The organism is Heyndrickxia camelliae (assembly GCF_002844575.1).
GTDB classification, from domain to species: domain Bacteria; phylum Bacillota; class Bacilli; order Bacillales; family Bacillaceae_C; genus Margalitia; species Margalitia camelliae.
Window position 1 is genome coordinate 1 of the sequence record NZ_PIQO01000019.1, and the last position, 57,671, is coordinate 57,671.

Below are 57,671 nucleotides of genomic sequence, written 5' to 3' on the forward strand. Positions count from 1 at the left end.
CTATTTGAAGCTAGTTATGTCCCAGCCTCTTAAAGGGATACCAATTTAAAAATAGGATATTAACAGGAGGAATTAATACAGTGAAAGCAGGAAGCACCCACCAATTTATTTCTTTTGTAAAGTACCAATAACCGTGGTATTTAAAGTCTATAAAGGTTTCAGTAACTGCCTGGAAAGCGATTGTAAACATCGATATATGCAGCAATTGATTTTTGTTTAGTCGTTTATTGGTTGTAAAAGCTAACAAGTTAAATAGAATAATCGCAGCAATAAATCCAATCATCGAAAAGGTACTTCCTTTTTACATTAGCTTTTTCAACCACACCGCTAATTATACTGTCAGATTTTTTTGTTCATGCCTTTACCTTTTTATCTAGGATAAGCACAACATGTCATTTTCCTCCAAAATAAAATATTGTACTCCTTACAGTTAGGGTTCAGATATAATTTCCAATAATTGAACGTATTTATATTACCAAGCTTGAAGTCACTTATTATTTAAGTTGGTCTTACATTAAGAAACGTTTTAATAACAGAAATATTATAGGCATAGGGAACGAGTCTTTCCTCGTTAGAGCAAAGATAAACTGAAGTTATAACTATTTAACGTTCGCCTATAAAGGATCAACGATTGAAAGAAGGTTAGGCTATGAAAAGTAAGATTCACCGCTGTAATTGCCGTAACATGTGGAGAGTACAAAGCAGAAAGCGGTCTATTACTGCATACACAATGTTCCTAAATGGAAAATGGTATGTTGAATTGAAGCCTGAAAGGAAATCCAATCCTAAAGGATTTGTTGTAACGGATAGAGGTGAAAATATCATTATAAATCCACCTGACCCATTCATGGAATCCTTTGATAAACTACAACAGCTAGTATATGACAAAGAAAATGTATCTTTTAACGTGCATCATGGAAAATATCTATATTTTGAAGATGATGGAGCATGTTACCTTCTTCAAATCAAAACATAAAAACACCATGATGGGAAAATTTCATGTTGATCATCTTGTACTAGGTTGAATACACAAACGCTACTTTTATTGACGACCCCCTTTACCTAAATAGACAAAGTTGACATGTTATCGTTTCTTACTTTTATTATCAATGCAAAATGGTAAGATATCATTCTAAAAAAAGCTTCTTATTTTGAAATGGAACCACTCTTTAAGGCGTGGTTTTTCATTTGACTATAAATATAAGATATACCAACAAAGAATATAGCAGCTGTAAATCATTTATACTAACTAGAAACTGGATATTGCTTTAGCATAGAGAAGCAAAAAGCTAATTTATGAGCAAACTGAATTGGAGATTCCACAGATTGCAGATGGATATACATGATAACTGGATGGGTAAAAAGCCAGTGATTATGAAGGGCACTGATAATCAGTCCCTGTTGAGCTGCCGCCTGAGTAAATGCTGGGATTTCCTCCTCCAAAATTGCAATCTCAGCAATGTTTAGTGCATTACCATATGGATCCAGCGATTCGAAGGTCGCATCGACTCCAAGAACAGCCGTGCTTTTCTTCCCCTGAATAGTTATTTCAAATGGTCGTTTAAAACGAACAGAGCAACCCCCATGTTCTAATGTACTTTTTCCACTTAAGATGTGCGCAAATTGATCACAAATCGAATTCATATGTCCTTTACTCATCTAATTTCTCCTCCTTTTTTGGAAACATATGCAGGAGGAAAAATTGCTATGTATACAAAAAGCAGCCACTAAAGAAACGGGCAATTTAGTCTACAGAAGTTCCGCGATTCAGCAAAAAACACACAAAAATAACTTGTGTGTACGCTAAAGGCAAAATCCCCTGTATTTTCACGGAACCTGTGTCCGCCTTCTGGAGAGCACCACGTATTACTTTTTCCGATCAACGAGTGTGATTTTATACACAACTGCTAATTCAGATTGCTTCATTACATTCGGAAATTTCCCCTCTGCATACTCCAAATTGCCGCTTATTGCGTTTTTCGACGTTCCCATCCAAGCGGCTAAATAAACGGGCTTACCCTTGATTAATTTGATTTTTTTATTTAATACACTTCCATACGAACTCACGGAAATATTTTTTACAGGCTGTGTCGTACTGGATATTCCACTCGGTATTCCCATTAATACATTCAATTCTTTTTCTTCCTGTAACAACTGAGTTCCGAATGATAAAATTTCGTTGTGAAAAGTATTTTTCGGTTCATCAGAAGTACTCATTAGTTCACCTGTATTTTTACCATTTTCATATTTTACGAGTTCCAATTTTAAATCTTCATTCTTTTGCAAGCGACCATTTAACTTATAGTATTGAATAAATTGTAATCCGGTTTTACTGATTAGTGTTTTCTCTTTACTCGATAATTTTAATGGTTCAATGGTCAAATCTGTTGTTTTTACAGCAACATTTTGTTTTGACGTTGAACACGCCGCTAACATAAACACCGCAATGACAAGCATGAAATATTTACTAAATACTTTCAACTTTTATTCCTCCTAGTCTTCCACTGATTCATCTATTATACTATAAAAGTCCAATATAGATATTTTTTTCCATTTCTGCATTCTGGAAAAGTTTTAAGCTAATACTGGTGAGCTATAAAATTTCGGTTGCCGCTCCCCATGTGCTTCTATTCAGTCCTCTTATTGGATACACTTACATCCATGGATAATTCAGCATCTGTATAAAGATCCAGCAATGCAGCTTGATAAAATATGCTCCTGCTTGCCTGTCATGGCTGCCACGATGGTAAGTATTTGCGTATCTATATTATTACGATTCAGAGCTGCCAGCAGTTCTTGCAAAAAGAGTGTTGCCGCTGCGCTCGGGAATATAACGCAAGCCTTTTCCTGTAAATTGCTAATCTCTTAAACGCTGTTCATCGATAAAAATATAGCAAATTCACCTTCTAAGGCTGGCACCAACATACAATCTCCAAGGACATTTTTCGAAAAACAGTGCTTGCTGCTTTTAAAAACGTGATTTACGTCATATTCCCCCATTACTTATAATTCACTCCAATATTCCACCCTTTTATTTCACCCTTCATAAGGACAAACTCAGAACTGGTCTATTTTTCATAAGCTATAAATGAAGTGATAGACAGTTGTATAAGAGGAGGAAAAAGAATGCCATTCGGTGCTTACCCATATCAAGGTTTTGAGATAGGAAAAAGAAAGGATGGTTATGGTGCTCGTATGGGACCAGGTGGATATTTTGGTCCTGGTAGTTTTGGCGGAGTCGGCGGCGGATTAGGCTTAGCTTTCGGGGGATTAGGTGCAGTTGCCGGGTTGGTCGGTGCTGCATATGGTTTGAACAGTTTACGATTATTAAGAGGTAGAGTGCCTTTCTTTTATTAAAATATCATATGCATATACAGGGGTTTTTATAAAAAAACCGTAAATCTTGTGCATCAGAGTACGGATGAGTGAAAATGGAAGGAAAATTTTATAAAGGGAAATAGCTCTTCCATTTTCACCTGATGTTGACTTTTCCAAGAAAAAAGACGGTGAATGAGCTGCAAATACATTCTTATCATTTTTCATAAAAGACCTCTCGTGATGGCCTTCTAATCTACTAAGCTGTCCTCTCTTTTCGCTGTAAAAGCACTGCCCCAATCACAATGAGCCCTTTAAACGCCTCTCTTAGAAATGGAGGAACTCCAAATAAGTTCAATAAATTATTCATTACTGCAATAATCAACATCCCATAAATCGTTCCAATGATAAATCCTCTTCCGCCCATCAAACTTGTTCCCCCCACTACAGCTGCAGCGATAGCGTCCATTTCAGCCCCTCTTCCGGCATTTGCAAAGTCCATAGAACCTATGCGCGTTACTTGAAGAATCGCTGCGATGGCAACAAGAATTCCCATAAGAGCATATACTCTTACCTTAATTTTATCCACATTGACACCTGATAGCTTTGCGGATTTTTCATTGGAACCAACCGCTATAACTTGTCTGCCGAAGACGGTGCGCTTGGATACATAATGGAGGATATACGCTATGACTGCCCAATAGAGAATCGGCATAAGCAAATATCCCCCAATGCTGAAATTGGAAATTTGCAAGAAATCCATTGGTAGAGTAGGATTATACCCTTGCATGAACTGTTGAGTTACACTTCGGAAGATCATCATTGCGCCTAATGTAATAATAAATGGTGGAGTCTTTCCTTTTGTGATCGTAATACCAATTAGTGCCCCTAATAAATAGCCAAAACCTATTACGATAACGACTGCGATAATAAAGGCAGGGATTCCTGTTATCCCTATTTGCGCCAATATTCCTTTAGAGCCTGTATCCAATAGAATCATCGCAAAAGCACCGGTTGCAACTAAAGTAGAGCCTACGGATAGATCAATCCCCGCCGTCATAATGACAAATGTCATTCCTAATGCAATAATTCCAATTCCGGCGTTGTTTCTTAGAATATTAATCCAGTTGTTGAGCCATGACTGGAACCAGCTGCCGAAGGAATCATAATTAAATCCTAATACCAATGTCTGCAGAATCACCATTATGATGAGCGCAATGGCCGTACTAAATAGCGGAGCCTCCTTCCATTTATGACGGAACCACTGTAAGAAGCTTTTCCAATTATTCATCGTTTCCCTTCCCCTCCCTTATTGGGCTAATGAACCGCCTGTTGCGAGACGCATAATATCGTGCTCTGTCATCGTTTCACCCGTTACTTCCCCTTGAATAGCTCCATGGTACATGACAAGCGCCCGGTCACATACGCGGGTTATTTCCTGTCCTTCACTCGAGAGCACAATGATGGCAATGTTTTCCTCGGCAAGTTGCAGGATAATATTGTAGATGTCTTCTTTTGCCCCAACATCCACACCTTGTGTAGGGTTGTCTAAGATTAGCAGTTTCGGTTTTGCCATTAACCACTTGGATAAAATAACCTTTTGCTGATTCCCGCCTGAAAGACTATGAATGCTGTCTGTTTCTTGTCCCATCTTGATTCGTAATGCTTTTCGTTGCTGAGCAAATTCTTCCCTATGTTTTTGAATGCGAAGAATTCCATGCTTGGAATAGGTCGGCCACGTCACGATGGATGCGTTTTCTAATATATCCATATCCTTGATAATCCCATTCTCTTTCCTGTTGCGCGGTACATATGCAATGCCTTCCTTGATTGCATGAGTGGTACTTTTTATGGTTATTTCCTTGCCATTTAAGTACATTTTTCCGGATGCAGGTTTGTCTACTCCAAAAATGGCTTGAAATAGTTCACTTCGACCATCCCCCAAAAGCCCAGTCACCCCTAGAACTTCACCGGCTCTAACAGAAAAGTTAATATCTCGGTAGTCTTTATAATTCGAAAGTCCCTCTACTCGCAAAACTTCTGTCCCAAGCTTTTTCTCTTTTAACAGGGACCCTGTTCTTACCTCATATCCCACCATATATCTTGCCAAATCATTGGTAGTCACTTCGCGGATGTTTCCTTCCGCAACAAGATTTCCATCCCGCAATACTGTGAATCTATCACAGACGGTCATCACCTCATGTAGTTTATGAGAAATAAAGATAATCCCTACCCCTTTACTTTTTAAAGCTCTCATCATGGAAAAAACTCTATTTATTTCATGATTGGTTAAGGAGGTGGTAGGTTCATCCATAATGATGTAGGAAGCATTCATCATCATTGCCCTGCAGATTTCTACTATTTGTTTATAGGAAGCATCCAAATCAGATACATACGTTTTCGGATCTAGAAGAACGTTCATTTTTTTAAAAACTTCCTTCGTTTCGTGCAACATTCTTTCTAAGTCCAGTCTTCCTCTTTTCGTTCTTACTTCTCTTCCAAGAAACATATTTTCAAAAATCGGCAAATCATTAATGAGATTTAGTTCCTGGTGAATAAAGGCAATACCTGCCTCTTGAGATTGTGCAGGATTAGCGAACTTTACTGAATTGCCATCAATGCTTATCGTGCCTGAGTCCGTTTGATGGACGCCGCCAAGTATATTCATCAAGGTCGATTTTCCCGCTCCATTTTCACCAAGCAGAGCACATATTTCTCCCCCCTTTAAGGTAATCGATACATTTTTCAAGACCTCGTTACTTCCAAATGACTTCCTAATATTTTTCATCTCGATTATCATTTCGCAACCAACCTTTATAAAAAGAGGCTATAGCAATGCCATAACCCCTCATGTGTTTTCGTTCGATAGAAACATAGATTAATATGGTGATTGATCATCTAAATATTTTTGGTAATTGGATTTATCTACAATAGTAGTAGGAATAATCGTCTCTTTTGGGACATCTTCTCCATTTAAAAGCTTTAACGCAATATCTACTGCGTCTTTGACCATTGCTGGGCTATATAGTGCGGATTCAATCCAGATGTCATTGTTTTCCGGCATCATTTTAAAGTATTCCTGCATGCCGCCACCGCCAGTGACCACTTTAATATCAGTCCTGCCAGCTTCCTTGATTGCCTGCAAAACACCAATAGACGTTTCATCATCCATAGAATAAACAGCATCAATCTTTTTATTTTTAGTCAAGATATCTGAGAAGTCCTTTAGCCCATCTTCACGAGTAAACTTTGTTGCATAGGTGAGGATTTTCATATCTGGTGCGATCTCCTTCATTGTATCAACAAATCCCTGTTTTCTTAGTTCTGAAACGGATCCTGAAGAAGGAACTTCCAGCATGACTACCGTTCCTGTTTTCCCGATCTTGTCTACCACATACTTAGCTCCTTGAATCCCCATATCTTTATTATCTCCCGCTACCCGGTAGACACCATCTACATCGATTTTGATGTCAAAGTTGACAATCTTTATTCCGGCATCCAATGCTTGCTTAATCGGCACCTCCATGCCTTCCCACTGTGGAAATGCCACAATGGCTTCGGCTCCCCATGTTTTTAAGTCATCTAGTTGGGAAGTCATTTCTTCCGCATTGTTACTCGTCTGTATTTTGTACTCAATCTTATCTCCTAGCTCTTTTGCCCGGAGCTCTGCATTGTACGCAACCGCAGCGACCCAGCCATGTGTAACTGCCGGTGCCAGTATTCCGATTTTGTGCTTTTTGCCACCTGAACTTCCGCCATTACCATTGTTTCCGGATGACTTTTCACCGCCACATGCAGTGAGAAGCGGCACCATTATTAGTACGACTGCAACAAGCATCCATAAAGTCTTCTTCACTCCCCATTCCCCCTCCATAATTTACTCCCAAACAGCATTATTCTATTATATATACTAAAAAGATTACTTCATTTTATGAAGTAGCTTTATTTCTTATACCGAAACATCTAGACATGTTTTCCGTCCAGTATCGATTCCACCACTTTTAACGTGGTTAAAGCTTGTTCGCCTGTAATAGGAGGTTCTTTATCATTCATAATAGAATCTATAAAAGCCTCGATTACACCAGTGCTCGTTTGGTTCTCATTTGTTTGAATGGATTCCAATTCGTATTTAATTACTTCTCCATCCTTTGTTTCAATCAAAAGCGGAAAGTGAGGATGATCATACATTTTCATAATCCCGTTTTGACAGTAGATAATGGTGGAATTATCTTCGAAACCGTAATAAGTCCATGAGAAGGAAGCATTTCCGATTCGTCCTTTTCTCGTTTTTAAAGCACAAACGACGTTATCACATACTTCTATTCGCTTTCCGTTTTCATCGGTTTTATCCAAGGTAGCGTGAAACGCTTTCACTTCTTCGATCACATCGTCTAGTAAGTAGTGAATAAGGTCGATTTTATGGATACCTAAATCTCCTGCAACTCCTAAGGAAGAACGTTCTTTTTTAAAAAACCAGGTAGCGTTCGACTTTTCCACTCCCCAGCTTTCCGGTCCTTTATGGCCAAACGTTGTGGTAAAAGTTAATACGTCCCCTAGTTCTTTCTTCTCAATGATTTGTTTAGCTTTTTGGTGCACCTTAGTCAATCGTTGATTATGGTCTACCATTAATTTCTTACCTGACCTTTTTTGTGCTGCTAGGATTTTTTCTGCACACTCTACATTTATGGCAAGCGGTTTTTCACAAAGGACATGCTTACCATTCAACAAGGCATTAGTGGAATAGATATGATGGGCATCATTGGAGGAACAATCACTTATTGCTATAATTTTTGGATCATGGTACAGTTCTTCCACTGTTTCTACTGCACGACCGCCAAATAAACTAGCTAATGTTTTCGCTCTTTCTAGATGACGGTCATAAAATACAATTTCTTCGACATGTGGATTTGCTTTATATTCCGGCCCATGGCGAAATCTAGCAATCGAGCCGCAGCCAATAATCCCAACTTTTAACCCCAATAGTCGTTCCCCCTTTTTTTCTATACATGATAGATGAAGTATGAACTACTGCCTTATGGTCTTTTGTACCCATTTTTACGTTGGGTTGCATATAAATAGAACCAAATCAAAAAATATTCATCAATTCCAGCCATACTGTTAATAGCAAACCAAAAATGTAATTTTATCTAATTATTAGTAAATACCGAAATCTATTGAAATAGTAATTTTTATCCTCTAAAATAAATGATTGGGATAAAAGTAAAATGTTTCATATTGGTAGAGGGGAAATAGGTATGAAAAAAGGAAAATTAGGATGTTTTGGGATTATTGCCGTGATTGTGTTGATCTTTTTCGTATATCATAGTAATCCAAACAGCGAGACAGCAAACACGAAAGTTGCCTCATCCGACACTCACACAGTAAAAAATCCCGAAAAGCAAACTACTGTTGTTGACAAAGAAGAGAACAATAAAAAAACAGAAGCACCGAAATCTAATGTGAATGGTACCAAAAAGCAGACGGAGGCGGCAAAATCTCAAAAAACCGTTTCAACTGCAAATACGGTTCCTGTGACACTGACTAGAACGGTAGATGGAGATACTATTAAAGTAATGTATAACGGAAAGGAAGAAACCGTCCGTTACTTGCTGGTAGATACTCCAGAGGAAAAGAAGCCTGGTACTTGTGTTCAAAATTATGCAGTAAGTGCCTATAATAAAAACAAACAGCTTGTCAACAGCGGAAAGCTTAGTCTGGAATTTGAGACAAATGGGGATAAACGAGATAAGTATGGCCGCCTCCTTGCATACGTTTTTGTAGATGGAAAATCAGTGCAAGAGGAATTAATAAAAGATGGGTATGCGCGAGTAGCATATATTTACAATCCGCCATACAAATATTTGTCCAAATATCAAAGCGATGAAAAAATGGCAGAAAATAAACATCTTAATATTTGGTCTCTAAACGGTTTTGTAACCGATAAAGGGTTCAATGGATGTGCTTCCAAGCAAACAAGCAGCACAACCCGCCAATCTGCTCCATCTCATCGCTCAGCATCTTCGAAACATCCAACAAGTTCTGGCGGCAATGCAAACGCTTTTGTAAATAATCCAGCAGACGACAAAGAAAGCAACCTTAGCTGTAAAGGAAAAATTAAAGGAAACGCCAATAGCAAAATTTATCACATGCCTGGTGATGCCTATTATGACCGGACAAAAGACAATATCGTCTGGTTCTGTACGGAATCCCAAGCTCAGGCTGCAGGATATCGGCATTCAAAGCGATAGTAGAATTAGTGGAAAGCTATTTTCCACTATTTTTTTAGTCGTTTAAGAAGTTTACATAATAATTTTATTGTAAATTAAATATTCACTTACGCTTTTCGCGGACGCACGGTTTGTTATTTCCATAAAAAACCCAACACCCCAAAATGACAACATAGCGATTTAACGGAACCAGCTCCCACCGTTTTATACTTTTTTCTACATGCTGACCAGCTAATCATGATTTTTTCAGTCACTTTTTCCAAAATCAACATCATTAGAAACCTCTGTCTTCCTCCTTTGTACCACAGCCGTCAACAACACCTCTTTTCCATTAAAACGTAATAATAGATTTTTAAATGATAAAATAGTTTATGATTAAACTATTTGACATCTAAATAATCACGTTAAAATATTCGATAGAATCATATTTTAATAATAAAGGAGAAATAAAAATGGGACGTGTTCAAGGAAAGGTTGCATTAATTACTGGTGGAGCATCTGGAATCGGCTTGTCTGCAGCAACCATAATGGCAAAAGTAGTTATTGGCGACTTTAATGTAGTCGGTGCTAAAGAGGCTGCCGCAGCAATTAAGAGACAAGGCGGAGAAGCAGTCGGTATTTTCCTAGACGCTTGCTTACAAAGGGAAATCTATCCAAGAAGCAATAGAATTCACTGTTAAAACATATGGTGCACTAAATGTACTTTACAATAATGTGGGATTAACTAATCTTCAAAAAGATATAGATGTTGTACATATGGATTTAGATGAGTGGGATCGCCTCATGAATGTGAATTTAAAAAGCGTACTTCTTGGAAGCCGCTATGCTATTCCACACATGATAAAAGCTGGAGAAGGATCTATCATCAATACTGCATCAATGGCTGCTTTTGCAGGTGATGCAACAAGATTTGCTTATGGAGCTTCCAAGGCCGCTGTTGTAAATCTTACGCGTTATATTGCTGCACAATATGGAAAGGACAATATCCGCTGTAATGGTGTCGCACCGGGACTGATTTTAACACCAGCTGCGAAAAATAATCTGCCGCCTGCTGTCTTAAATATTTTTGAAAAATATTATGCCCTTCCTTACCACGGTGAAGCAGATGATATTGGTTATACCGTGGTATTCCTTGCTTCTGATGAATCAAAATTTATCACTGGTCAAACCAGTCAAGTCGAAGGCGGCCATTATATAGCAAACCCAAGTATTGCAGACTTTCAAGAATATATCAACAATCTTCCAGCCAAGTAAACAAGGTCCCCTAAGAATTGATGTATTCCTAGGGGATTTTTTTAAGTTTACTCACTGATTTACTTGTTTAATAAACTCTCTCATGAAACCTGGTAAATCTGGCCATGCATGACCGGAGACAAGATTTCCTTCCACATGAAGATGATTTTCAATGTAAGTAGCCCCAACTGCTTCAACATCAGGCTTGCAAGCGATATAAGCGGTTAATTCTCGGCCTTCCATATATTGCTTAACCGTTGTTAAGATGAGACTTGCGTGGCAAATGGCCCCAACCGGTTTATTCGCCTCAAAAAAATGTGCGACAATTCTAGGAACATTCTCATTTAAACGAATATACTCTGGTGCCCTTCCCCCTGGAATAATTAGTCCGTCATATTCTTCCGGATTTACATCTTCAAAAGCAATCGTAGACTCAATTAAATACCCTTTGCTCTCTGTATAAGTATCCCAGCCAATAAAATCATGAATAACGGTTTGAAGTTGCTTTTTCGATGGAGCTGCAATTTGAACATCATACCCTTCTTCCAAACAGCGAAAATAAGGATAATAGATTTCTAATGCCTCTACCGCATCTCCAGCTAATAGCAATACCTTTTTTGTCATCGAAAAAATCCTCCTTTCAAATGATAACCTGACCTAATATTTATATATTCTTGGTAAAAGTTATACTTTCCTCCCGTTTTAAAATTTTTTACATAAAATGCTTTGCAAAGAAAAAGGCGACTGGTAACTATATACCACTCGCCGTATAGATTCAAACTTAAATAGAACAATCCCCTCATGCAATACATAAAACCATTAATAGATTACAAGTAATTTCCCCATGCGTTGAAGCGCTTCCTTATTAATTCTCTATGAAATCTCCCCTGTTAGATTTGAGTTATTCTTCTGGACATTGCAGTTTGGATAATACTAGTTTATGCAATCTAAATAAATGCTGAATATCTTCTTCCGGTATTTCTAATAACCCATTAAGCCTAGTCATAGTCGTATTATCAGATGAAAAAATCGTTTCTAACAACTCTTCCCCTTTTTTGGAGAGAAGAAGGGAAATGGATCTTCTATCTGACGGCGGAACCACTCTTTCAACAAAATTATGTTGAACCAATCGTTCCACTACACCGCTTACAGTACTATTCGTAAGCCTTAATTTTTCTGCCAATTCACTTAAACTAATATTAGGATGAAGATGAAGATGAAAAATCGTTTTTAATTGGACAACGGTGATGCCATGTTTATCTGCTTCTAGTTTTTCAAGCTTATAAATTGCTTTGTTCACTTCTGAAAAAGATTCCAAGATATCATTATTAAATCTATTCATGTCGGTCCCCTCATTACTATTAATTTACCCCATGACTTTCTATCTATTTTATAAACTTAGAGATTAATCAATAGCTCTCAACAACGCATTTCTATTAGAATATAACATAAATTCTCGATCGTTATAACTAGCTGGACCTTCATTTCACATAGAATACAAATAAATAACCGAAGAATACCTCAGGATAAATGTACTAGGTAATGATATTTAACAAAGCTCATTTATCTTTTATCTCCTTTCGTAATGCAATGATTTCCTAATTTTGTTTATGCCCCATTTCTTTTGCTAAAAGAGTAATTATGACAATAATAAAACCAATAAATATGAATATATACTTCCTCTTATAAATCATAAGTACCCTTGCCCTTTATTTTGTTCCCATTAATACTTGAATGATGATTTTCCACCCATGATATCTCATATGATTGACCATCTTAAAAAATATTTTTCTGACATACATATAGTCTGTAACACTTAAATATTTCTCTCGAACGTAATCAACCAGTTTCATTTTTAAATCCAATGAAACGAATTCTTCTACTCGTTCTATTCGTTTGGATAATGGTTTAGAAGTATATTCAGTAAATACAAAAATAAGCTAAGTAGTATTTTTATATTGCTCTTCCCTGTCCCAATTCGGGCATTGATTTCATGAGTTTAAAAAGACCACCGTAAAAATAGAGAAAGGCTACTCCATTTTTGCATTAGCCTTTCTCTGTCCGTTCTTAAACATATTTATAATTAATTCATGGGATTTATAATTCCGTAATATACAATATCTTCAAAAGCACCGTTTTTACAAACATGGTCTTTTAGCGTTCCTTCGTATTTCATTCCACACTTTTTCATTATCTTTCCAGATGCGGGATTTGATTTAAAATGGCGTGCATAGACACGATGATAATTCTTCTCTTGAAAAACGAAATCAATCACTGTCTTGGCTGCTTCTGTCCCATAACCATTTCCCCAATATTCTTCCCCAATCCAGTAAGCCATTTCGCCATTTCGAAAGGAAGGATGATTGGATATAGCTATAGCACCAAATAATTGTCCCGTATGCTTGTCCGTTATAGCAAATTCATACATTTTGTCTAATTCAAAGTTTTGCTCATGATGGGCAAAATCCATGACAGGGCACAATCTAACGTGTAGGGATATGGCAAATTCAATGTGCTTTTATAGATATTATAATTTATTGCACATTCTTGCGACATTTTTTGCATCTGATTCATGGAACAGACGTAGAAGTAATCGATCCGTTTCTATCGTTTTTTCTTGTTTGTTATACAACATTCTCTTCACCTGCCCACGCTTCTCTAACCTCAACTCTTTTTTAACCAAATGTACAATAGTTATCAAATAATTTAAAATAAGCATACAACATTTTGCTATTTAGGACTGCAAAAGCTTTGCAAATATCTTTCATACTTGCAAAGCTTTCCCACCCTAACCTAGTTCGATTTTTTAGATTAAATAAATTCCGACTACTATTGCGCCTATTATCACAATAATACCAAGAATAATATACATGAAAAGAATGCGCGTTAAGTTCCCTTTTGTGGCAGTACTATAGTTTGCATCTGCTTTTCCTGCAACCATTAACGTTCCTACTAATGCTGCAATCCCTACGAAAGCCACTAAAATATAGGCAACCATCATCATTTAGAAACACCTCCACCCAATATGACCAGGCCGAAATTTCATCTTGAAATTCTTTTAATATAATCATAAGGTTGTAATTAATCATTGAAACCATCCAATTCATAAGGAATCTAACCATCCACTTTTTCTATTTTGCATGTTCGAAAGCACGATATAAACGTTGAATTCCTTGTTGTATCATGGCTTCATCCCTTTTTGAATAAGTAAGACGGATACAACCTTTTTTTGTACCGAGAGTACTGCCCGGTGCAAAAATTACTCCTTCTTTTATCGAGTTTTCCAGCAGACGATTCTCATTTATATCTTCTTTAAACTGACACCACAAATGAATGCCGCCCATTGGAAGATGAAATTCTACCTGATCATGGAAATAATGAGTTAGTTCCTTGGCAATGACATCCCTTCTTCGTTTTAAATAGCTTCGTACTAGTAAAAGTTGTTCGTCTAAGAATGTGGAACTTAAGAATTGATTTCCAATCCATTGTGAAATAGAAGAATGCCCAAAATCAAATTGCTGCTTCGCGTCTGCTAGTCGTTCTATTACGGGATTAGGTCCGATAATCCAACCGATTCTTAAACCCGGTGCAGCAATTTTCGATAACGAACTAATATATAAAACACTGCCATTCGTATCCATTGATTTCAAAGTGGATGGTTTTTCCTCTGTAAAGGAAATCAAGCTGTATGGATCATCTTCTATGATTGGAATTCCAAATTCAGATGAGATATCCAGTAGTTCTTTTCTTTTATGATAAGGCAACAAAGTCCCAGTAGGATTTTGATAAATAGGATTAGTAAATATCATTTTGATTCGATGTTTTTTATGAAGATCTATAAGTTCTGACGGATCGATTCCATTTTTCCCAACAGACAGATAAAAAACTTTTAGGCCCGCTGTTTTAAAGATAGGTAGACTAAAACTATAGGAGGGATTTTCAATTACAACAGCATCTCCGGGTTTTAATAAACACTGTATAATAAGATGAATCGCCTGTTGTGCACCTAACGTGATGAGAATTGATTCAGGCTTCGTTTGGATAGTTCGATACTCCCGTACATGATTGGCTATGGTCTGTCGCAATTCCATACTTCCTTGGGGATGGTCATATCCTAAGTTCCCTGTAAACTCCACATTGGATAACGTCTTCTTTATGAAGTCATTAGGAAATAGATCGGCAGATAACTCCCCGCTCGCGAGATTAATAAGATGACTTTCCTCCGTTTCTTTTCTAATCCTTTGCATGACAGGAATATTCGGCAAGAACGTCCCAGCCTCAATGTATCGATTCCAGCTTGGAATCCGCTTTTTCGTTAGCCCCCCAAATATCCCTGCTAATGATGGTTCCACTGCCCTTCTTACGCTCGACTAGTCCATTCGCTTCTAGTTCTGCATAAGCTGAAACAATAGTACTGCGATTTACACCATACCTTTTAGCTAAGTTTCTTTCAGAAGGCAGCGGCTTGTCCACTGGAAACGTACCATCTGTTATACCATTTTCAATATACTCAGCAATTTGCTTGTATATTGGTTTCTTCATGTTTCTATCCGGCTTCCAATCCATTTATCTTTCCTTCTTCCGATATAGTTGAAAAATAGCATCTATATTGATTGTAACGGAAATAGTGAGTGATAATACTATCATTTTTGTCTACATTTTTACAGAGCTTTTCTTCATCATTGCATCCTCCAGTGATACCCACCTTCATTCCTTGATTATAGATGGAAAAACCATCCTACTTTCTTCCTTATTTTCTTTCATCCTACATAACTTTTTTACCTATGCATACAGTTGTAGTAATTGGGTAAGCAAGCTTTTGAATAATGATTAAGGAGGGAACTATAATCTGAATCCAAAGTAATACTGTATGGCCTATTTTCCACAAAATCGGAGGGGAAAAGATGAAAAAGCTGCTCAAGATTTTTAGCCTTTCAATCATTATTTGTACTTTCATTTTCACGGGTATATCAGAGCGGGGTGCCAATAAAGCAAAAGCAGATGGAGGTGCTTCTCCAAAAGCAAATGATTTAGTCATTGATTTAAATGTCCCGGAGGTTAGCCGAGATGTAGCAAATGATACATTGAAGTTAAATGCCCTCCATGTGTATAGTGATGTTCATTTTCTCCTGGCATCCAAAAACATAAAGTGGAGATCTTCCAATAAAAATGTAGCTTCTGTTGACCAAAACGGTAAAGTAACGCTAAAAGGACATAATGGAAAAACGTTTATTTATGCAAGTGATGGATATAGGCAAGATCGAATTTCCATTCAATATAAAGGCAATCAAGATAAGATTGTTGTAGAAAAACAGCATGGCTCTCGTTATGACTTGATTAATAAAGCGATCAATCATATGACCTTAGAAGAAAAAGTTGGACAGATGCTGATGCCTGATTTTCGCACGTGGAAGGGAAAAAATGTAACCCAAATGCAGCCAGAAATTGCTCAACTTATTAAGGATTATCATATTGGCGGAGTGATTTTATTCCGAGAAAATACTGTTTCTGCGGACCAAACCATTAGACTTACAAGGGCTTATCAAGATGCAGCAGAAAAATATGGAATGCTTGTTTCCGTAGATCAGGAAGGCGGAATTGTAACCAGATTGCAAACAGGCACCGATTTTCCTGGTAATATGGCACTTGGTGCAACTCGTTCCGAAGAGCTCGCAGGGAAAGTTGGAAAAGTCATTGGCGAAGAATTGCAAGCAGATGGAATTAACATGGACTTTGGACCTGTGATGGATGTAAACGTGAATCCAGATAATCCCGTGATTGGCGTTCGTTCCTTTGGTGCAGATCCGCAATTAGTAACGGATTTGGGAAAGGCTTATATCAATGGATTACATCAAACGAATACAACCTCCACTGCCAAACATTTTCCTGGTCACGGAGATACAGCAGTTGATTCCCACATCGGCTTGCCGGAAGTACCTTATGATATGGATCGTTTACAGAAAGTAGAGCTTTATCCATTTCAACAGGCAATGAACGCGGGAATCGATGCCATTATGACAGCACATGTAACTTTCCCTAAAATTGATGATACAAAAGTAATTTCAAAAAAGGACGGAACAGAAATTTCCCTCCCTGCAACTCTTTCTTATAAAGTGTTGACAGGACTTATGCGCGAACAAATGGGTTTCAAGGGTGTGATTGTTACAGATGCAATGAACATGGGAGCTATCGTGGAGAACTTCGGACCAGTTGACGCCGCCATTCGTGCTGTGAACGCTGGCGCTGATATTTTATTAATGCCAGTTGGGGTTGAACAAGTTGCAAATGGTTTATATGACGCGGTAAGCTCGGGGGCCATTCCAGAGAGCAGAATCGAGCAATCCGTTAAACGCATCCTTACCTTAAAATTAAATAGAAGCATTGTTAAGTCTGAGGTGGAACCAAATATCGAGGATCAGGTTGCCAACGCTTTAAAAGTGGTTGGATCACCAGAACATAAACAAATCGAAAAAGAAGTTGCAGCGAAATCTATAACCCTTGTAAAAAATGATCAACTACTGCCTTTACAAGTGGCAAAAGAGGATAAAATAGCTGTTGTTGGTTCTTCCAATTACTACGTAGATTCACTATTCAATGAAGTAAAGAAACATCATGATAATGTGATTTATATCAATACTTCCACAGAGCTAACAGCAAATCAGTTAAATCAAATCAAAGATGCAAAATATATTATTGTTGGCACCTATACATCTTCTGTAGCAGGAAGAGCACCGAATGCTAGCCAAATGTTGATGACAAAGCAACTGATTGCCACAGGCAAACCGGTAGTGGCAGTTGGAATCAGAAACCCTTATGACATCATGTCCTATCCAAATGTCGGAGCCTACTTAGTCCAGTATTCCTATAACAAGGCAAGCTTTGAAGCATCAGTCAATACTATCTTCGGTCAAAATAAGCCAACTGGCAAACTCCCAGTAACCATCTACAACCAAGATGGCAGTATTTTATACAATATAGGTCACGGCTTAGGATATTGAACGTATAGGGGCTTGACCATTTTCATGGGAGGGGCGTGGGGGAAAAAGCGTGGGTTGCTGAATCGTGGGGTTGAGGGGTCGCGGGGTCAGACCCCTTTTCCCACCAAAAGGCATGTTCCTCCCATTTCTTCTTCTCTTTTGTCCATTAGAAGCTTTCTAATGGTAGCCTACCTTCTCTTGTCCTTTAAAACCTTTTTAAAAGACAATCTCCTATACTTTTTGCTCCCTTTTGTCCTTTAGAACCCTTCTAAAGGACAATTGCCTTCACTTTTTGCTCCCTCTTGTCCTTTAAACCCCTTCTAAAGGACAATCACCTTCTCTTTTTGCACCCTCTTGTCCTTTAAAACTCTTCTAAAAGACAATTGCCTACCCTTTTGGCTCCATCTTGTCCTTTAGAATCCTTCTAAAGGACAATTGCCTTCACTTTTTGCTCTCTCTTGTCCTTTAAAACCTTTCTAAAAGACAAACACCTTCACCTTTTACTCCCTCTTGTCCTTTAAACCCTTTCTAAAAGACAAGTACCTTCTCTTTTTGCTCCCTCTTGTCCTTTAAAACTCTTCTAAAAGACAATTGCCTACCCTTTTACCTCCCTCTTGTCCTTTAAAACTCTTCTAAAAGACAATTGCCTACCCTTTTACCTCCCTCTTGTCCTTTAAACCCTTTTTAAAAGACAAGTTCCTACTGTCCACCCATGTCCGAGCATGCTCTTTCAAACTATCTGAATTGTATTTTCCTTTTCACCTCAAAACTAATGAAAAAAAATGGGATGAGGCACTTGTGCCCTCATCCCAGTGAGATCTTTTATTTCAACATTTCATTTATTTTTGTTATTTGAATTCCGGCTTGTTTTAGGCTGGTTGTGATGTATTTGGCAAATTCGAGTGCATTTTCGCCGTCGCCATGGATGCAGATGGTGTCTGCTTGGATTGGAACATCGATACCTTGGAGGGATTCTACCTTTCCTTCTTTTACCATTCGAATTACTTGCTGGATAGATGTTTCTTTATTGGTGATTAATGCATGTGGTTGTGTTCTGGGAGTTAACGAACCATCTTGTTGATAGGTGCGGTCGGCAAAAACCTCATTTGCGGTGTGCAGACCAATTTTTTGTCCTGCTTTGACTAGTTCTCCTCCTGCTAGACCAAATAAAATCAATTCTGGATCGACTTTGTATACAGCTTCAGCAATAGCTTCCGATAAAGAAGGACTTTTTGCAGCCATATTATAGAGAGCACCGTGCGGTTTGACATGTTGGATTTTTCCGCCTTCCGATTTAGCGAAGGCGTAGATAGCACCAATCTGATACACTACAAGATCATATGACTCCTGTGGTGAAATTTGCATATTTCTTCTTCCAAACCCCACCAAGTCCTGTAACCCAGGATGAACACCAATGCCGACGTTTTTTTCCATTGCCATTTGCACTGTCTTTCGAATTGTCGCAGGATCCCCTGCATGGAATCCACAAGCAATATTTGCAGACGTAACATAATCTAGAATTTCTTCGTCTCGTCCAAGCTTATAGGCACCAAAGCTTTCTCCCATATCACAATTTAAGTCAACCTTATGCATTTTCATTCCTCCCGAACAAGTTTTAGTAATATACCTTTTTTAAGCTCTTGCAGTTTTCTTTCTCTATGGATAAGTAAAAGCTGGGCCTCTTCATCCGTAATTTCTGAAAAGCGGATCATGTCCCCAGGTTTTGCTTGTGCTAATAATGATAAATCGACAGCGGCAACTTGTCCTATTTTTGGGTAGCCCCCAGTTGTTTGACGGTCTGCGAGTAAGATAATAGGATTTCCATCGGACGGGACTTGGATCGTCCCAAAACTGACAGCTTCGGATAACATTTCTGTAGGATGTTCTAATGATAATGTTTCTCCTTTTAAACGATAACCCATCCGATCAGAATGAGTCGTTACTTCAAATGTCTTTGAAAAGATATCCTTTTGACTTTTATAGGTAAATAATGAAAATTGCCGTCCGCGCATCACTCGAATAGTTTGCTCTTTCTTAAACATTGGAATAAAGTTCGATGCTACCGACCATTCCATTTCTGCGAATGATTCATCTTCCGCTTGTTTTTTCATTTGTAGCATAATTTTAGAAGAAAGCAGACTTTGATTGCAAACGGATACTTGATCTCCCGCCACTAAAGCTCGTCCTTTAAAGCCGCCAATTCCTGCACTAATATATGTTGATTTACTACCCATGACGGTAGGTACAGAAAATCCACCCGCAACTGCAAGATAAACGCGACAGCCTTCCTTTGGCTTGCCAAATCGAAGTTCACTGCCTTTTTTCACATAAATGGTTCTCCACATAGATATAGGTTTTCCATTTATTAAGGGAGTAAGATCCCCTCCACAAAGGGATATTAATGTATCCTCATGAAATTCCAGAACAGGACCAAGAAGAGTGATTTCTAGTGTAGGTGCATTCTCCTCATTCCCAACCAATAAATTTGCAATCCGATGGGAAAACGAATCCATTGCACCACTGACAATAATCCCGTATTTCTGATATCCATAACGTCCCAAATCTTGAATACTTGTGAGGAGTCCAGGCTTTTTAATCGTAATCATCCTTCTTTGCCCTCCCATTCCACGTATTCTTCATAGCTAATAGGTTTAAATCGGACTTTGTCTCCTGCATTTAACAAGCTTGGTACCTTGTCATTCGGACGGAAGAGCTTGATAGGAGTCCTGCCAATTAGTTGCCACCCTCCAGGCGTTGCAATCGGATATACTCCTGTTTGTTTGCCCGCAATTCCAACCGTTCTTTCCGGAATCTTCAAACGCGGAGATGGTAATCTAGGTGCGGCAATTTTCTCAGACATGCCTCCAAGATAAGGAAATCCAGGTGCAAACCCAATCATGTAGACGGTGTATTCAGCCGAGGAATGGATACTAATCACGTCCTCCGTTGTTAATCCATTCATACTGGCAACCGTTTCTAAATCAGGACCGAATTCTTCTCCATAGCATACTGGTATTTCGACTACTCGCGGTTCCGTATGTTGGTTTATAGTTATGTGGGATAAAATTTGGTGCAATTGCTGACATACATATTGTATGGGTGTATCTATATTTAAATGATTGATTATTATCATAGGATTATAGAAAATAGTCACAGTAGAAAACGCAGGGATATATTCAACCATCCATTCAAGAGGATTATCTTCTAAATAGGAAGAAATAGCTAGAACTTTTTGTTGTATTTCGAGATTCAATTCATTCCCAAGTTCAATCATCACTGCCATTTCCCCCAACGGATGCAAGCTGTATTTCATCGCCTCTCCCTCCTGACTCACGATTTTATATAATGTACCTAAATTAATAGATTATTATACTATTATATTTTATTTAAAAGATTTTAACAATTTAATTTATCTATTACCTTTAAAAGCAACATTAATCCTATCTCTTAAAGGCATAAGGTCCCATTTCCTTATGACGATGATAATGAAACATCTTATAAAAAGCTTTTCAGATTATTTTTAATATGATAAAATTCTACTATTATCTAAATAATATTTTAATATAGTATTTTCTAATAAATCACAAGAAAGAAGGTTTCATATGGTTTTAATAGGAGTTGCGTTAATCATTATTGGGTTTGCCCTTAGACTTAATTCACTTGTCGTCGTTACTGTCGCGGGTTTGGCAACTGGCTTAATTGCTGGAATGCCTTTAAAGGAGATAATCACTCAATTTGGGGAAGCATTTACTACCAATCGTTATATGTCTATTTTAATTGTTACACTTCCAGTTATCGGACTATTAGAAAGAAGCGGATTGCAAAATCAAGCAGGTCATCTTGTTTCGAAAATTAAAGCAGCAACAGCTGGCCGCATACTTACCATCTATTTATTGATTCGAGAAATTGGCGCTGCCCTTGGCTTGAATAGTATTGGAGGCCACCCTCAAACCGTTCGCCCACTTATTGCTCCTATGGCTGAAGGGGCTGCAGAAACAAAATACGGGGAAGTTCCGGAAGAAGAAAAAGAGGAAATTCGTGCACACGCGGCGGCAGCCGATAATATTGGACTCTTTTTTGGTGAGGATATATTCGTAGCAGTCGGTGCCATTCTACTTATGAAAGGATTTTTTGATCAAAATGGAATTGATGCCGATCCAATTTCGATGGCATTATGGGGAATACCAACTGCTATCTTCGTATTCATTGTCCATTCCATCAGACTTTACTTATTTGATAAAAAGCTAGATCGTAAATTAGGCAAGCGTGCGAAGAACGATCCATCATTCAGCAAAAAGGATGTGAGCAAATGATTTTTTCTGTTGAACTCGTTTATATAATTATGGGAATAATCGGATTATGCTGTTCTATCTATACCTTCTTAGATAAAGCAAATCCACGCAGACTTTTATCAGGACTATTCTATTTCTTATATTCTCTTACTTTATTATTAGGGAAAGTCATACCGCCTTTTTACATCGGTATAATGGTTATTATCATGGTATTAATCGTTGGTTTAGGAGGTCTAAAGAAAGGTCAATATGGGGAGGCATCTGCTGAACACCGTGAAGAACGTCGTAAACGCCTTGGAAATTTATTATTTATACCTGCATTATTAATTCCGATATTAACAGTAGTTGGTTCAAAACTTTTGGTGAATGTAAAATTAGGTTCTTTGCAATTATTAGACCCTGCCAACCCAACGTTGGTAGCATTAGGAATTGCTTGTATTATTGCCATTATCACAGCAATGGGATTAACCAAAAGCACTCCTAAAACAGCAGTTAAAGAGTCTAGAAGATTATTAGAAGCTATTGGCTGGGCTGTCGTACTCCCGCAATTATTAGCAACTTTAGGTACTATTTTTACATCTGCAGGGGTTGGTAAGGTTGTTTCAGACGTAGTGGCGAAAGTAATTCCTGAAACCTCCTTATTCTGGGTAGTTGTTGTATTCTGCCTGGGGATGGCGATTTTCACCATGATTATGGGGAATGCATTTGCCGCGTTTCCTGTGATGGCTGCCGGCATTGCGATTCCGCTATTAATTAAACAATTTGGTGCCAATCCAAATCAAATTGCAGCGATTTCTATGTTTGCCGGCTATTGCGGGACATTAATGACCCCAATGGCAGCGAATTTCAATATCGTGCCTGCAGCACTACTGGACTTAAAGGATAAAAATCATGTTATTCGCGTCCAAGTTCCTACTGCATTATTTGTGTTAGCTTTCAATATTATTCTTATGTATTTTCTAATAAAATAGGAGGAATGTTCAAATGGCAAAAAAAGTTCTCATTACCGGTTTCGATCCATTTGGAAAAGATATAGTCAATCCAGCTTTGGAAGCAGTGAAGAAATTAGAAGGCAAAAAATTTGATGATGTGGAAATCGTAACACAAGAGGTACCCACCGTCTTTCATACATCGATTAAAGTCGTCACGGAAGCTATTGAGAAACACCAGCCTGATGTTGTTATTTGTGTAGGTCAAGCTGGCGGCCGTACACAAATCACTCCTGAAAGAGTTGCGATTAACGTCGATGATGCCCGCATTCCGGACAATCAACAAAATCAACCTATTGATGAAGCAATTGTGGAAGATGGTCCTGTTGCCTATTGGTCTACATTGCCGGTAAAAAGTATGGTACATCATTTGAAAGAAGCTGGAATTCCAGCGGCAGTCTCTAATAGTGCAGGGACATTTGTTTGTAACCATTTATTTTATGGGCTAATGAACTACTTGGAAAAAAACGCTCCTCATATACGCGGAGGCTTTATCCATATTCCCTTCATTCCTGAGCAAACCGTCGATAACAATGCGCCAAGTTTGGGGCTTGATACCATCGTAAAAGGGCTTGAAGTGGCAGCGGTGGTAGCGGCTAATGAAAAAGAAGATATCCGCGAGGTTGGCGGCACGATTAGTTGATATTTAAACATATCAACCAGACAACATTCAATTATGTTGTCTGGTTTTTCTATTTAAGATAGAAACTTACTTTTAACAGCTACCTACCTTCTTTTCTGGTAAAAAATGTTCAAAAGGAGGAAATTGTAAATAGAATGCAAGCAGAGGGAAATTGTGGTTTACTAATCAATTGCCAAAGTGGGCTATCGTAGCTCATATCGTGCTTATACCCTTTTATTCCTTTTAGGTGCAGGATGAATGTAAATATCGATTATTTGGGAAAGGTGTATCCATTTTCTTATTGGTGCTTGGTTTGATTCCACTCGGACTTTCTTGCTCTCCGAGACTGTAACATAAAACTTTTAATTTGTAGAAAAGAAAGAATGCCTAAATAAATAATACTCTTTTTTGGGCGTTTCTGGATATGTAAATCTTCTAATTACTTTTGCTTTTTTGTCACAAATACATTGTTCGTTCTCATTATCATTTTTTGGTCTCCCCATTGAGAAATTACAGGAAAAGAATTTTCGGATAGAACGGTAACTTTTATGCAATAATGTTAACTTTTTATACCTACTTATTTTTATTTATATAGAAAGAGAGTCAAACGGTACTAGCCGTTAAGAGATGCCATTTTCCTCGCTGTCTGGATTTTGATTGGCGGCGTTCTTTCATCTGACCCACGCGACACCTTTCACCATGCTATTATGAAGTACTTATTCATCATTTATGGGTTGTTTCTTTTTGTGTATTAAATCACCAAAATATATAAATGGTTTCAAGTCATACAAAAGAATAAAGAAAAGAAAAAGATGGAAGACAGAGCGGGCTTGTGATTTTAATGTTGCTCGTCTTCCTTTTTTCAGGTTAGATGAGCTCTTTTATTTCTTAACACCGTTCGCAACCTTTTCTTTTACCTTTGCAATATTCTCCATCTTATTGTCCCAGCATTTTTGACTTAAATCTACTGGATATTCTTCTGGATTCATGGAACGCTTGTATTCCTCCCATAAAATGGCTAAATTATCTTTAACAAATTGTTGGATATCCCTTAATTTTGGAGCTTGATAGACGAGCTTTCCGTTTACAAAAATATCATGATGCAATTCTTTTGCTTCAAAATTAGTAACAAATTTTCTAATAAAGGTATGGACCGGATGGAACATTTTTAATCTTTCTTCTAGTTCCGGCTTTTCCTCCTCCATTGCAATATAATCGCCTTCTGATTTATGGTTGATGCGGTTGATAATTCGATAAATTTTCTTCAATCCTGGGGTCGTTACTTTTTCGGGGTTGCCAGATATTTTAATGGTATCTATCATTTCACCGTTTTCCCCTTCAATTGATACTAATTTATAAACAGCACCTAATGCTGCTTGATCATATGCAGTAATCAGTTTGGTACCGATTCCCCATGCATCAATTTTTGCCCCTTGAGATTTTAGATGCATAATAGTGTATTCATCTAAATCATTAGATGCAATAATTTTCGTATCTTTAAATCCTGCCTCATCCAGCATTCTTCTTGCCTCTTTTGATAAATAGGCCAAATCCCCGCTATCCAGACGAATCGCTTTAAAGTTAATCTTATCTCCAAGTTCCTTCGCTACTTGTATGGCTATTGGCACACCTGATTTTAATGTGTCATATGTATCCACTAAAAACGTACAATCTTTATGACGTTTAGCATATTTATGAAAGGCCGTATATTCATCTCTATATGCTTGAACCATCGCATGGGCATGGGTACCTGAAACCGGAATTCCAAATATTTTCCCTGCTCTCACATTGCTCGTTGCTTCAAAACCGGCGATAAACGCTGCTCTCGCGCCCCAGATTGCTGCGTCCATTTCTTGTGCTCTTCTCGTTCCAAATTCTATAGCCATATCATTGCCGATAACTTGTTTTATCCGGGAGGCTTTTGTTGCGATTAGCGTTTGATAATTGACGATATTTAGTAGTGCCGTTTCGATTAATTGTGCCTCTGCAAGCGATGCTTCCACACGTAGAATCGGCTCATTTCCGAATACTAACTCTCCTTCTTTCATTGCCCGCAGCGTTCCGGCAAACCTCAATGTTTTCAAATATTTTAAGAAGTCCTCATGATACCCAAGTTCATCTCGCAAATAAGCAATATCGCTGTCACTAAAATGAAAATCATTCAAGTACTCAATGATTTTTTCCAAACCTGCAAATATAGCGTATCCATTTCCAAATGGAATCTTTCTAAAATACAGTTCAAATACCGCTTTACGATTATGAATTTGATCATCCCAATAAGTTTCCACCATGTTTACTTGATATAAATCAGTATGAAGTGCTAAGCTATCATCCACATATTTATTTACCATCTTTGTTCCTCCCAATATAAAATAAATCTTAAATCTCTCTTCCCATATTTCCCTTTTTACAATGGTCCATTCTATAATTCCTTATATTCTCTAATGGTATAGATCTAATTTGAATATTTTTAGAAACATACATCAATGTATCTTTTGTAAAGGACTGGTCATTCGATAAATATTAATATATTGGTCTTTATACCCCTGCTAAAGGACAACTCACTCAATAAACATTAGCATATTGGCCTTTATACCCCTCTTAAAGGACAATTCACTCTTTAAACTTTAACGCATTGGCCATTATAAGCCTTCTATAGGACAACTCACTCGATAAATTTTAGCGTATTGGCCTTTATACCTTCACTAAAGGACAACTCACTCAATAAACATTAGCGTATTGGCCTTTATACCTTCACTAAAGGACAACTCACTCAATAAACATTAGCGTATTGGCCTTTATAACCCCACTAAAGGACAACTCACTCGATAAACCTTAGCATATTGGCCTTTATAACCCTCTTAAAAGACAATTCACTCGATAAACCTTAGTATATTGGCCTTTATAACCCTCTTAAAGGACAATTCACTCTTTAAACTTTAACGCATTGGCTTTTATCCCCTTCTTATAAGACAGGTCACTCTTTAAACATTAACGTCTTGGGTATTTAATGCCTTTACATGGAGGGGTTACCCAACAACCCATGAGGTCGTTTGCTTGTATATGTTTAAAAAAGACCGTTTTCCAATAAACCTTTTAGCTTATATGCTTTAGAACTTTTCAACATACTATCTTAAATGGGAAAGTACACTATATATATTTTATGTATTTCTTAGCGGGTTATTTGTTGAATATGGTAAATACTTCTTCTTTTGAATTTTATTTCTGATTATTGGCAATAGCTGAAAATGACTTTATATTTCACTATTAAACTTATTATATTAGAAATTATCCAGCAAAAAAAGGACAGTTTTCCTGTCCTTTTATACAGTTACGGTATTTAATTCTGTTAACTGATAAGCTGTTTCAGTGCTAATTCCCCTCATTAACTCTAAGATGCGATAATGATGGGTAAAGAAGATAATTTGAGTTTGGTTTGATAGTTCTAATAAAATTTTTAATGTTTCCTTCGAACGTACATCATCAAAATGAACAAGAATGTCATCGACAATAAATGGGATGGGTTCATTTTCTCTTACATAGTTTTCTATGCTGGCAATTCGTAAAGCTAAATAGAGCTGATCTGTTGAGCCATCACTCATGCCGGAGACTTCTACTCTTTCACTTTGATTGCGAACTCCCATAATGACTGGCTGATCCTTTTTGTCATACTCTACGGTTAATCCATCAAAGGAGCCTAAGGTTAAGCGTTGGAAGATTTCACTTGCCCGGCTTAAGATAGGACTTTGATTACTTTCACGGTAAAATTCGATGCCTTTTTGCAGTAGGATAGATGCCAATTTGTATGTGATGTACTCTTCTGTATAATTTGCAATAGCTGCTAACTTACTTTGTTTTTCCTCTGCAGCCTTTACCGACTCAAAATTTGCACCTTCTATCTTCACCATATACTCGTTTTTGACAACGCCATGGGCTTGTTCCATTTCCGAACGGGTTTGATCCAACTCTTTTAATTGCTGTTGAATTTCCTGAAGCTCCATTTCTAATGTATCTTTATTGGCAAGGTTCGCTTCCTCTAGCAGCTCCTCTAACATGCGGCCATTTCCAAGCTCAATCAATTGTTCTTCAATCTGTTGGATTTTTTCTTGGATATCACACTTTTGTTTAAAAGCGGATTCGATTTTTTCCAATTCTTCGATAGAATCACAGCCTGCCTGTGTAAGCAATTGTTCTAAAACTTTCATTGCATCTGACAGTTGCACCTCTGCTGTTTTTATCTTCTCTTTTGCTTGAGCTATTTGATTATTTAAATTGATCTGCTTCTCATTGGCAAGTATTGCTTTTTGAAGGGCATCATACATCTCCATCACAGCGAGGTCCATTGAGTATGGCACTAGATTGGTTGTAATGGTTTGATGGATGCTTTTCACACTAATTTCAAATGCTGCAATTCGTTCCTTTATAGCATTGATAACTTTTTCTGTCTGTTTGAGTTCATCATATTGATCAACACATGCTTCAAATGTCTCGAGTAGTTCTTTTACAACATTAGGAGACGCATCCATTGAAATACTGAGCTTTTCAATGGATTTTTGCCAATTTGCTTGCCAATTATTTAAAGACAGCGTTGCCCGCTTCTTTTTATCATTAGCATGGTCAAGCTTCTCTGCAATGATTTTTAACGTTTCCTGTACATTATCCCGTTTATTTTTCTCTTCGGTTAATCTCCTTCTCGTTTGTTCGGCGACACCTAGTAGTTCCTCAAGACTAGAAGTTTCAACGGTCGTTCCAAAAGCAGTTAATGTTTTTTCCAATAATGCAATGAACATCGCCTTTTTGTCATTCAACTCTTTTAATTGCATCGAGGTTATTTGCTTTTTATGATTTAAATCGAGAATGGCATTATATTGTTCCAGCCATTCCAACATTTCTTCCGGTGTTAAAGGTTGTATATGTGCTGGTTGCCAGTGTGCTATCCACTGCTTATTCCAATCATCCATCTTTTTCTTTTCCACATCTAAATTAGATGTAAGCATATATATCTTATTCTTACTTGCTTCAATATCAGCTAGAAGTTTATTTTTTTCTCCGACTTTTTCTGCTTCTGTACGTAGTTTATCCGCGATGTCATCTGCTTTCCGCATGCTTTTCTCAAAGGCCATATCAATTGGAGTGCCTTTTGAAAATTGCTCTAGAGCAGTCTGATTATATTCACCGCTATTGAGCTTTTGACGGATCACAATCCACCCTGCTTCACGGTGAGTTCTTGCGCCTTCAAGCTCTGATAATGTCGGAATGTCCGTTAGAGATTCCAGTTCACGAATTCTCTTCTCATACGTTTCAATTGCTTCCGTTTCTTCTGTAATTTTTTGACGAAGCATTCCCATTTCATAACGAATTTCTTCATATTGTTTTTGAAACTTCTTCACCGTTTCTTTTAAATTAGGAACCTTTAATTGCAATAATTCTTCACTTGACCCATCAAAAAGTGGTAGATTACGGATTAGATTTGCAAGCTGATTCTCGCATTGCCGCAATTGCTCTTGTAATTCTTTTTGAACTCTGTCTAGATTGCCTTCCGCTTTTACTTTATCGATGGCAGTTTCTAAAGATCCTAGATTTCCAATATCCTGTAAATACTGTAACACTGTTTGTGTTTTCGTTAGTTCTTTTTCAAGAGCTTCCAATTCTTCCTGTGCGTTCTTTTCGTTCGATTCTAATAAAGGCTTCTGTTCTGCCAAATCGCGAATGGTTTTCTTTAGTTCTGCGTGAATACGATATTGCTCCACAATATGAATATTATCTGTTTCACGACCAAGCTCTTTTAACATGGAAAGAATAGTTTGTTCTAATTGCCGGTATTTCCCTTCTTGAATAGGAAGCTGTTTCACGTCCTTTTGATAACTGGAGCTATCTCGATATAAGGATTCTATGAGAAACTTTTGATCCAAAATTCCTTCTGGGATAAAGATAGATTGTAATTCGCGTTCTTTCATTTGCAGCTCTTCCTCTGCATTTTTCTTGGCAGCTTTTGCAGCTTCTAATTTTTGCAAGTTTTCTTTCCGAAGCTCTTCCATTCTTTCCGGGAGGTCAGGTATATCTGAAAGCTCAGCATATTTTTCCAACATTTCTTTACGAAGTGCGATTTTCGGCAACGTTTGTTTTAATCGTTTTAATTTGCTTTCTTCTTTTGTTAATTGTTTTATATCTTCTTTTAACTTTTCTATTTCCTTCTTACCATCCAAAAATTTCCGTTCAAGCTCTTTCCAATCTTGGATTTTTAATTGATTTTCGGTGATATTTTTGGTTAGATCTTTTTCTTCTCTTAATGCACTATTAATAGCTGTTTTGGATTTGTTTTTCCCATAAAGACTGCTTGTCTTTGTTTCTAACTCTTCCAGTACATTCCGAAGCACATTGATTCCTGAAGCAGCTGAAAATAGACTTTGAGCCACATTCCCATCACTTTGCAAAAGGGTTTCTCCGCCTTCTCTAAGTCGAACATGGTCCAAAGCAAACATATTCGTAAATTGCTGCTCCGTAATGCCATTTAAAAAGGCTGCAACCATTTTCTCATCAAGAGGATTATTATTTTCGTCTAAAACCGTATTTTTTTGCCCTTTCCGTCGTGCAAATTGCAGTTTTTCCCCATTTGCTCTTTGCAGTTCTCCTTCAATTCTCAGTTTTGCATTGCTATGAAGGAAAGCATCTGCTGTTTGTCTTGGGAAGCCATATAGATAATTGGAAATAGAACGAAGTATCGTACTTTTCCCCGCTTCATTTGGGCCATATATTAAATGGAAGTTTTTATTCTCATCAAAGAACAGATGATAGTCTGTGAAATGACCGAATGCTTGTAAATTTAAATAATTAATTTTCATGCCGTTTCCACCTCAGACTGCGTCGTCAAGTAGTGTAAAATTAGCTCTTCCACTTCTTTCAGCCTTTTCGTGAGAATGGTTGGATCGGTAAAATCAAAAGCATCTTCTCCATTTTTTAATTCATAAGGCAATGCGGACCCCAAATCTTTAAATTCTTGGAGCAAAAGCTCAAATGTTTCCTCATCTTTACTTAATTCCTCCATGTATTCTAGGATGCTGGCAATTGGGGTGCTCTTTTCTTTCCATTCCTCAATATCAATTTGGCGGGTTGTTTCGATTTTCACCTTTTCAATCCAAATATCACCATATCCCACTTCAAGTGCCAATGACCGTAAATTATTGATTACATGCTCTCTTTCTACTAATAACGCTTGATGTGCATCCGTTGATCCGTTGATGCGAACTCGAATAGCTAAAAATCTGCCTTCAGAAAGTTGGTAGAGTTCCTCTAATTTTTCTCTTACCGCATCCATAACGTCCTGTACCGTTTCACAGGAAGATGCATCAACAGAACAGACCTCCCACCTAAGTACATCAAGGGAATGATGCTCATATTGATGGATTTGACCATCCTTTACTGTCACAATCGTACATCCTTTTTTTCCTGTTTCTTTAATATGTCGACCCTGTATATTTCCTGGAAAGAGAATGACTGGATTGCTTTCATGGAGAACTTCTCTTAAGTGGATATGCCCTAATGCCCAATAATCATAGCCCTTTTCCTTTAAGTCATCTAAGGAACATGGAGCATAACTTTCATGACCCTCACGACCTGTTGCGCTCGTATGCAATAATCCAATGTTGACATACCCGTCTATTTTCGTTGGATAGTCCCTTGCAATATTTTCCGAAACCGCCCTCGATGCAAAACCTTGCCCATGTAAAGCAACATGTAATTCTTCTATCAAAACAGTCTCGGGTTTATCAACAGAGAATTCGATAACATTTTCCGGAAGTTTTAATTCTTTCGTAATCAAATTAGCAGCGTCATGATTTCCGCGAATGAGGAAGACCTTAATATTTTCCTTTTGTAATCGGCTCATTTGGCTAATGAAAAATAATCCTGTATTATAATCCTTCCAGTCTCCATCATATAAATCACCGGCAATAACAAGAAAAGCTACTTTTTTATCAATCGCCAGATCCACTAAATGTTGAAATGCTTCTCGGGTCGCATTACGAATTTTCTCAACTGGCGCCCCTTCATACTTTTCCAAGCCTCTTAATGGACTATCTAAATGTATATCGGCCGTATGAATAAATGTAAATTCCAAAGCTAACCCTCCCTTTATTCTAGTTTTCTTCCATTTTACCATAAGAATGGACGACTTTAAGAATTTGATAGATGAAAAATCTTCTAGTAGTTTTCAAAATAAAAAGCCACCTATATGGTCGCTCTTCTTATAAATATTTAAATGACTTTTCCTTCATATGGGATATACGGCATATGTAAAAAATTATAAGATGCTACCTCCTCTACTCTATTTAAGTATGCATGTAAGCTATCCGAAAGCATTAAGTTAACCGGTGAACCTTTCTCATTGATAAGTATAATAGGCTTTTGCATTGCATACGCATACCCGATTTCAAAAGCTGTACCGCTGTCGACATTGGCTCCTTCAAAATCATGGACTGCCACCACAACATCTGCTCTTCGCAAATATTTTAGATCATTATGAAAGGTCACTCTTCTCCATTCCTTCGAGCCAAATGTCAAATGCTTGAATTGATGAAATCTAGCAGAAAAAATATCTATTACATATAGATTCCTCATCAACGCATTTTCTAGCCTTTGTACTCTATCAATCTGCTCCTGATTAAAAAAAGGGCTTGCAATGAATACACGGACCATTTTGAATTCTCCATTTCCCATCTAAGTGGACAGCCTCCTATTATCAAAATACAATCAAAAGTGAAATCAACACATTATATGTTCTAACTAAGGCGAAATTTCATGAATAAAAAAAAGAATCTATAACCAGGATTCATAAGAATAAGCACTTAAACAATGGATGGTTGCCGAAAAAGAACAGCAACATCTGATGGAATGATCACCCCATCTCATTGAATAAAACACAGCCCCTTGCGCTCACCACATAAACATCGTTAGCACAAAGTCATTTAGTAAACCATTCAAACTTTTTCAAAATCATTCATCTCTTATATTTTTTAAAGAATGATATGTATAAAAAAATAGGTTATAGTAAATTATAAGCAATTTACTGGATTTATTTTGTTAGAGGAGAATAAAGCATGAAAATATATGTTGATGCAGATGCTTGTCCTGTTAAAAGTATTATAATTTCGGAGGCGACCAAGACTGGTACACCTGTTATACTTGTTACTAGTTTTCCTCACTATTCATCGGAAGAATATCCCGAGGGTGTCGAAACCATTTATGTAGATACTGGCGCAGATGCCGCAGATTATCGGATTATGAAGCTTGCCGAAACAGGTGATTTAAGTATCACCCAGGATTATGGACTAGCTTCACTTGGTTTGGCAAAAGGATGTACGGTCCTACATCACAAAGGTTTTCTATATACAAATGATAATATCGACCAATTATTACAGTCACGTTATTTAAGTGCAATGGAAAGAAAAAGCGGAAAACGCACAAAAGGTCCAAAGGCCTTTACTAATGAAGACCGTGAAAAATTCAAGCAGCTTTTCAGAAAGATAATAGGTCTGGATTAAAATATACATGATGGAGGGGGAATGGTGATGAATCGTTGCGGATGGGTGAATCAGGATCCAATTTATTTAGATTATCACGATCATGAATGGGGAGTTCCAGTGTATGATGATCGGTTGCTGTTCGAACTTTTAAATTTGGAAGGAGCACAAGCGGGTCTAAGCTGGTATACGATATTAAAGAAAAGAGATAATTACCGAAAGGCTTTTGACAATTTTAAAGCAGAAAAAATCATTAATTATGATGAAAAAAAGATAGACGAGCTTTTACATAATGAAGGGATTGTCAGAAATAAGCTTAAAATTAATGCCGTCATTACAAACGCCAAAGCATTTTTAAAAGTTGTCGAAGATTTCGGCTCATTCCGCGATTACATATGGTCTTTCGTTAATGGCAAACCGATTCAAAATCATTTCAAGGACCTAAGTGAAGTACCTGTAACAACAGAGATTAGCGATAAAATGAGCAAAGAGTTAAAGAAGCGAGGATTTAAATTTGTTGGTCCCACAATCTGCTATTCCTTTATGCAAGCTGCGGGACTTGTTAATGATCATATTATGACATGTGACTGTTATAAAAGGAGATAAATGGAAAAGGACTCTTTTAGTCCTTTTTTCATTAATAAAGGTATTTTTCAACTTCTTCTAGCTCAAACATGCCGCTTTCATTAATAAAATTAGATAAAATTTCAACATGTGCCGCTCCAACGATGAGCAAGATACGTTCATTTGGACTTTCAGCAAGATCAGCAAGATTAGAAAACATGATTAAATTTCGCTGATACCACCAAATTAACCAATCCATACCCACATACTCTTCTGCTTCCTTGATTCTTGCAATATTAATATTTAGTGTATGATGCTGTTTGATTTCTGCTTTTTCATTATATTCACCATACATTTCTAAAATTGTTTTATAGTCCGAATCTGTTTGAGCAACTTGTTTATGAAGCCAACCAAAAAGAGAATCGAATAATTCTGGCTGATGTTCCTTTGCCCACTCATAAACATCCCCGAAACCTTTCTTCCCAACACCTTGCTCCATCCAGTCAATACAGTAAATTTCCTTATGATTCATTTCGGATGCAATTCGAAAACCTAGTTGATAGACTTCGTTAACCGATAATTCTAGATTGCCATCTATATATTGTTTAAACTCCTTATTTAATGAATCTTGCTGCTTTTTTTCCACTTCCACTGCAAGTTTGGTTGGATGGAACTTTTTCAAACGCTCCACAACTTCCTTTATCTCCTCTTGTCGTGTTTCGGATAAAAGATTATCCACTTCCGTTTGAAATAAGTCCGTTGTTTGTCCCATATGAAAAGTTCCCACTATTAAAAGTGTAGGTTTTCGATTTTTTGTATTCATCGTTTTCCCACCTTTTTATATATTTTATTAATACCAATTCTATAAACTCGGGAAAATACCTTTTTTCGAAGTAGGATCAAAATGAAGTAAGGAGGATAAAGAATTTAAAAAATATGTTGCAGCGTCTGGATCAAAGTATTGGGAAACCAGAAAAAGGACAAGCACAACCCGCCGTTAATTAGATAAAATGAATTTTAAAGTTGTCTAAACGTTTTCTCAATTGCCATCTTTGCCCCATACAGCTAAATATTCGTTAAATCCTATTTTTTTCTGCAAACATACACCATTTCGTAACTGTCACTCGTTATCGGTTCTTCCTTCCAATTTTTATAAACATCGATTATTTCGAAGCCATTTTCCGTTAGTAATCTTTCCATTTCTTTCGGAAACACATACCGTAACTTGATATTGGTTCTTTTTTCGTCAATAACTTCCCCTTTTTCATTCATAAATTTCCTTATCGTAATATAATGTTGAATCTGATCAAGAGCATCATAACGGCTTATTGTATATACATCTACTTTTATCTGGTTTTCTTGAAACGACCTCCAGTACTCTTCTGTACTTGGTTGCAATAATTCCTCATAGCTTGGAAATCTTGTCCCGAAGATAAAAATCCCATTTGGTTTTAACTGTTTGTTCACCGAAGTGAGCAGTTTGTCTTGATCCTCATTCGTTAGAAAATGTTGAAACGAATTGCCGACCATATACATAAATTCGCTTTGTACGTGCAAATCAAGACTGGTACAATCCTGTTGAACCCATTTTATTGGCAAATGGAGATTTTTCGATTTCATGTTTGCTGCATCCAACATTCCTTTATGTATATCAACTCCAATCATCTCATACCCTTTATCTGCAAGTGGAATGGTTGCCCTTCCTGTTCCGCACGCTAAATCTATAATTGGCCCAGCAGATTTAGAGGCCCATTTTAACAAGAAAGGTATTTCATCTGTAAAAGCTTCATTTTCCTTATCATATAAAATAGGATCCTCGTATTCCTGAAAATTATCTTTATCCATTAAGTTTTCTCCTCCTATCGATTTAAATGTATTGCTTCAGTCATGTATTTCACAAACTCCCTTAATTGTTCCGGATTCCAATCGATTGGAATACTGGGTTTAGAATATTGCGACAAACTTGCCTTTACCAATTCTTTAAAGGACTCTGGAACGTTCATCAATCCCCATTCTCCTCCTTCTTTTTTCGAGGAAATAATCCCTTCTCTCATATAGAGTAGGATCCTACAAAGATTTAATATGTAATATACTGGATGGTGGACGATATCCTCCGCAGCATTTTCGACATCAAATAGAATAGACTGTCGATAGTATTTTCGATCAATTGGCTGAAAAACCTCATGAATTGGAGCACCGTATATACATTTCCCTCTTTCATATGTCACAACAATATGTGCAGCTAAATCCGGGTCTACCGAATCTCCACAGAGGTAATATTCATCCTCTAAATATCTCTCCCTATGCATTTGGGAATAATGGAGTTCAAATGGTGTTGGATAACGGAACATTCGTAACTCTTTTTCTAATAAAATACTCATTTCCAGTTTATATTCACGTAGCTTCAAAATATCGTCGATTATTTTTTTCTTTTGCTGGATCGTTAACTTTTCGCTTACTATGATTAAGACATCAACATCACTTTTTTCCGATTGAAAACACCCCATTGCCAACGAACCGTGCAGGTAGACTCCTATTAGATTACTCCCTAGGTGATACGTAAATAAAGAGCATACTTTTTTCAAGAACTTTTCAATGGACATATATCCCTACCCCTTTTTATAGAACAAATGATGGCTCACAAAAGCCATCATTCACACGTTACTTGCTTTTTACGATGTTCTCAATCTGTTCGTTTACATTCTCATTTGTATAACCGCCATGATAGCAAATAACCGATTCAATATCATAGTCCAGGAATCTTTCTAATGACTTTAAAGCAGTGTCCATGTCAGGTGTATTCTTTGGAACCGGACCATGTAAAGTGCCATTTCCTATCACCATGGCATCCCCCGTGATAAGGGTTTTGCTTTCTTGTAAATATAGGCTTATATGGCCAGGTGTATGACCCGGTGTAAAAATCACTTCAATTCCTCCGCAATCTGGAAGCACTTGTCCATCTTCTAACAGATAATCAACTGGTGCTTTTGGAGGATTCAAATATAAAGCTTTCATTGGTTCAGGAATGGATTCCCATGCTTCTTTGCTTAGTTTATTAGGATCTGCTTTGATCATATGTTTCTCGCCTTCAATATAAGGCTTATCTTCTTTATGAGCATATACATCGATTTTCCAGTCGCATTCTTGTAGAATCTCTGGTAAACTTCCGATATGGTCAATGTCTTGGTGTGTTAAAATAATGGCTTTTAACTTTTCAAATGGAACCCCGGCATTTTCAAACGCGGCTTGAAGTGCCTTTACCTGTCCAGGCATGCCTGTGTCGACTAATATTGCCTTCTGATCATCCCATATTAAAGCAGGGTTGATTTGAAAGCCCTGGATATTTAATTCAATCATTTCCACATTCTTTGCTACTTTCATACATTTTTCCTCCTTAGGCAACATTACTTAAATTTTCCATAAAAAAATGGTTCCAAATTAAAGTTTAAACCGTATACTTTATGTAGTTCACCTAAATATTCTATCATATCTGCATAAAATCCTTTCTTATTTGCTCTCTAAAAATGGAAAATAAGATACGACTATGATTATATATTCACTAGATTGGCTATAATTTTAATAGAAAGGGAGGAAAAGATATGGCTCGGTTCCTTATGCTTGTTATTTGTGTTGTATTAGTTGTTTTTTCCTGGCCAACTATTAAAGACTTTTTACATAAAAAGGATTATCAGGAGAGTATTCATTCTTTGCAGTCTAAAATAAATGATTTAAAACATAATGCAACTATTATAGCTGGTTCGAATAAGGTACATCATTTGTTAGATCAACTTCGTTCGGATAATAGTAATCAGCCAAAAGCCGAAACAAAATCCGAAAAAATTTCATTAGAAACTCCAACTAAACATATCTTTTCTGTCAATAATATAGAACTAGGTAACACAAAATCATATGTAGAGCGTCGTGTCGGAGCGCCAAAACGTTCCACACTTAATGAGTATGGAGTTAACTGGACGGAATATCATCATCGGTATCAGCAATTTTTTATGGCAATGTACAACAAAAAGAATCAGGTGATCGGTTTATACACGAATCAAAATTTGATTTCTTCCACTAATGGCATTAAAATCGGCACCCCGAAACAAACCGTACGTGAAAAGCTAGGCACCCCTTTGACTGGAATTCAAAAAGGGTTCACCATTTATCAATTTGATAAAAAAAGTGATTATGATGTGTTTTTGGTCGATGATACATACGTAACGATTTTTTACGATAAGTTTCAGCAAAATAGGGTAACAGCGATACAATTGATTAACAAGAACGTGGAACAAGAGAAAAAAGGGTTTTATACGAAAGCAAGCACCGCATTAAAAACAGGGTTTGAATATCAATTATTTGATTTAACCAATGCTTCGCGAGTAATGCATCATCTGCCCATCTTATCATGGGATCAGCATGTACAAATTACAGCGCGTAACCACAGTAAAGATATGGCCGTACATGATTATTTTGATCACAATAATTTAAAGGGACAATCTCCATTTGATCGTATGCAGCAAGATCATATTGTATTTCTTCTAGCCGGAGAAAATATTGCGTACGGCCAACTTAGTAGTATTTTTGCCCATGAAGGATTAATGAATTCACTTGGACACCGCGAAAATATCCTGCGCAAAGATTATCAATATCTAGGAGTAGGAGTTGCCTTTAACCAACAAGAACAACCATTTTATACCGAAGATTTTTACGCAAAATAATGTTGGGGATGGATGGAAGAATGCTTGTTAGGAAATAGTAAGAATGAGCGAGTTTTTGCTCAAAAATTCGTCGGGAGTGATGTATCATGGCTAGAAACAAACTGTTGGTTCCTGGTGCAGATAATGTTCTGAATCAGATGAAAGAAGAAATTGCCAATGAGTTTGGAGTTCAACTTGGTGCAGATACGACCGCTCGAGCTAACGGTTCAGTCGGCGGCGAAATGACCAAACGTTTGATTGCTTACGCTGAACAATCATTAAGAAATCAACAAGGTCAATAATCCTGTGATTTCTAATGAAAAGGGTGTCCTGACAAAATCAGGACACCCTTTGTTTATATTATTAAGGCGAACGTAACTAAATTAGGTTGGAGCTTGTTTATTTTTGTAATGTTATAAAGACCAAGTGAACCTAGTTTTTCCCTTGTGTTGGTCTTTTATGGCCTTATAAAGACCATTAAGATCTAGTTTTTAACTTGTGTTGGTCTTTTGTAGCCTTAATAAAGACCATTTGGACCTGGTTTTTCCCTTGTGTTGGTCTTTTGTGGCCTTATAAAGACCATTTGGACCTGGTTTTTCCCTTGTGTTGGTCTTTTGTGGCCTTATAAAGACCATTTGGACCTGGTTTTTCCCTTGTGTTGGTCTTTTGTGGCCTTATAAAGACCATTTGGACCTGGTTTTTCCCTTGTGTTGGTCTTTTGTGGCCTTATAAAGACCATTTGGACCTGGTTTTTCCCTTGTGTTGGTCTTTTGTGGCCTTATAAAGACCATTTGGACCTGGTTTTTCCCTTGTGTTGGTCTTTTGTGGCCTTATAAAGACCATTTGGACCTGGTTTTTCCCTTGTGTTGGTCTTTTGTGGCCTTATAAAGACCATTTGGACCTGGTTTTTCCCTTGTGTTGGTCTTTTGTGGCCTTATAAAGACCATTTGGACCTGGTTTTTCCCTTGTGTTGGTCTTTTGTGGCCTTATAAAGACCATTTGGACCTGGTTTTTCCCTTGTGTTGGTCTTTTGTGGCCTTATAAAGACCATTTGGACCTGGTTTTTCCCTTGTGTTGGTCTTTTGTGGCCTTATAAAGACCATTTGGACCTGGTTTTTCCCTTGTGTTGGTCTTTTGTGGCCTTATAAAGACCATTTGGACCTGGTTTTTCCCTTGTGTTGGTCTTTTGTGGCCTTATAAAGACCATTTGGACCTGGTTTTTCCCTTGTGTTGGTCTTTTGTGGCCTTATAAAGACCATTTGGACCTGGTTTTTCCCTTGTGTTGGTCTTTTGTGGCCTTATAAAGACCAATGGGACCTGGTTTTTCCCTTGCGTTGGTCTTTTGTGGCCTTATAAAGACCATTTGGACCTGGTTTTTCCCTTGTGTTGGTCTTTTAAAATCATTCTGAAACCACCCTATACAATAAAGATAAAATATCCCAGAAAAGCCAGACATAACANAAAATCATTCTGAAACCACCCTATACAATAAAGATAAAATATCCCAGAAAAGCCAGACATAACACATAGATTAATGGATGTACTTCTTTCCACTTGCCAAGAGCAATCATGGTGATTGGATATAGGATAAATCCTAATGCAATTCCAGTGGCCACACTTGATGTTAGTGGCATCATAATGATTGTTATAAATGCGGGAATTGCAATTTCAATGCGATTCCAATTTATTTGTTTTACTTGTGCTGCCATTAAAGCCCCAACAATCATCAACGCTGGTGCTGTTACCTCTGATGTCACGATAGATAGTAAAGGTGAAAAAAATAACGCGATGAAAAAGCATACAGAGATAATAACAGACGTAAATCCAGTTCTACCTCCAGCTGCAATTCCAGCACTCGATTCCACCATCGATGCAGTTGTAGAAGTTCCCAGAACAGACCCAACCACTATCGATGCAGAATCAGCTAATAATGCCCTGCCAATATTCGGGATTTTATTATCCTTTATTAAACCAGCTTGACTGGCAATAGCAATTAAAGCTCCTGCTGTATCGAAAAATGCAACGAACAAAAAAGTAAAGATGACTGCTAATACCTTAGGGGTTAAGATTTGGTTTAAATGATGAAATACTATTCCGAACGTCGGAGAAATGCTAGGTATTTCACCAACAATATGAGCAGGTTTGTCTATTACTCCCCATAATATTCCGATAATCGTAGTAATCACCATTCCATAAAAAATAGCTCCTCCAATGCGTCTCACCATCATAATAATAGTAATAATAAAACCAATAATCGCCAAAATGGTTGTTGGTTTTGCTAAATTTCCTAAGGAGATTATGGTATCATGATTCGATATAATAATTCCTGCATTTTTGAAACCGATAAAAGCAACAAAAAAGCCAATACCACCTGAAATAGCATATTTCAAATCCTCTGGAATAATGTTAATGATCATTTCACGAATCTTAAATAAGCTTAATAAAATAAATAGTATCCCTGCGATAAAAACCCCTGTTAAAGTAGTTTGCCAAGGTATTCCCATTCCAATACAAACGGAAAAAGTGAAAAAGGAATTTAAACCCATACTTGGTGCAATTCCTATAGGGAAATTTGCTATTAATCCAATTAAAAGGGATCCAATAATCGCAGATAAAGCTGTTGCAGTAAAGACTGCTCCCTTATCCATTCCTGATTGACTTAAAGTTAACGGGTTAACTACTAAAATATACGCCATTGATAAAAAGGTAGTAATCCCTGCTACAGTTTCTTGCCTATAACTAGTATGGCGTTGATTAAAATGAAAAAAAGCTTTTACCAAAAAAATATCCTCACTTTCTTTAAAAACAATGCATCTTGTACCAGTTAGAATAGCCTCCAAAATACTTTAATATAAGCGATAATCTAAAAATAAAGTTCGAGAAACTAGGACGACTTTGGTTAATCCATCCTTTTTTTAACAAAAACGATAAACTTTTTAAAAGGAGTGGTATAACGCAATTCAAATAAAAAAGCTCCCGTCTATTACGGAAGCTGCCATTATGATTCAAGAAGTTAATTGCTATCACATTATTTTTATATAATAACAAAAACTCTTGTAGTCAAGCCATTTACGGCAGCTTGGTAGAAACAATTAGGCCGTATTCCTAATCCTATACAAGACATGTTGTTAATTATACTGAAAGTGACACTTATTACAATAAAATTATAGAAACTGTAATGATTCTAATTTTTCATACAGGTAATAATCACCAATTAGCTATTTGGCAATGCATTCGAATCTACCTTTTTTGAGGTTAATTCTGCAGATTCAGCTATTCATTCAGCAATCTCCAACATATATATAGCCGGTTCCTGCAATAATTCAGCCGTTTTCCCCACTTATTCAGCCAGTTCCTGCAATAATTCGGCCATTTTTACCATTAATTCAGCCAATTCTCCCATTTATTCAGCCAAACCAAAAAGGAGACGTTTCACCGTCTCCTTTTTTCCGTTCCTATTCCTTTGAAATAACAAAAACACCGCCACAATGGGACATTGGATGAAACTCACAACGGAACTGATCCAAAGCAACAGAAATTTCGTCCGCTACAATGTAAAATTCATCGGGATCCCAATATTCGATACTGTCATGCTTGCATTTTTCTAGGTCAGCTCTAGTATGAAAAGAAATATCCCCAATAAAAATTCTTCCGCCTTCTTTTAGCAAAGTTAATAACTCACATATAAATTCTATTTTCCGCTGATCTGTTAAATGATGTAAGGCATAGGTACTAATGATGGAATCATATTTTTCCCCTTTTATGTTGATCGGCAAGCCTTCGGTAAAATCATACTCCATTAGGTTTGCCAATGGCATTTTTGATTTTGCCATTTCCAACATTTTTTTCGAAAAATCAATTCCATTAATTTGATGACCATATTCATATAATTTATGAGTCAATACTCCAGTTCCAAAGCCAATATCCAATATTTTAGATTTTGGCTTCTGCATGACTTCATTAAATATAGTGTTTAATACTTTTTTGTAGCCAGCAAATGGATACAAATTGCTCTCTTCACTTAATTGAACCGTATGATCATAATTATCCGCCCATAAATCAAAACCTTGTTTAGTTAGCAAGAATGCTCCCCCTTACTTGGAACCAGCTATCACGAGCACTCTTTTATGCCCATTTTAGCAGTCCCTATTATCTCCCTTTGGCAATTGAAGGTTTTTCCTTTCTTGTTTCATCATGCATCCCACCTTTCATTGTTATTTTTAATAATATCTTAATTTTCGTTACTATTAAACTACCTTTTTCAAAAGAATGCATAATATTCGCAATATCAACACTTATTCTATACTATTAGTTTATGACAAATAAGGAGTTGATTTCCTATGGCCAAATATCGTGTTGGAATTATTGGTACTGGTTTTGGAGCGAAAGTACATGCACCAATGATGAATTTTCACGAAGGTTTTGAAGTGGTCGCCATTGCCAGTGTATCAAGAGGGAATGTCAAAAACGTGAAGAAATTAAGCGGGGTCGAGAATGTGTATACGGACTGGAGGCAAATGCTTGAGAAAGAACAACTTGATTTTGTGGTGGTAGCATCCGCTGTCCATTTACATAAGGAAATGACCCTTGCAGCATATCAAAAAGGTATTCATGTACTTTGCGAAAAGCCAATGGCGCTAAATATTGGGGAAACAGAAGAGATGATTGCTGCCCGTGATGAAGCAGGAAAATTAGGATTGATTAATCATGAATTCCGATTCCTTCCCGCTCGAACTAAAGTAAAAGAAATTCTGGATAGCGGTGATTTGGGGGACATCGTGCATGTTCGCTTTGAATGCACCTATACAAGCTATAATTCTCTAATTTCCAATTCACGGGGGTGGCTTGGCCAAGAATCCACAGGTGGCGGAATGCTTGGGGCTATCGGTTCACATATGGTGGACTCCCTTCATTGGTGGCTGAGCGCTCATTTCCGTGAAGACTCTGCTATTCTCACTACACATGTTCCAGAATTTACAGATGAAGAGGGCAATGTGGAACACCGAACTGCAGATGATTCCTACCAAGTGATTGGAGCTTTAGAAAATAATGCGACCGTTACACTAGAGCTAATGTCCGCTGCACGCCAAAGTTCGAACAGTTTACGTCTTGAAATATTTAGCAATAGAGGAACACTTGTTATGTTGGATGATTCTAAGGTGTTCTTCTCATCAGGTGATGCGCCTCTTGAAGAGGTAGAGCTTGCAGCAAACATAACGGCTCCAGCAGAAATGCCAGCAGTTGCTGCTCGTTATTACAACGGATTTAACCGTATGTTGGATGCATTATTTAAGACTTTCGAAAGCGGAGAGAAACATCCATATCTTTCTGAATTTGAAAACGGCCAAATGACACAAAAAGTCCTTGATGCTGTTCGTTTATCTGCCAAAGAAGGAAAAAGCATCACAGTGAAATAGAGGTGCAGATACCTTCCCGGTTTATGCAAAGACCGAGTGCATACCACTCGGTCTTTATTTCGTTCGGTTACTCAGCACACTAAAATTGAATCCACCGCAAGCTATCCAGTATTTCTTTTGTAAATGGTTTATCCGGAAACATTAAAAACATAGGTTTTGATATGTGTTTGGTTGCCGGTTCGATATTTAAATATTCAAAGGTCATGTTAAGGCGAATTGGTCGCTAAAAACACATTCTGAATCAAGATGATGATTATTAAAAAATACTTGTAGGCATTGTGTTTGTTCACCATCATTAAGTGTAAATGGATTGGTGATTTGGAATACCTGTTCATCAAATCCTGCACGAATCTGACTGGAACCCGATTTTGTATTTAAGTGAAAAACGGTATCTTCCAACGTCGATTTCTTTGACCATATTTCCGTAAAAGAATACTCTTTGATACTTTGATATGGATGCACTAATTCAGTAAAATGAGCGAGAATTGGCACTCCAGGTAATGTCAGAAAGTATTGCTTTATATTCAGGCCCTTCCATTTTTCGTGTTCTTTTAGAGTGGTTTCCATCACCATTCCATGCCATTCATTTTGAGCATGATCAACTTTCTTCACAAAACGCGACTCAGAATCTTCTTTCAAATATGAAAATAAACTTACCCCATTCAAATAGGATCTCATTCCCCCTGCCCATGGATTCCACCATGCTTTCGGCTTTGGTTCAGGGTAGAAAGTATCGAGCCATTCTTGCCCTTTATAGGATAATGAATATAGTGCCGGGAAGTAGCTGGCAGCTGCTTTAAATGTTAAGTCTCCGTTTTCGATAATAAAGCTAATATGATGATCCTCTTCTACTTTGGTCATGTTGATTTCTGTCTGATCCTCATTCAGTAAAAGCATGGAGCCTTGTACTTTCTGTGATTCCGATTCTAATCCGTACTCAATTGGAACGAAACCTGATGAATTTGACAGAAAATCAATCTTAAAATCCTGATTATCCTCTTGTTGAACAGAAATTTCCTGCACCCGTTCTGGTTCTTGAATAGTTAGCTTCCCATGAAAATAACGATTTTGGATTCTTTTTAATACCAAGGTTTTCCCATTTTTCATTACAGGATTAAATGATTCCGGTCTAAGTTCCAGCTCTTTTGTCAACGAATGATTAGTTGTCAACTCATTTGCGAAAACTTGGAATTCTTGAACGTTCTTGATCGCCCCTAGAGAAAATTGGATTGGCTTCGACTGCTGCTTTTCGCTTGGATGGATCCTCCCAAGTTCTTCTTCTAAATAAAAATACCAGCCCTCAAATCCTAATTTTACCGATTCATCCCATGTAATCCCGTGAGGATCTTTTTGATCATCGGAAAATATCCAATTTCCAGTGACATCTTTGCTATTCAATTCACCAAAATTAGTCATTCTTGGATCACTAAAATAGATTACTTCGTTTTTCATTGGTATATATGTTTGTAGGATATGGTGCTGAATCGGCTGATAGATAAATAAATCATTTACTTGCGAATCCCCTAGATTTTCAAGCTCCAGCCAATAGTTCAATAGACCTTCACTAAATAATTCAAAGCATAGAGCAAGCTTCATTGCATATGGTTTTTGAACCTCATAATAAAGCTTCATCGTTGCAGCAGCATCATTGTGATTCCATTCATAATGCGAAACTCGTTTTTTAGAAAGTTCCCCAATATATGGTTTTCCGAATTTAGGAGGAACAATGGCAGTCCTTTGCCCAGTCCTTTCATAATTTCCTATAGTTATAATATTATCTCTTTTACGTACCAATACTTTATAGTAACCATTTTGGAGATACAGATACTCTTTATCATATCCACCAGCCTTAATACCAAAGGACGAGAGAGAGAAAGCAAGAGTCTCTTTCCACTCATATTGTTCAGCATCACATTGAACTTTGATCGTACACTCAGATTGCAGAAATCCATATTTTTTGATAGTAAAAGGAATTTTGACCATCCCTTTTTCGTTTATTGTTGTTTTATGAACAGCTTGTTCCCATTGAACATCATGATTTTCCGGCAATTCAATCATCACTTCTGCATGCTTCTTAAGATGATTTTCCAACTCTAAATAGACATACTGTTCTTTATTTGTATTATATCGACTTGGTTGGTATATCGTTTTTACTTTAATCGCTTTTTTCGGATAAATGCCAATTGCAAATAAGGAAGATAAACCATTTAGATTAGTAGATATTTCGACCCGTGGATGAGTAACCCACTCATTTGGTTCCTCACCTTCTTTTATATCCACTGGCAGTTCAAATGTATAATCATGTTGGATGGTAACGGTTTGTTCCCCGCTTACGTGAATTCTATCGTTTTTATTTCCTGCAATCTTAGCATTTACAGGCTCTACAGATTTATTTTTCACCGCAAAGTTTATCGCAGACTCTCTGCCTTCTATTTGTGTATGTTCTTTTAGAGAAGCTTCTATTAAAATATCATTCGTTTCAATAAGTCGAATGCCTCTTCCGCTTTTTTCAATCTGAACACGCAGAAAATGCGTATCATTCTCCCAAACATATTCAAAATAGGTAAATCCATTTACTTTTATCCCATCAGGTTTTACTTCAATTGCCCTTACATTATCTTGGTACCAATCTAAGTGTTTAAAATAAGGCTTTATAAAGTCATTTTGCATGACAAGCGGGATAAAATTCATGAGATGTGTCGTTTCATCGCGATCTTCCCAAAAGAATCCGTATTTTTTATAGAGCGGTACAGCTTTTACGTTTCCAGGCCAAGTATACAGGTCAATTCTCGGAAATCCCAATTCCACTGTCTTCTCCACTGCTTTTAAAACTAGCTGTTTCCCAATCTTCTTGCCATGATAATCTGGATGGACATTTATCAAGCGGATATATAACGCATTAGTATCCTCTTTATATTCCGATATACCGCAATATCCAACCACTTTTTCTCCGTCTAATGCGAGGTATAAAAAAAGATCCTCTGAATTTGCCTCTTGTTGCTTCACTTGTTCGGCTGTTCTGACGCTAGCATCACCGCCCCAGCTTTCACGGCTTTCATTCCACATATCCGCGACGGGCTGTGCCAGGTCTTCATGATATTGCACGATTTTAATTGATTCAGTTATAGAATTCATCTTATTTGCATCCCCCTGTATGTTTTTTATTCGTATTTTTTCTACGTTGAGTCGTCCTTATTGCTTTTTAATAACCTTCTTGTTTTTAACCTCATTTTTACCTCTCCCTTCTTATATTGGAAGTTTTTTCTTCCTTCCGTAATACTAAATCAACTTCTCCACTTTGTAAATATTATTCTGAAAAATGTTACAACTCGTTCTCTTTTCAATAACTAATGGTAGCTATATGATATGATGTATAAAAGCAAAAAAATCCATAAAGTGAGGCTACTATTTTGAAAAATACGAAAACAAATGCTATGCGAATGTTAGAGAATGAAAAAATAGATTACTCGATTATCACTTATAATGCTGATGATGGAAAAATAGACGGAATTTCAGTTGCAGAAAAAATCGGAAGGGACACAAAAGAAGTCTATAAAACCCTTATTACACAAGGATCCAGCAAACAGTATTTTGTATTCGTCATTCCTGTTGCGGAAGAATTAGATTTGAAAAAGGCTGCAAGGGCAGTTGGCGACAAGAAAATCGAAATGATTCCAGTCAAGGATATTATGAAAGTATCCGGCTATATTCGCGGCGGCTGTTCACCTATAGGGATGAAAAAATCGTTTCCAACATTTATTGACTCGAGTGCTAAATCCTTAGAAAAAATCATTGTAAGCGGAGGAAAAATCGGCATACAGATTGAACTGACCGTTGCCAATTTACTGAAAATGGTTCATGGTACTTTTGGTGATGTATTGAAATAGTTTTTCATTTATCCATAAAAAAGGTCCAAATCATTTGTGATTTGAACCTTCCATAACGAATTCTATTTACTAGAATGGATTTGTTCCCAACAGACTTGCTGTTTTTACATAAACCCGTGGATTTAATTTTAATTGAGATACGATAAATTCCGCAATATCTTCCGGATGTATATACTTTTCTTCACTCTTCGTAATCAAGTTAGTTTTAACAGCAAGCTCCGTTACTACCGTACTTGGTGTTAAAGCTGTTACACGAATATTATTACGGCGTACTTCTTGAGCTAAGGACTCTGTCAAACCTATAACACCAAATTTGGATGCACTATAGGCACTTGAGGTAGCTGCCCCATTTAATCCATTGGTAGAGGAAATATTAATGATATCTCCCGCATTTTTTTCCACTAATTGTGGAAGAACTGCACGTGTTACATAATATGTTCCCATTAAATTAACATCAATAATTCTCTTCCATTCTTCTGGGTCCATATCTAAAACACTTGCAAAGCCTCCGATTCCTGCATTATTTATTAGTATATCAGCAGTTCCAAGCTCATTTGAAAGTTTCGTTACCGCTTGGTCTACTTGCTCTTTAACAGAAACATCAACCGAAGCATATGCTGCTTTCACACCTAAACTTGTAATTTCATTAGCAACTTCTTTCAGCGTTTCCTCTGTGCGTGCCATTAAACCGATATGTACTCCTTCTTTTGCAAGGGCTACTGCAACCGCATGGCCAATCCCTTTTCCCGCACCTGTAACAAACGCAATTTTTCCTTTTAATGACTGTGCCAATCAAAACATCTCCTTTCAGTATGTATCATTTACCTCTGTTGACTTTTTTCAGTACTTCCATATTTTATGCCTTTTGTTCTTTATATACAAGGAACTTGCTTTCCTAACAATTTTCCTATTCAAGCAAAAGGAAAATACACCTATCTATTCTCCCAACTAAATACTATGCAAATAGGGATATTGCAATATTCGCCTTGGCAGTAATTGCGCCACTAACTCTAACTCTGGAAGAATCCACTAGCGGGGTTCAAACTCCACAATATAGCATCATTATTGTTTTTTTCATATCAAGAAGATTTATTAAGACGGTCTCGGTTCACATGTAGCTTATATTATAGCTTGAATGTTGATTTATTCCTCACCAGCTATATTACATTGTCCGTATCAATTTTAATATCTTCAAGGCTTATTGTCCCTTTGCACTCAGAGGTAATTCTGCTTATTAAAAGCAAACCTAATAAATCAATAGCGATAAAAATCATATAGGCTAAATCAAAACTACCAGTATATTTCAACGATATTCCTAAAATTACAAATGGAAGGGCGCGGATTGAATTAGCGAACGGTGTCACTAAACGGTTAGCTGATGCAAAATCATATCTTCCTGGTTAGATGTTTCCAGAATAGATTTTCTTACATGTAATAATTCTGCAAATATTGCTTGATTCCTTTATAAATGAAAACCCCAGCATCAAATGAATGCTGGGGTTAAAAATTGCCTATCTTTCCATAACCGCAAAATAATTCCCTTCATCATCTGCAAAGTTAAAAACTTTGCCAGACGGCATGTTGACAATTTCTCCTACTGTAATGTTTTTATCCTTGAAGCCCTTATATAGTGCTTCAAGATCTTCAGTAAAAAACATTAAGGACGGTGTACCAAGATTTATTTCTGGTGACATCTTTGCTACTAATTCCTTATTATGAAGAATGATGCTTGTTTCGCTATCTTCTGTAGGCGCAATCTCATACCATTTAAATCCTTGTCCATTATCTTCTTTCGCGATCAGTGTAAATCCGGCTTTTTCGGTCCAAAACTTCAAGGACTCGTCTTGGTTATTTACATATAGCATTATTTGACCGACTTTTTTAATCATCTAGATTCCCCTTTTCTAAAATATAAACTTTTTATCATAATACACGATTCTTATAGTATATAGCAAAATCAGTCCACTCCCCATTTTCATAAGAAAACTCTTTTCTTATGCATTCAAAATGGAAGCCGGTCCGTTCTGCAAGTGTGATAGAAGGTTGATTATCCACATTAATATGAAGCTCAATCCGATGATAGCCTAAGTATTCAAAGAATGATTCAGTAGCCTTAGACACACTTTCGGTTGCATAACCGTTTTTCCAATATTGATTATGGACGGAATATCCCATCATTGCCCATTGATACTCTTTTCTGAGGATGGTACTTATCTCTAATTTTCCAATGTTCACTCCATCCACTTTGCGAAATATCCCAAAAACATATGTGTCATCCTTTACAGCAGCCTGATAAAAACCATTTATCCATTCATTAAACCATTCCTTTGTGGATAAGGGCATATTCAAAGGGCGGCCGTCATCATATTTATATTGGGATGGTAATCGATTGTCGTAATTTATATACCAATTTTCATAGTCTTCTATTAAATACGGCCGAATGATTAGTCTCTCTGTTTCTATCCTCAAATTTGTTCTTTCCATATTCATTACTCCCTTTGCAGGATCTATTTCAAGTTTTTACTGAAAAAGCATAAATCATGGACATGCTCAAAGCCTGCTTTTTGATATAGAAGAATCGCTCCTTCATTAATTGAATTTACACAAAGCCCGATCTCCTGTATATTTTCATATGAAAATAACCATTGTAAGGCAATGTTTAATAATCTTCCCCCTATTCCTTTTCTCCTAAATTCTTCTTTTACTGCAAAAAATTCAATGCTTGCCTCACCAAACTCCGGATTGGCTTCTACATAAATATACCCGGCAAAAACGTTATGTTCTAAAGTGATGAATACTTTTCTGTCGTTATTTAATCTGTCTAAAATTTGCTGACCATTATAATATGATCGTGGAAATGCTCGTTGGTGAAGATGTATAAAGTCAGAACGAAACTCATTTGGTAATTCTATAAGTGTTTCTCTCTCGTAAAAATTTCGTTTATGCTTCTTTATTTCCAGTATGGTTTGTTGATTCTTCATTTCAAAACCTTGTACTTCCGCAAAATGAATACTATTTAAGTTCCTTTTATTAGGAAACATATAGATTTCCTCAATAGCAGCAGGGATATGCTCTAGCATCCTTTGCCATATATCGGTTGAAATACTCCAGTTCTTTTCCGTAATAAAAGGTCCCCACATTTCAGCACTATGATTTTCGATATCAGTATCCAAACCGATGACACCGATCAATTCATCATTCTTATATGCTGTAAGGAAACTTTCCCAATACGGAATATCCAACTCATTGGTTAATACATTTTGGATTTCTTCTTTGTCCGTTCCACAATAGCCAATATGACACTCCGCATTTTTATTCATTATAGAAATAAATCTGGCCACATCCTCCACTTCATTTCGATCCATTCTTTTTATTTCCATAATCATTCCCCTTCTGCCTGCAATGCGAGAATTTTTGTCGGTTATCCGGTACTTTTTTTTAAACTTCTATAAACCATAAAATTTTCTTTTCCCCAATTATTTACTAATGTCTCTTTCCGTATGACCTGCCATTTATTAAAAAAGGTTTGTCCATTTTTATTGAAGAATAGGCCATTTCCAAGATAGTAAGCAGCATGAATGATATCAGAATGCTCATTTTTCCATACTATAATATCCCTTGACTGCATCTGATCAATCTCACAATCTACCTCCTTATACCCTCGCAATTCCAGGCCAAGCAAAAAAGTATCAGGATGGACCCACTGATTGATGATCCACTCACTCTCCTCCAAACGATTTGTTGCAGCTGCTAATGTGGCCGCCAAGCAATTAGGGCCATTCATAGTTGGAAAGCGATTTGTATATTTTTCCAAAACAGGAGTTATCTTGTCATCATAAAAATCGAGATTTTCTTCTATATCCATATAGGATTCTGCTAATTTACTTAATAGATTCCTTTTGAAATCGACTGGTAACTGACTCCACATTTCCTTTTGAAATACAATAAATGAATCCGCTTCATCTTGTACTAAATAAGATTCCAGCAATTCTAGCGTCTCCGTTTGATGAATTATAGCTACTGCTTGTAACCCTTCTTGAACGAATACCCATGGATATATTAATCCTCTGTTTAACCTTTTTTGTATATGTAAAATCGCCGTTCTTTTATCTTGATCAAGGCTTGAAATTAGCTGGGGATGAGCTGCACAAACATATTTGCCATCTTTAGAAATATTCCATAGCTGGTAACTATTATTAATATCAATGTTTGTATAACTGTTATGCTCTTTAAATTCAGAGCGTGGAATAATGAGAGAGCCTATAGGCAGATAGTTTAGAACTTGTTCCATCGTTTCAAAGAAAAAAAGATCTATTTCCGGAACAGCTATTTGGCACCAACAGTCTAGTGTAGATTCATCTAAAATGGATGTTTGATTTAAATTACTCATTTGCATCTCCTTTCCATTGTTTCTTACAATTATATACTATTTCTAACGGAATTTTCAAAATTTTTAGGATAAAACTTTTTCATTATACAATTGCCAATGATGTATGATTATGGTAAATTATATACATCTTAATTCTAGGTAGGTGATTGGCTTGTTCAACCGGGAATTGGTAAAAGGAAGTACTTCTCTGCTCTTACTTCATTTATTAGAAGAGCAAGACATGTATGGCTATCAGCTTTCTAAAGAAATGGAACGACGAAGTGAGGATGCATTTCAAATAAAAGAAGGCACATTGTACCCAGCGTTAAAAAAATTAGAAGAACAAGGTTATATTGACTCATATTGGCAGGATCAAGAGAAAGGTCCGTCTCGTAAATATTATTGCATCACAAAGGCTGGAAAAGAGGCACTACTGCAAAAGTCTAAGGAATGGAGCCGCTTTGTTGGTGTTATGACAAAGGTATTAGGAGATTAACGATGAAGAATCTAAAACAAGATTATCTGCACAAATTAAGACTAGCTTTACACAACCATCCTGAAATAGAGGATATTTTGAATGAAATATCCACGCATATGGAGGATGGGATTAAAGATAAAATGCTAGTTGGAAAATCGGAAAAAGCAGCGACTGAAGAAGTCCTTTTTGAATTAGGAAATCCATTAGTTTTGGGAAAAAACTTTATGCAGCCTGCTCGTTCGAGAACAATGATATATTTGATTCTATTAAACTGGGCATTTTTTGTATGTGGTATATGCCTCACATTGAGCCATCAACTAAGTGATTGGGCAATAGTAAAAGATACTTGGAATTATTTATCACATAAGTCGAATTTCATCCTGCTGCTTTACTCCATGTATTGGGTTTATGTAGGATATACTATTGGAAAGCAATACGGACCGAACGGAAAGAAAATGGTAAATAAAACAATGATGTGGGCGTCCATTCCGAATATGCTCCTGATGATTATTACCCTATTCAATGTTATCCCTGGGGAAATGTTTTCACCTTTTCTTAATCCAGTATTTATAGCAGTTTGTGTCCTAGTAACCGTACTTTTCTTTCCACTTAGTAAGCTTGCATTTAAAATTGGGATCACTTATGGTCTCTAATTTTTTTATCTATATACATAGAATTTCTATGTATATTAAAGGAGGGCACTGAAGATGGAATTTCTTTTATTGCCACTTATCATGGTATTTTTAGCTATTTTTCAGCATCGTTTTACTGGTATTTACTTTCATTCAAAAATATTGTTCAAAAGTCCTCTAAACTGCTGGAGGTGCTGTACTAATCATTAATATAGTTCTTATCACTTTCACTGTGCTAGGAACCATTTATACACCTTTTTCCATCTTGGTTTTTATGTTTCTTTCACCGATTCTAAGTAATTTGCTTGGAGTTATATTAAATCGTTTTTTTAACAATCCTTTCGAAAAAGGTTATATGCCATTCTAATCGGTCAATCAGTCTATATCGCTTTGTTTTTCTATTCCTTATCCAATGCATCCCATTTCCGTTAAAGGACCCTATAGAAAATTCATGTATGGGATCGTTTTTGGACTTTTAGTTGGCATTATAATCTGTATTTTGCAGCGATTATCGGTATTACTATATTTCTTCACCAAAGTTATCAAACAAATTAAAATCATAATAAGATGGTGCCTGGCACCGTCTATTGGAGGATTTTTATCATGTCATTATCTCTTTTGCTTTTTATTGCTCTTGTTTTATCTATTTTGAGTACTCGATTTATCAAAGTGAATTTTACAGTAAAATATCAATTTCAATCACCGTTCACCGTGGGTGGTGTAATTTTAGCTATAAATATTCTGCTGATTACCATTACAGCTTTGGGTGTATTTTTCATTCCCTTCTCCACACCCGTTTTTATAGTTTTGTCTCCAGTAGCTAGTGTTATAGCATGGGTATATATCAAACAATGTTTTCCAAAGCCTATACTGAAGAGATTATCTGCAATTTTAATCGGTCAATCTGTTTACATGATCCTGTTCATCTATTTCTTTTACAAAAATCAACATTTAGTACCGCTCTATCCTGGAGAAGATACCTTTATGCGAGGTCTCGGGCTCCTAATCGGCATGATTGTTTGTATCGGTGCCACAGTAATTGGCCTCATCACGTTTTTATTACCAAAGGTACCAGGCACCAGACTAGAATAATGTTATTCTGGCACCTGGCTACTCTGTGCAAAAACCCTAATTCAGACAACCATTCTGCAATATCTTTAAAAGGGATAATATTTCCGATTTTTTCATCCATATTACTTCTAACGGAGTCATGAACTTTTACCACTGCTGCTGGTAACAATCCTGAAAATTCATTTGGAATGAATAAGATTCCATTTAGTGGATATTTTGTTCCAAATCCTATCATCATTTTCTCTTCAGCCACAGCGTTGAACTCCATTGCGCTGAGAGTTTAATGCAAATAATTAGACAAAGAACGTGATCACTAGGATTAATAGTATTGGTCCGAATATAATCAGATAACCCATTGGATGAGCAAAATTGATGGTCCATCCAACTCCAAAGCGTTTTTCAACAAAGATAGATGGATCATTTTTATTAAAGTAAAAGAGTCCGCCCTTCCAGTATTCCTCATCCTCATCTATGTCAGATACACCCACTACGGATGGAAATTCATTATTTTTATCCGCATTTCCTACCTTAACCGCAAAAGTGATGGTTCCAATTAATACAATAGCTAAAAAGATAATGGGGATTAACATCTTAAAAGAATCATGTACAAATCCCGGATGAATGGTTGTTAATTGTAAATAAGAAAATAGCCCTGTAATCAGAAAACTTATGATAAACATTAACCAGCTAGAATACTTACGTAAAGTTAGTTGACGAACCTTGGACGCTGTTGGGTTTGTTGCATTAATTTTAATTCCCGACCTTTTCGTTGCTTCCACTATTCCTAAGAACATCATTTGCATAACAAAAAGAATTAGTAACATTAAAATAGCCGATAATGGCGTCTTATTAGAAAAAGAATCCGGCTGCCCATCTGGTCCCCAATGCATTGGAATTTGTTCAGGTAAATTCGGATATTGCAATGCTGTATATACTACTAATCCAAGCGTAATGATTACCGGTAATAAAAATACATACCATGGAAGCATCTCATCTTGAAGACGAACATTTAAATCCGTAATTTTCACTGGTTTTACATCAACCATCCATTTTTGTTCTTTCTTCCGTTGCAATGTTTTTGCGTGAAAGTAGAAATATAAAGACATGCTAAGCAATATTATTGCAAATGTGATTCCAATTCCAGTTAGAGCTTGTGTATCCTCTGCCAGATTACTGTTTATAGCCCAAATTAAATAAAAGACTAACCCAATGACAGATAGAAAAAATACCAATAAAGAATATAACTTTTTATAAGATTGAAGTTTTTTATCCTTCACATATGAATCCGGAATGGAAACGCCAAACACTACCGTCCTTTTCACGATATAAGGCAAGATGGTTTGCATGATAATCAATACTACCATTACTGCTATTGGAATTGTTATAGCCATATTTACCCCTTCTTTCCTTTATTTTTTGAACCCTTTAAATCCTTCACGATAGACTCAATAAGAGTGTGAATTTGTTCCTGTTCCAACCCTAGTACTAACGATTCTGCAATTTTTGGTCTCCATTGCACTGTTAATTGTTCGTATAAGGCCTCTCCAACAGCAATTGTTTTCGGAGACTGTATCACTGCACCTGATTTAGGAACAATTTGGATGATACCCTTTTTCTCCAACTCATGATAGCTTTTATTCACTGTATGCATATTCACTCCTAAATCAGCAGCTAAAGAACGTACCGATGGGAGTGAATCTCCTGGATTAATATCCCCTTTGGCTATTCCCTCTACAATTTGATTAAATAATTGGGTATAGATAGGAATATCAGATTGAGGTTCTATTTGTATCATCATCCGTTTTCCACCTCTTTTTGTTATACTTTTACTATAACAGAACTGTTCTAGATTGTATAGAACAATTTTGTTCAAAATTAAAAAATAGGCCATTTATTACTTTCTTTTCCATATGTAAGCCTCATTCATTGAAAGAATCTTTAAAAATTGATATTCTAAAATTTGCAACATACTAATTTAAAGGAGAGATGTTTGATGAATTTCGTTACGTTAAACAACGGAGTAAAAATGCCGCAGCTAGGCTTTGGTGTTTGGCAAGTAAAAGATGACGAAGCAACTGCAGCAGTAGCAAAAGCACTTGAGGTTGGTTATCGTTCCATTGACACTGCCATGATTTATCAAAATGAAACAGGTGTTGGCAAGGCACTAAAAGAAACATCTGTCCCACGTGAAGAGCTTTTCATCACAACAAAAGTGTGGAATAGTGACCAAGGCTATGAAAACACATTAAAAGCTTTCGATGCAAGTTTAGAAAGATTGGGTCTTGATTATGTAGATTTATACTTGATTCATTGGCCAACTCCTGAATTCGATCAATATGTTGATACATATAAAGCATTAGAAAAACTTTATAAAGACGGTCGTGTAAAGGCAATTGGTGTATGTAACTTTAACATTGAGCATTTAGAACGTATTTTATCAGAATGTGAAGTAAAACCTGTTCTAAATCAAGTAGAATGCCATCCATACCTTTCACAAACAGAGTTAAAAGAATTCTGTGCAAAGCATGATATTTTCGTGGAGGCATGGAGTCCGCTGCAACAAGGTGGAGAGGTTCTGAAAGATGAAACCATCCAAAAGATTGCGCAAGCGCACGGCAAAACTCCAGCACAAGTTGTATTACGCTGGCACTTACAAAATAACACCATTGTCATTCCTAAGTCTGTTACTCCTTCCAGAATCGAAGAAAACTTTAACTTATTCGATTTCGAATTAACTGCAGAGGAAATGGCAGAAATCAACAAGCTTAATCGCAACGAACGTAAAGGTGCAGATCCAGCTACTATGAATCGTCGCTAAGTTAAAAAGATTTTTAGGTTAGGAGTACTCTCCTACCTAAAAGTCTTTTTTTTATTTCCAACAATATCATGAACAATCCCGTCTAATGCATTCCATAATTTCCAAAAGTGATAAAATAATCATATCTTTAGTACTTAAGGGAAAGAGGGCTTGTGATGAAAAAAATCTTAATAATATATGCCTCCATGACAGGAAATACAGAGGTAATGGCGGAAATTCTTGAACAGTCCTTGCTAGAAGAAGGATTAGAAGTTACCGTAAAAGAAGCACTTCGGGCAAAGCCTAAAGAAATGCTAAAATATGATGGAATATTATTAGGTGCTTATACATATGAAGGCGGAGAGATTGGCGATGAATTCATGTTATTCTACGAAGAGATGGATCAAATTGATTTAACCGGTAAATTAATGGCTGTATTTGGTTCAGGTGATACATTCTATCAAGATACATATTGTGTTGCTGTTGATATAATTATAGAGAAATTAATTGAATTGGGTGCAAATGTCGTCCTTGAAGGGTTAAAAGTGGATCTTATCCCTGAAGGCGAAGATGAAGAACGTTGCCTGAA

Annotated in this window: 51 protein-coding genes, 3 pseudogenes and 1 riboswitch (1 of these 55 running past the window's edge); of the genes and pseudogenes, 19 read left to right on the plus strand and 35 right to left on the minus strand. The window is 36.8% G+C overall.

The genetic code is table 11. From position 1 onward, the window contains the following. Window positions 1-10: 10 nt before the first annotated feature. Window positions 11-283: a hypothetical protein gene (locus CWO92_RS19265; protein ID WP_101355840.1), complete on the minus strand. Its 273-nt coding sequence runs from the start codon at window positions 281-283 to the stop codon at window positions 11-13. A 366-nt stretch (window positions 284-649) separates the two neighbouring features. Between CWO92_RS19265 and CWO92_RS19270 the strand changes: the two genes are divergently transcribed. Beyond that, window positions 650-976, plus strand: a complete 327-nt coding sequence (locus tag CWO92_RS19270; RefSeq protein WP_101355841.1) for a hypothetical protein — start codon at window positions 650-652, stop codon at window positions 974-976. Between the two features lie 269 nt (window positions 977-1,245). Here the strand turns inward: CWO92_RS19270 and CWO92_RS19275 are convergent, their stop codons facing one another. Beyond that, on the minus strand, window positions 1,246-1,659 hold the full coding sequence (locus CWO92_RS19275) for a DUF1259 domain-containing protein (RefSeq protein ID WP_101355842.1): 414 nt from the start codon (window positions 1,657-1,659) through the stop codon (window positions 1,246-1,248). A 207-nt stretch (window positions 1,660-1,866) separates the two neighbouring features. After that, entirely contained in the window at window positions 1,867-2,481 is a 615-nt protein-coding gene (locus CWO92_RS19280) for a YgaN family protein (protein ID WP_101355843.1), read from the minus strand. A gap of 645 nt (window positions 2,482-3,126) precedes the next feature. Between CWO92_RS19280 and CWO92_RS19285 the strand changes: the two genes are divergently transcribed. Then, window positions 3,127-3,357 carry a hypothetical protein gene (locus CWO92_RS19285; protein ID WP_101355844.1) on the plus strand — a complete coding sequence of 77 codons (231 nt, stop codon included), beginning with the start codon at window positions 3,127-3,129 and terminating at the stop codon, window positions 3,355-3,357. Here the strand turns inward: CWO92_RS19285 and CWO92_RS25860 are convergent. The 5 genes from CWO92_RS25860 to CWO92_RS19305 form a co-directional block, all read right to left on the minus strand. Beyond that, entirely contained in the window at window positions 3,328-3,543 is a 216-nt protein-coding gene (locus CWO92_RS25860; protein ID WP_158176833.1) for a hypothetical protein, read from the minus strand. The genes CWO92_RS19285 and CWO92_RS25860 overlap by 30 nt on opposite strands. A 31-nt stretch (window positions 3,544-3,574) precedes the next feature. Then, complete coding sequence (locus tag CWO92_RS19290; protein ID WP_101355845.1) at window positions 3,575-4,606, minus strand: ABC transporter permease; 1,032 nt, start codon at window positions 4,604-4,606, stop codon at window positions 3,575-3,577. An 18-nt stretch (window positions 4,607-4,624) separates the two neighbouring features. Continuing rightward, window positions 4,625-6,115, minus strand: a complete 1,491-nt coding sequence (locus tag CWO92_RS19295; protein ID WP_101355846.1) for a sugar ABC transporter ATP-binding protein — start codon at window positions 6,113-6,115, stop codon at window positions 4,625-4,627. Between the two features lie 78 nt (window positions 6,116-6,193). Then, the gene (locus CWO92_RS19300; protein WP_101355931.1) at window positions 6,194-7,171 is read right to left on the minus strand and encodes an ABC transporter substrate-binding protein; all 978 of its coding nucleotides are present in this window, start codon (window positions 7,169-7,171) and stop codon (window positions 6,194-6,196) included. 107 nt (window positions 7,172-7,278) lie between these two features. Continuing rightward, complete coding sequence (locus CWO92_RS19305) at window positions 7,279-8,295, minus strand: Gfo/Idh/MocA family protein (protein WP_101355847.1); 1,017 nt, start codon at window positions 8,293-8,295, stop codon at window positions 7,279-7,281. Window positions 8,296-8,570: 275 nt separating this feature from the next. Between CWO92_RS19305 and CWO92_RS26460 the strand changes: the two genes are divergently transcribed. After that, window positions 8,571-9,563 carry a thermonuclease family protein gene (locus CWO92_RS26460; RefSeq protein WP_101355848.1) on the plus strand — a complete coding sequence of 331 codons (993 nt, stop codon included), beginning with the start codon at window positions 8,571-8,573 and terminating at the stop codon, window positions 9,561-9,563. Window positions 9,564-9,994: 431 nt separating this feature from the next. Beyond that, window positions 9,995-10,796, plus strand: a pseudogene (locus CWO92_RS19315) (SDR family NAD(P)-dependent oxidoreductase). Between the two features lie 51 nt (window positions 10,797-10,847). On the opposite strand, the gene CWO92_RS19320 reads toward CWO92_RS19315, so the two are convergent. The 5 genes and pseudogenes from CWO92_RS19320 to pdxR form a co-directional block, all read right to left on the minus strand. After that, complete coding sequence (locus CWO92_RS19320; RefSeq protein ID WP_101355849.1) at window positions 10,848-11,399, minus strand: DJ-1/PfpI family protein; 552 nt, start codon at window positions 11,397-11,399, stop codon at window positions 10,848-10,850. 277 nt (window positions 11,400-11,676) lie between these two features. After that, window positions 11,677-12,117, minus strand: a complete 441-nt coding sequence (locus CWO92_RS19325; RefSeq protein WP_101355850.1) for a MarR family winged helix-turn-helix transcriptional regulator — start codon at window positions 12,115-12,117, stop codon at window positions 11,677-11,679. Between the two features lie 741 nt (window positions 12,118-12,858). After that, a pseudogene (locus CWO92_RS19330) lies at window positions 12,859-13,410 on the minus strand (GNAT family N-acetyltransferase). Window positions 13,411-13,581: 171 nt separating this feature from the next. Further along, complete coding sequence (locus CWO92_RS19335) at window positions 13,582-13,779, minus strand: hypothetical protein (RefSeq protein ID WP_101355851.1); 198 nt, start codon at window positions 13,777-13,779, stop codon at window positions 13,582-13,584. 127 nt (window positions 13,780-13,906) lie between these two features. Next, a pseudogene (pdxR, locus tag CWO92_RS19340) lies at window positions 13,907-15,341 on the minus strand (MocR-like pyridoxine biosynthesis transcription factor PdxR). Between the two features lie 338 nt (window positions 15,342-15,679). Between pdxR and CWO92_RS19345 the strand changes: the two are divergent. Further along, the gene (locus CWO92_RS19345) at window positions 15,680-17,773 is read left to right on the plus strand and encodes a glycoside hydrolase family 3 protein (RefSeq protein WP_101355852.1); all 2,094 of its coding nucleotides are present in this window, start codon (window positions 15,680-15,682) and stop codon (window positions 17,771-17,773) included. An 801-nt stretch (window positions 17,774-18,574) separates the two neighbouring features. Here the strand turns inward: CWO92_RS19345 and CWO92_RS19350 are convergent. The 3 genes from CWO92_RS19350 to pxpB are packed head-to-tail and all read right to left on the minus strand — an operon-like array spanning window position 18,575 to window position 21,065. After that, a complete protein-coding gene (locus CWO92_RS19350; RefSeq protein WP_101355853.1) occupies window positions 18,575-19,345 on the minus strand; it encodes a LamB/YcsF family protein in 771 nt (256 codons plus the stop codon). A 2-nt stretch (window positions 19,346-19,347) separates the two neighbouring features. After that, the gene (locus tag CWO92_RS19355) at window positions 19,348-20,358 is read right to left on the minus strand and encodes a 5-oxoprolinase subunit C family protein (RefSeq protein ID WP_101355854.1); all 1,011 of its coding nucleotides are present in this window, start codon (window positions 20,356-20,358) and stop codon (window positions 19,348-19,350) included. After that, entirely contained in the window at window positions 20,355-21,065 is a 711-nt protein-coding gene (pxpB, locus tag CWO92_RS19360; protein WP_101355855.1) for a 5-oxoprolinase subunit PxpB, read from the minus strand. The genes CWO92_RS19355 and pxpB overlap by 4 nt, the downstream gene beginning before the upstream one ends. 289 nt (window positions 21,066-21,354) lie before the next feature. Between pxpB and CWO92_RS19365 the strand changes: the two genes are divergently transcribed. From CWO92_RS19365 to pcp, 3 genes are read left to right on the plus strand one after another with little or no spacing between them, the layout of a single operon-like run. Continuing rightward, on the plus strand, window positions 21,355-22,065 hold the full coding sequence (locus CWO92_RS19365) for a DUF969 domain-containing protein (protein ID WP_101355856.1): 711 nt from the start codon (window positions 21,355-21,357) through the stop codon (window positions 22,063-22,065). Continuing rightward, on the plus strand, window positions 22,062-23,015 hold the full coding sequence (locus CWO92_RS19370; RefSeq protein WP_101355857.1) for a DUF979 domain-containing protein: 954 nt from the start codon (window positions 22,062-22,064) through the stop codon (window positions 23,013-23,015). The genes CWO92_RS19365 and CWO92_RS19370 overlap by 4 nt, the downstream gene beginning before the upstream one ends. A gap of 13 nt (window positions 23,016-23,028) precedes the next feature. Next, window positions 23,029-23,676: a pyroglutamyl-peptidase I gene (gene pcp, locus CWO92_RS19375; RefSeq protein ID WP_101355858.1), complete on the plus strand. Its 648-nt coding sequence runs from the start codon at window positions 23,029-23,031 to the stop codon at window positions 23,674-23,676. A gap of 860 nt (window positions 23,677-24,536) precedes the next feature. On the opposite strand, the gene CWO92_RS19380 is transcribed toward pcp, so the two are convergent. The 4 genes from CWO92_RS19380 to CWO92_RS19395 form a co-directional block, all read right to left on the minus strand. After that, window positions 24,537-26,006 (minus strand): nicotinate phosphoribosyltransferase, encoded by a 1,470-nt coding sequence (locus CWO92_RS19380; protein ID WP_101355859.1) that lies wholly within the window; start codon window positions 26,004-26,006, stop codon window positions 24,537-24,539. 972 nt (window positions 26,007-26,978) lie between these two features. Then, window positions 26,979-30,497: a YhaN family protein gene (locus tag CWO92_RS19385; RefSeq protein ID WP_101355860.1), complete on the minus strand. Its 3,519-nt coding sequence runs from the start codon at window positions 30,495-30,497 to the stop codon at window positions 26,979-26,981. Then, window positions 30,494-31,771, minus strand: coding sequence for a metallophosphoesterase family protein (locus tag CWO92_RS19390; protein ID WP_101355861.1), 1,278 nt, complete (start codon window positions 31,769-31,771; stop codon window positions 30,494-30,496). The genes CWO92_RS19385 and CWO92_RS19390 overlap by 4 nt, the downstream gene beginning before the upstream one ends. Window positions 31,772-31,908: 137 nt before the next feature. Further along, window positions 31,909-32,349: a nucleoside 2-deoxyribosyltransferase gene (locus CWO92_RS19395; protein ID WP_235851640.1), complete on the minus strand. Its 441-nt coding sequence runs from the start codon at window positions 32,347-32,349 to the stop codon at window positions 31,909-31,911. A gap of 401 nt (window positions 32,350-32,750) precedes the next feature. Between CWO92_RS19395 and CWO92_RS19400 the strand changes: the two genes are divergently transcribed. Both CWO92_RS19400 and CWO92_RS19405 read left to right on the plus strand, forming a co-directional pair. Next, window positions 32,751-33,194, plus strand: coding sequence for a YaiI/YqxD family protein (locus tag CWO92_RS19400; RefSeq protein ID WP_101355863.1), 444 nt, complete (start codon window positions 32,751-32,753; stop codon window positions 33,192-33,194). A 27-nt stretch (window positions 33,195-33,221) separates the two neighbouring features. Beyond that, window positions 33,222-33,779 carry a DNA-3-methyladenine glycosylase I gene (locus tag CWO92_RS19405; protein WP_101355864.1) on the plus strand — a complete coding sequence of 186 codons (558 nt, stop codon included), beginning with the start codon at window positions 33,222-33,224 and terminating at the stop codon, window positions 33,777-33,779. 31 nt (window positions 33,780-33,810) lie between these two features. On the opposite strand, the gene CWO92_RS19410 is transcribed toward CWO92_RS19405, so the two are convergent. The 4 genes from CWO92_RS19410 to CWO92_RS19425 all read right to left on the minus strand — a co-directional run bounded on the left by CWO92_RS19410 (window position 33,811) and on the right by CWO92_RS19425 (window position 37,118). Then, on the minus strand, window positions 33,811-34,560 hold the full coding sequence (locus tag CWO92_RS19410) for a DUF5694 domain-containing protein (RefSeq protein ID WP_101355865.1): 750 nt from the start codon (window positions 34,558-34,560) through the stop codon (window positions 33,811-33,813). Window positions 34,561-34,820: 260 nt separating this feature from the next. Continuing rightward, the gene (locus CWO92_RS19415; RefSeq protein WP_101355866.1) at window positions 34,821-35,582 is read right to left on the minus strand and encodes a class I SAM-dependent methyltransferase; all 762 of its coding nucleotides are present in this window, start codon (window positions 35,580-35,582) and stop codon (window positions 34,821-34,823) included. Window positions 35,583-35,596: 14 nt separating this feature from the next. Further along, window positions 35,597-36,340, minus strand: coding sequence for an aminoglycoside adenylyltransferase domain-containing protein (locus CWO92_RS19420; RefSeq protein WP_101355867.1), 744 nt, complete (start codon window positions 36,338-36,340; stop codon window positions 35,597-35,599). Between the two features lie 58 nt (window positions 36,341-36,398). Next, window positions 36,399-37,118 (minus strand): MBL fold metallo-hydrolase, encoded by a 720-nt coding sequence (locus CWO92_RS19425; protein ID WP_101355868.1) that lies wholly within the window; start codon window positions 37,116-37,118, stop codon window positions 36,399-36,401. Window positions 37,119-37,336: 218 nt separating this feature from the next. Between CWO92_RS19425 and CWO92_RS19430 the strand changes: the two genes are divergently transcribed. Then, window positions 37,337-38,452, plus strand: coding sequence for a CAP domain-containing protein (locus CWO92_RS19430; protein ID WP_101355869.1), 1,116 nt, complete (start codon window positions 37,337-37,339; stop codon window positions 38,450-38,452). A gap of 86 nt (window positions 38,453-38,538) precedes the next feature. After that, the gene (locus tag CWO92_RS19435; protein ID WP_101355870.1) at window positions 38,539-38,733 is read left to right on the plus strand and encodes an alpha/beta-type small acid-soluble spore protein; all 195 of its coding nucleotides are present in this window, start codon (window positions 38,539-38,541) and stop codon (window positions 38,731-38,733) included. Window positions 38,734-39,912: 1,179 nt separating this feature from the next. Here CWO92_RS19435 and CWO92_RS19445 read toward each other — a convergent pair. Together CWO92_RS19445 and CWO92_RS19450 are read right to left on the minus strand one after the other, a co-directional pair. Beyond that, entirely contained in the window at window positions 39,913-41,211 is a 1,299-nt protein-coding gene (locus tag CWO92_RS19445; protein ID WP_235851641.1) for an NCS2 family permease, read from the minus strand. Window positions 41,212-41,468: 257 nt separating this feature from the next. Then, window positions 41,469-41,570, minus strand: a riboswitch (purine riboswitch). 316 nt (window positions 41,571-41,886) lie between these two features. Then, window positions 41,887-42,513 (minus strand): class I SAM-dependent methyltransferase, encoded by a 627-nt coding sequence (locus CWO92_RS19450; protein ID WP_101355872.1) that lies wholly within the window; start codon window positions 42,511-42,513, stop codon window positions 41,887-41,889. Window positions 42,514-42,771: 258 nt separating this feature from the next. Between CWO92_RS19450 and CWO92_RS19455 the strand changes: the two genes are divergently transcribed. Beyond that, window positions 42,772-43,848: a Gfo/Idh/MocA family protein gene (locus CWO92_RS19455; RefSeq protein ID WP_101355873.1), complete on the plus strand. Its 1,077-nt coding sequence runs from the start codon at window positions 42,772-42,774 to the stop codon at window positions 43,846-43,848. Between the two features lie 201 nt (window positions 43,849-44,049). Here CWO92_RS19455 and CWO92_RS19460 read toward each other — a convergent pair whose 3' ends face one another. Further along, complete coding sequence (locus CWO92_RS19460) at window positions 44,050-46,983, minus strand: GNAT family N-acetyltransferase (RefSeq protein ID WP_101355874.1); 2,934 nt, start codon at window positions 46,981-46,983, stop codon at window positions 44,050-44,052. 275 nt (window positions 46,984-47,258) lie between these two features. Here CWO92_RS19460 and ybaK point away from each other — a divergent pair, with 275 nt between their 5' ends. Further along, window positions 47,259-47,735 (plus strand): Cys-tRNA(Pro) deacylase, encoded by a 477-nt coding sequence (ybaK, locus tag CWO92_RS19465; protein ID WP_101355875.1) that lies wholly within the window; start codon window positions 47,259-47,261, stop codon window positions 47,733-47,735. A 69-nt stretch (window positions 47,736-47,804) separates the two neighbouring features. On the opposite strand, the gene CWO92_RS19470 is transcribed toward ybaK, so the two are convergent. The 5 genes from CWO92_RS19470 to CWO92_RS19490 form a co-directional block, all read right to left on the minus strand. Next, a complete protein-coding gene (locus CWO92_RS19470) occupies window positions 47,805-48,527 on the minus strand; it encodes a 3-ketoacyl-ACP reductase (protein ID WP_101355876.1) in 723 nt (240 codons plus the stop codon). Between the two features lie 719 nt (window positions 48,528-49,246). Continuing rightward, window positions 49,247-49,624, minus strand: coding sequence for a VOC family protein (locus tag CWO92_RS19475; protein ID WP_101355877.1), 378 nt, complete (start codon window positions 49,622-49,624; stop codon window positions 49,247-49,249). Between the two features lie 34 nt (window positions 49,625-49,658). Continuing rightward, a complete protein-coding gene (locus tag CWO92_RS19480; RefSeq protein WP_101355878.1) occupies window positions 49,659-50,219 on the minus strand; it encodes a GNAT family N-acetyltransferase in 561 nt (186 codons plus the stop codon). 23 nt (window positions 50,220-50,242) lie between these two features. After that, complete coding sequence (locus CWO92_RS19485; protein WP_165786729.1) at window positions 50,243-51,115, minus strand: GNAT family N-acetyltransferase; 873 nt, start codon at window positions 51,113-51,115, stop codon at window positions 50,243-50,245. 41 nt (window positions 51,116-51,156) lie between these two features. Further along, complete coding sequence (locus CWO92_RS19490; RefSeq protein WP_101355880.1) at window positions 51,157-52,125, minus strand: hypothetical protein; 969 nt, start codon at window positions 52,123-52,125, stop codon at window positions 51,157-51,159. A 151-nt stretch (window positions 52,126-52,276) separates the two neighbouring features. Between CWO92_RS19490 and CWO92_RS19495 the strand changes: the two genes are divergently transcribed. The 3 genes from CWO92_RS19495 to CWO92_RS25140 all read left to right on the plus strand — a co-directional run bounded on the left by CWO92_RS19495 (window position 52,277) and on the right by CWO92_RS25140 (window position 54,306). Beyond that, the gene (locus CWO92_RS19495; RefSeq protein WP_101355881.1) at window positions 52,277-52,600 is read left to right on the plus strand and encodes a PadR family transcriptional regulator; all 324 of its coding nucleotides are present in this window, start codon (window positions 52,277-52,279) and stop codon (window positions 52,598-52,600) included. Between the two features lie 2 nt (window positions 52,601-52,602). Next, a complete protein-coding gene (locus CWO92_RS19500) occupies window positions 52,603-53,235 on the plus strand; it encodes an HAAS signaling domain-containing protein (protein WP_101355882.1) in 633 nt (210 codons plus the stop codon). A 582-nt stretch (window positions 53,236-53,817) separates the two neighbouring features. Next, entirely contained in the window at window positions 53,818-54,306 is a 489-nt protein-coding gene (locus CWO92_RS25140) for a hypothetical protein (protein ID WP_133120587.1), read from the plus strand. Here CWO92_RS25140 and CWO92_RS19505 read toward each other — a convergent pair. Genes CWO92_RS19505 through CWO92_RS19515 form a run of 3 tightly spaced genes read right to left on the minus strand, consistent with a single transcriptional unit; the run spans window position 54,263 to window position 56,083 of the window. Continuing rightward, complete coding sequence (locus tag CWO92_RS19505) at window positions 54,263-54,538, minus strand: hypothetical protein (RefSeq protein ID WP_101355883.1); 276 nt, start codon at window positions 54,536-54,538, stop codon at window positions 54,263-54,265. The genes CWO92_RS25140 and CWO92_RS19505 overlap by 44 nt on opposite strands. Window positions 54,539-54,578: 40 nt before the next feature. Next, window positions 54,579-55,676 (minus strand): DUF1648 domain-containing protein, encoded by a 1,098-nt coding sequence (locus tag CWO92_RS19510; RefSeq protein ID WP_101355884.1) that lies wholly within the window; start codon window positions 55,674-55,676, stop codon window positions 54,579-54,581. Window positions 55,677-55,678: 2 nt separating this feature from the next. Next, complete coding sequence (locus tag CWO92_RS19515; protein WP_101355885.1) at window positions 55,679-56,083, minus strand: GntR family transcriptional regulator; 405 nt, start codon at window positions 56,081-56,083, stop codon at window positions 55,679-55,681. A 195-nt stretch (window positions 56,084-56,278) separates the two neighbouring features. On the opposite strand from CWO92_RS19515, the gene CWO92_RS19520 reads away from it, so the two are divergent. Together CWO92_RS19520 and CWO92_RS19525 are read left to right on the plus strand one after the other, a co-directional pair. Then, entirely contained in the window at window positions 56,279-57,103 is an 825-nt protein-coding gene (locus CWO92_RS19520; RefSeq protein WP_101355886.1) for an aldo/keto reductase, read from the plus strand. A gap of 155 nt (window positions 57,104-57,258) precedes the next feature. Then, window positions 57,259-57,671, plus strand: partial view of a flavodoxin gene (locus CWO92_RS19525; protein WP_101355887.1) — the 5' portion only. The gene runs 49 nt beyond the window's last position; only the first 413 of its 462 coding nucleotides appear in the window; its start codon is at window positions 57,259-57,261; its stop codon lies beyond the right edge, outside the window.

Coding starts and splice junctions, on each gene's coding strand:
- CWO92_RS19265 (WP_101355840.1), bottom strand. CDS start 283: ATGATTGGATTTATTGCTGCGATTATTCTATTTAACTTGTTAGCTTTT.
- CWO92_RS19415 (WP_101355866.1), bottom strand. CDS start 35,582: ATGGATAAAGATAATTTTCAGGAATACGAGGATCCTATTTTATATGAT.
- CWO92_RS25140 (WP_133120587.1), top strand. CDS start 53,818: ATGTCATTATCTCTTTTGCTTTTTATTGCTCTTGTTTTATCTATTTTG.
- CWO92_RS19370 (WP_101355857.1), top strand. CDS start 22,062: ATGATTTTTTCTGTTGAACTCGTTTATATAATTATGGGAATAATCGGA.
- CWO92_RS19435 (WP_101355870.1), top strand. CDS start 38,539: ATGGCTAGAAACAAACTGTTGGTTCCTGGTGCAGATAATGTTCTGAAT.
- CWO92_RS19325 (WP_101355850.1), bottom strand. CDS start 12,117: ATGAATAGATTTAATAATGATATCTTGGAATCTTTTTCAGAAGTGAAC.
- CWO92_RS19345 (WP_101355852.1), top strand. CDS start 15,680: ATGAAAAAGCTGCTCAAGATTTTTAGCCTTTCAATCATTATTTGTACT.
- CWO92_RS25860 (WP_158176833.1), bottom strand. CDS start 3,543: ATGAAAAATGATAAGAATGTATTTGCAGCTCATTCACCGTCTTTTTTC.
- CWO92_RS19285 (WP_101355844.1), top strand. CDS start 3,127: ATGCCATTCGGTGCTTACCCATATCAAGGTTTTGAGATAGGAAAAAGA.
- CWO92_RS19430 (WP_101355869.1), top strand. CDS start 37,337: ATGGCTCGGTTCCTTATGCTTGTTATTTGTGTTGTATTAGTTGTTTTT.
- CWO92_RS19275 (WP_101355842.1), bottom strand. CDS start 1,659: ATGAGTAAAGGACATATGAATTCGATTTGTGATCAATTTGCGCACATC.
- CWO92_RS19500 (WP_101355882.1), top strand. CDS start 52,603: ATGAAGAATCTAAAACAAGATTATCTGCACAAATTAAGACTAGCTTTA.
- CWO92_RS19420 (WP_101355867.1), bottom strand. CDS start 36,340: ATGTCCATTGAAAAGTTCTTGAAAAAAGTATGCTCTTTATTTACGTAT.
- CWO92_RS19295 (WP_101355846.1), bottom strand. CDS start 6,115: ATGATAATCGAGATGAAAAATATTAGGAAGTCATTTGGAAGTAACGAG.
- CWO92_RS26460 (WP_101355848.1), top strand. CDS start 8,571: ATGAAAAAAGGAAAATTAGGATGTTTTGGGATTATTGCCGTGATTGTG.
- CWO92_RS19425 (WP_101355868.1), bottom strand. CDS start 37,118: ATGAAAGTAGCAAAGAATGTGGAAATGATTGAATTAAATATCCAGGGC.
- CWO92_RS19350 (WP_101355853.1), bottom strand. CDS start 19,345: ATGCATAAGGTTGACTTAAATTGTGATATGGGAGAAAGCTTTGGTGCC.
- CWO92_RS19455 (WP_101355873.1), top strand. CDS start 42,772: ATGGCCAAATATCGTGTTGGAATTATTGGTACTGGTTTTGGAGCGAAA.
- CWO92_RS19270 (WP_101355841.1), top strand. CDS start 650: ATGAAAAGTAAGATTCACCGCTGTAATTGCCGTAACATGTGGAGAGTA.
- CWO92_RS19510 (WP_101355884.1), bottom strand. CDS start 55,676: ATGGCTATAACAATTCCAATAGCAGTAATGGTAGTATTGATTATCATG.
- CWO92_RS19405 (WP_101355864.1), top strand. CDS start 33,222: ATGAATCGTTGCGGATGGGTGAATCAGGATCCAATTTATTTAGATTAT.
- CWO92_RS19395 (WP_235851640.1), bottom strand. CDS start 32,349: ATGGTCCGTGTATTCATTGCAAGCCCTTTTTTTAATCAGGAGCAGATT.
- pcp (WP_101355858.1), top strand. CDS start 23,029: ATGGCAAAAAAAGTTCTCATTACCGGTTTCGATCCATTTGGAAAAGAT.
- CWO92_RS19515 (WP_101355885.1), bottom strand. CDS start 56,083: ATGATGATACAAATAGAACCTCAATCTGATATTCCTATCTATACCCAA.
- CWO92_RS19290 (WP_101355845.1), bottom strand. CDS start 4,606: ATGAATAATTGGAAAAGCTTCTTACAGTGGTTCCGTCATAAATGGAAG.
- CWO92_RS19475 (WP_101355877.1), bottom strand. CDS start 49,624: ATGATTAAAAAAGTCGGTCAAATAATGCTATATGTAAATAACCAAGAC.
- CWO92_RS19400 (WP_101355863.1), top strand. CDS start 32,751: ATGAAAATATATGTTGATGCAGATGCTTGTCCTGTTAAAAGTATTATA.
- CWO92_RS19385 (WP_101355860.1), bottom strand. CDS start 30,497: ATGAAAATTAATTATTTAAATTTACAAGCATTCGGTCATTTCACAGAC.
- CWO92_RS19355 (WP_101355854.1), bottom strand. CDS start 20,358: ATGATTACGATTAAAAAGCCTGGACTCCTCACAAGTATTCAAGATTTG.
- CWO92_RS19335 (WP_101355851.1), bottom strand. CDS start 13,779: ATGATGATGGTTGCCTATATTTTAGTGGCTTTCGTAGGGATTGCAGCA.
- CWO92_RS19410 (WP_101355865.1), bottom strand. CDS start 34,560: ATGAATACAAAAAATCGAAAACCTACACTTTTAATAGTGGGAACTTTT.
- CWO92_RS19520 (WP_101355886.1), top strand. CDS start 56,279: ATGAATTTCGTTACGTTAAACAACGGAGTAAAAATGCCGCAGCTAGGC.
- CWO92_RS19320 (WP_101355849.1), bottom strand. CDS start 11,399: ATGACAAAAAAGGTATTGCTATTAGCTGGAGATGCGGTAGAGGCATTA.
- CWO92_RS19380 (WP_101355859.1), bottom strand. CDS start 26,006: ATGGTAAATAAATATGTGGATGATAGCTTAGCACTTCATACTGATTTA.
- CWO92_RS19485 (WP_165786729.1), bottom strand. CDS start 51,115: ATGGAAATAAAAAGAATGGATCGAAATGAAGTGGAGGATGTGGCCAGA.
- CWO92_RS19480 (WP_101355878.1), bottom strand. CDS start 50,219: ATGGAAAGAACAAATTTGAGGATAGAAACAGAGAGACTAATCATTCGG.
- CWO92_RS19490 (WP_101355880.1), bottom strand. CDS start 52,125: ATGAGTAATTTAAATCAAACATCCATTTTAGATGAATCTACACTAGAC.
- CWO92_RS19460 (WP_101355874.1), bottom strand. CDS start 46,983: ATGAATTCTATAACTGAATCAATTAAAATCGTGCAATATCATGAAGAC.
- pxpB (WP_101355855.1), bottom strand. CDS start 21,065: ATGAAATACAGCTTGCATCCGTTGGGGGAAATGGCAGTGATGATTGAA.
- CWO92_RS19365 (WP_101355856.1), top strand. CDS start 21,355: ATGGTTTTAATAGGAGTTGCGTTAATCATTATTGGGTTTGCCCTTAGA.